57 protein-coding genes (1 of these 57 running past the window's edge) are annotated in these 55,751 nt (G+C 63.0%); 33 read left to right on the top strand and 24 right to left on the bottom strand.

Features of this window, described 5'->3' with window-relative positions; translation table 11 throughout:
- From hisS to IC232_RS09895, 5 genes are all read left to right on the top strand, one after another.
- A protein-coding gene (gene hisS, locus IC232_RS09915) for a histidine--tRNA ligase (protein WP_190844764.1) crosses the window boundary here: on the top strand, positions 1-1,251 show its 3' portion. The gene continues 234 nt to the left of window position 1, outside the view; 1,251 of the gene's 1,485 nt are visible here — the last part of the coding sequence; its start codon lies beyond the left edge, outside the window; it ends in the stop codon at positions 1,249-1,251.
- 70 nt (positions 1,252-1,321) lie between these two features.
- A complete protein-coding gene (locus IC232_RS09910) occupies positions 1,322-1,762 on the top strand; it encodes a hypothetical protein (RefSeq protein ID WP_190844763.1) in 441 nt (146 codons plus the stop codon).
- Between the two features lie 343 nt (positions 1,763-2,105).
- On the top strand, positions 2,106-3,200 hold the full coding sequence (locus IC232_RS09905) for an ATP phosphoribosyltransferase regulatory subunit (RefSeq protein WP_190844762.1): 1,095 nt from the start codon (positions 2,106-2,108) through the stop codon (positions 3,198-3,200).
- Positions 3,200-4,174: an ATP phosphoribosyltransferase gene (gene hisG / locus IC232_RS09900; protein WP_190844761.1), complete on the top strand. Its 975-nt coding sequence runs from the start codon at positions 3,200-3,202 to the stop codon at positions 4,172-4,174. The genes IC232_RS09905 and hisG overlap by 1 nt, the downstream gene beginning before the upstream one ends.
- A gap of 112 nt (positions 4,175-4,286) precedes the next feature.
- Positions 4,287-4,769, top strand: coding sequence for an META domain-containing protein (locus IC232_RS09895; protein WP_190844760.1), 483 nt, complete (start codon positions 4,287-4,289; stop codon positions 4,767-4,769).
- Between the two features lie 296 nt (positions 4,770-5,065).
- Here IC232_RS09895 and IC232_RS09890 read toward each other — a convergent pair whose 3' ends face one another.
- Complete coding sequence (locus IC232_RS09890; RefSeq protein ID WP_190844759.1) at positions 5,066-7,162, bottom strand: ABC transporter ATP-binding protein/permease; 2,097 nt, start codon at positions 7,160-7,162, stop codon at positions 5,066-5,068.
- Positions 7,163-7,423: 261 nt separating this feature from the next.
- Between IC232_RS09890 and IC232_RS09885 the strand changes: the two genes are divergently transcribed.
- The 4 genes from IC232_RS09885 (at position 7,424) to IC232_RS09870 (ending at position 11,191) form a co-directional block, all read left to right on the top strand.
- On the top strand, positions 7,424-8,518 hold the full coding sequence (locus IC232_RS09885) for a methionine ABC transporter ATP-binding protein (RefSeq protein WP_190844758.1): 1,095 nt from the start codon (positions 7,424-7,426) through the stop codon (positions 8,516-8,518).
- Positions 8,508-9,173 (top strand): methionine ABC transporter permease, encoded by a 666-nt coding sequence (locus IC232_RS09880; protein WP_190844757.1) that lies wholly within the window; start codon positions 8,508-8,510, stop codon positions 9,171-9,173. Before IC232_RS09885 ends, IC232_RS09880 begins: the two co-directional genes overlap by 11 nt.
- A 34-nt stretch (positions 9,174-9,207) precedes the next feature.
- Positions 9,208-9,996 carry a MetQ/NlpA family ABC transporter substrate-binding protein gene (locus IC232_RS09875; protein ID WP_190844756.1) on the top strand — a complete coding sequence of 263 codons (789 nt, stop codon included), beginning with the start codon at positions 9,208-9,210 and terminating at the stop codon, positions 9,994-9,996.
- A 166-nt stretch (positions 9,997-10,162) separates the two neighbouring features.
- On the top strand, positions 10,163-11,191 hold the full coding sequence (locus IC232_RS09870; RefSeq protein ID WP_190844755.1) for an ABC transporter substrate-binding protein: 1,029 nt from the start codon (positions 10,163-10,165) through the stop codon (positions 11,189-11,191).
- 63 nt (positions 11,192-11,254) lie between these two features.
- Here IC232_RS09870 and IC232_RS09865 read toward each other — a convergent pair whose 3' ends face one another.
- Entirely contained in the window at positions 11,255-12,358 is a 1,104-nt protein-coding gene (locus tag IC232_RS09865) for a flavodoxin family protein (protein WP_190844754.1), read from the bottom strand.
- 124 nt (positions 12,359-12,482) lie between these two features.
- Between IC232_RS09865 and IC232_RS09860 the strand changes: the two genes are divergently transcribed.
- Positions 12,483-13,310 (top strand): aldo/keto reductase, encoded by an 828-nt coding sequence (locus IC232_RS09860; protein ID WP_190844753.1) that lies wholly within the window; start codon positions 12,483-12,485, stop codon positions 13,308-13,310.
- A gap of 16 nt (positions 13,311-13,326) precedes the next feature.
- Here the strand turns inward: IC232_RS09860 and IC232_RS09855 are convergent, their stop codons facing one another.
- The 5 genes from IC232_RS09855 to IC232_RS09835 all read right to left on the bottom strand — a co-directional run bounded on the left by IC232_RS09855 (position 13,327) and on the right by IC232_RS09835 (position 16,248).
- Complete coding sequence (locus IC232_RS09855) at positions 13,327-14,130, bottom strand: anti-sigma factor family protein (RefSeq protein WP_190844752.1); 804 nt, start codon at positions 14,128-14,130, stop codon at positions 13,327-13,329.
- Positions 14,127-14,636, bottom strand: a complete 510-nt coding sequence (locus tag IC232_RS09850) for an RNA polymerase sigma factor (RefSeq protein WP_190844751.1) — start codon at positions 14,634-14,636, stop codon at positions 14,127-14,129. The genes IC232_RS09855 and IC232_RS09850 overlap by 4 nt, the downstream gene beginning before the upstream one ends.
- A gap of 56 nt (positions 14,637-14,692) precedes the next feature.
- Positions 14,693-15,079: a hypothetical protein gene (locus IC232_RS09845; protein WP_210335311.1), complete on the bottom strand. Its 387-nt coding sequence runs from the start codon at positions 15,077-15,079 to the stop codon at positions 14,693-14,695.
- 89 nt (positions 15,080-15,168) lie between these two features.
- Positions 15,169-15,702 carry a VOC family protein gene (locus IC232_RS09840; protein ID WP_190844750.1) on the bottom strand — a complete coding sequence of 178 codons (534 nt, stop codon included), beginning with the start codon at positions 15,700-15,702 and terminating at the stop codon, positions 15,169-15,171.
- Positions 15,703-15,798: 96 nt separating this feature from the next.
- Positions 15,799-16,248 carry a MarR family winged helix-turn-helix transcriptional regulator gene (locus IC232_RS09835; RefSeq protein ID WP_190844749.1) on the bottom strand — a complete coding sequence of 150 codons (450 nt, stop codon included), beginning with the start codon at positions 16,246-16,248 and terminating at the stop codon, positions 15,799-15,801.
- A 96-nt stretch (positions 16,249-16,344) separates the two neighbouring features.
- Between IC232_RS09835 and IC232_RS09830 the strand changes: the two genes are divergently transcribed.
- Positions 16,345-16,794: a DoxX family protein gene (locus IC232_RS09830; RefSeq protein ID WP_190844748.1), complete on the top strand. Its 450-nt coding sequence runs from the start codon at positions 16,345-16,347 to the stop codon at positions 16,792-16,794.
- Between the two features lie 26 nt (positions 16,795-16,820).
- Positions 16,821-17,438 (top strand): glutathione transferase GstA, encoded by a 618-nt coding sequence (gene gstA, locus IC232_RS09825; protein ID WP_190844747.1) that lies wholly within the window; start codon positions 16,821-16,823, stop codon positions 17,436-17,438.
- Positions 17,439-17,526: 88 nt separating this feature from the next.
- On the opposite strand, the gene groL is transcribed toward gstA, so the two are convergent.
- Together groL and groES are read right to left on the bottom strand one after the other, a co-directional pair.
- On the bottom strand, positions 17,527-19,176 hold the full coding sequence (gene groL, locus IC232_RS09820) for a chaperonin GroEL (RefSeq protein WP_190844746.1): 1,650 nt from the start codon (positions 19,174-19,176) through the stop codon (positions 17,527-17,529).
- 52 nt (positions 19,177-19,228) lie between these two features.
- The gene (gene groES / locus IC232_RS09815) at positions 19,229-19,516 is read right to left on the bottom strand and encodes a co-chaperone GroES (protein WP_190844745.1); all 288 of its coding nucleotides are present in this window, start codon (positions 19,514-19,516) and stop codon (positions 19,229-19,231) included.
- A 194-nt stretch (positions 19,517-19,710) separates the two neighbouring features.
- Here groES and IC232_RS09810 point away from each other — a divergent pair, with 194 nt between their 5' ends.
- Both IC232_RS09810 and IC232_RS09805 read left to right on the top strand, forming a co-directional pair.
- The gene (locus IC232_RS09810; protein ID WP_190844744.1) at positions 19,711-20,145 is read left to right on the top strand and encodes a MarR family winged helix-turn-helix transcriptional regulator; all 435 of its coding nucleotides are present in this window, start codon (positions 19,711-19,713) and stop codon (positions 20,143-20,145) included.
- A 60-nt stretch (positions 20,146-20,205) separates the two neighbouring features.
- Positions 20,206-20,694, top strand: coding sequence for a PaaI family thioesterase (locus tag IC232_RS09805; protein ID WP_190844743.1), 489 nt, complete (start codon positions 20,206-20,208; stop codon positions 20,692-20,694).
- A gap of 59 nt (positions 20,695-20,753) precedes the next feature.
- Here IC232_RS09805 and IC232_RS09800 read toward each other — a convergent pair whose 3' ends face one another.
- Positions 20,754-21,599: a DMT family transporter gene (locus tag IC232_RS09800; protein WP_190844742.1), complete on the bottom strand. Its 846-nt coding sequence runs from the start codon at positions 21,597-21,599 to the stop codon at positions 20,754-20,756.
- A gap of 235 nt (positions 21,600-21,834) precedes the next feature.
- Between IC232_RS09800 and IC232_RS09795 the strand changes: the two genes are divergently transcribed.
- The gene (locus IC232_RS09795) at positions 21,835-22,572 is read left to right on the top strand and encodes a L,D-transpeptidase (protein WP_246812139.1); all 738 of its coding nucleotides are present in this window, start codon (positions 21,835-21,837) and stop codon (positions 22,570-22,572) included.
- Between the two features lie 193 nt (positions 22,573-22,765).
- Here IC232_RS09795 and IC232_RS09790 read toward each other — a convergent pair whose 3' ends face one another.
- The 8 genes from IC232_RS09790 to IC232_RS09755 form a co-directional block, all read right to left on the bottom strand.
- Positions 22,766-23,473, bottom strand: a complete 708-nt coding sequence (locus IC232_RS09790) for a DUF2076 domain-containing protein (protein WP_190844741.1) — start codon at positions 23,471-23,473, stop codon at positions 22,766-22,768.
- Positions 23,474-23,529: 56 nt separating this feature from the next.
- Positions 23,530-24,126 carry an NUDIX hydrolase gene (locus IC232_RS32340; RefSeq protein ID WP_210335310.1) on the bottom strand — a complete coding sequence of 199 codons (597 nt, stop codon included), beginning with the start codon at positions 24,124-24,126 and terminating at the stop codon, positions 23,530-23,532.
- Between the two features lie 6 nt (positions 24,127-24,132).
- Complete coding sequence (locus tag IC232_RS09780; protein ID WP_190844740.1) at positions 24,133-24,984, bottom strand: SDR family NAD(P)-dependent oxidoreductase; 852 nt, start codon at positions 24,982-24,984, stop codon at positions 24,133-24,135.
- A 175-nt stretch (positions 24,985-25,159) separates the two neighbouring features.
- Entirely contained in the window at positions 25,160-26,602 is a 1,443-nt protein-coding gene (locus IC232_RS09775; RefSeq protein ID WP_190844739.1) for a chromosome partitioning protein ParA, read from the bottom strand.
- A 172-nt stretch (positions 26,603-26,774) separates the two neighbouring features.
- A complete protein-coding gene (gene glcF, locus IC232_RS09770; protein ID WP_190844738.1) occupies positions 26,775-28,130 on the bottom strand; it encodes a glycolate oxidase subunit GlcF in 1,356 nt (451 codons plus the stop codon).
- An 8-nt stretch (positions 28,131-28,138) separates the two neighbouring features.
- The gene (locus tag IC232_RS09765; RefSeq protein ID WP_190844737.1) at positions 28,139-28,756 is read right to left on the bottom strand and encodes a DUF2585 family protein; all 618 of its coding nucleotides are present in this window, start codon (positions 28,754-28,756) and stop codon (positions 28,139-28,141) included.
- Position 28,757: 1 nt separating this feature from the next.
- Positions 28,758-29,942: a glycolate oxidase subunit GlcE gene (gene glcE, locus IC232_RS09760; RefSeq protein WP_190844736.1), complete on the bottom strand. Its 1,185-nt coding sequence runs from the start codon at positions 29,940-29,942 to the stop codon at positions 28,758-28,760.
- Positions 29,939-31,372, bottom strand: coding sequence for an FAD-linked oxidase C-terminal domain-containing protein (locus IC232_RS09755; RefSeq protein ID WP_190844735.1), 1,434 nt, complete (start codon positions 31,370-31,372; stop codon positions 29,939-29,941). The genes glcE and IC232_RS09755 overlap by 4 nt, the downstream gene beginning before the upstream one ends.
- Before the next feature lie 135 nt (positions 31,373-31,507).
- Between IC232_RS09755 and IC232_RS09750 the strand changes: the two genes are divergently transcribed.
- From IC232_RS09750 to bfr, 7 genes are all read left to right on the top strand, one after another.
- A complete protein-coding gene (locus tag IC232_RS09750) occupies positions 31,508-31,897 on the top strand; it encodes a c-type cytochrome (RefSeq protein ID WP_190844734.1) in 390 nt (129 codons plus the stop codon).
- 2 nt (positions 31,898-31,899) lie between these two features.
- Positions 31,900-32,697, top strand: a complete 798-nt coding sequence (locus IC232_RS09745) for a (Fe-S)-binding protein (protein WP_409564912.1) — start codon at positions 31,900-31,902, stop codon at positions 32,695-32,697.
- 9 nt (positions 32,698-32,706) lie between these two features.
- Positions 32,707-34,140 carry a LutB/LldF family L-lactate oxidation iron-sulfur protein gene (locus IC232_RS09740; protein WP_190844732.1) on the top strand — a complete coding sequence of 478 codons (1,434 nt, stop codon included), beginning with the start codon at positions 32,707-32,709 and terminating at the stop codon, positions 34,138-34,140.
- Entirely contained in the window at positions 34,137-34,808 is a 672-nt protein-coding gene (locus IC232_RS09735; RefSeq protein ID WP_190844731.1) for a lactate utilization protein C, read from the top strand. Before IC232_RS09740 ends, IC232_RS09735 begins: the two co-directional genes overlap by 4 nt.
- Before the next feature lie 715 nt (positions 34,809-35,523).
- Complete coding sequence (locus tag IC232_RS09730) at positions 35,524-36,093, top strand: putative glycolipid-binding domain-containing protein (protein ID WP_190844730.1); 570 nt, start codon at positions 35,524-35,526, stop codon at positions 36,091-36,093.
- 118 nt (positions 36,094-36,211) lie between these two features.
- Positions 36,212-36,469: a bacterioferritin-associated ferredoxin gene (locus IC232_RS09725; RefSeq protein ID WP_190844729.1), complete on the top strand. Its 258-nt coding sequence runs from the start codon at positions 36,212-36,214 to the stop codon at positions 36,467-36,469.
- Positions 36,470-36,684: 215 nt separating this feature from the next.
- Complete coding sequence (bfr, locus tag IC232_RS09720; protein WP_190844728.1) at positions 36,685-37,170, top strand: bacterioferritin; 486 nt, start codon at positions 36,685-36,687, stop codon at positions 37,168-37,170.
- A 164-nt stretch (positions 37,171-37,334) separates the two neighbouring features.
- Here the strand turns inward: bfr and IC232_RS09715 are convergent, their stop codons facing one another.
- From IC232_RS09715 to IC232_RS09705, 3 genes are all read right to left on the bottom strand, one after another.
- Positions 37,335-40,058, bottom strand: coding sequence for a bifunctional acetate--CoA ligase family protein/GNAT family N-acetyltransferase (locus IC232_RS09715; protein ID WP_190844727.1), 2,724 nt, complete (start codon positions 40,056-40,058; stop codon positions 37,335-37,337).
- A gap of 150 nt (positions 40,059-40,208) precedes the next feature.
- Positions 40,209-40,667, bottom strand: coding sequence for a GNAT family N-acetyltransferase (locus tag IC232_RS09710; protein ID WP_210335309.1), 459 nt, complete (start codon positions 40,665-40,667; stop codon positions 40,209-40,211).
- Positions 40,667-43,351 carry a PAS domain-containing sensor histidine kinase gene (locus tag IC232_RS09705; RefSeq protein ID WP_190844726.1) on the bottom strand — a complete coding sequence of 895 codons (2,685 nt, stop codon included), beginning with the start codon at positions 43,349-43,351 and terminating at the stop codon, positions 40,667-40,669. The genes IC232_RS09710 and IC232_RS09705 overlap by 1 nt, the downstream gene beginning before the upstream one ends.
- 199 nt (positions 43,352-43,550) lie before the next feature.
- Here IC232_RS09705 and IC232_RS09700 point away from each other — a divergent pair, with 199 nt between their 5' ends.
- From IC232_RS09700 to IC232_RS09685, 4 genes are all read left to right on the top strand, one after another.
- On the top strand, positions 43,551-43,931 hold the full coding sequence (locus tag IC232_RS09700) for a phasin (RefSeq protein WP_203270206.1): 381 nt from the start codon (positions 43,551-43,553) through the stop codon (positions 43,929-43,931).
- Between the two features lie 34 nt (positions 43,932-43,965).
- A complete protein-coding gene (locus IC232_RS09695; protein ID WP_190844725.1) occupies positions 43,966-44,469 on the top strand; it encodes a phasin family protein in 504 nt (167 codons plus the stop codon).
- A gap of 62 nt (positions 44,470-44,531) precedes the next feature.
- Entirely contained in the window at positions 44,532-44,966 is a 435-nt protein-coding gene (locus IC232_RS09690) for an NUDIX hydrolase (protein WP_190844724.1), read from the top strand.
- Positions 44,967-45,280: 314 nt separating this feature from the next.
- Complete coding sequence (locus tag IC232_RS09685) at positions 45,281-45,988, top strand: outer membrane protein (protein WP_190844723.1); 708 nt, start codon at positions 45,281-45,283, stop codon at positions 45,986-45,988.
- 79 nt (positions 45,989-46,067) lie between these two features.
- On the opposite strand, the gene IC232_RS09680 is transcribed toward IC232_RS09685, so the two are convergent.
- Positions 46,068-46,289 carry a hypothetical protein gene (locus tag IC232_RS09680; protein WP_190844722.1) on the bottom strand — a complete coding sequence of 74 codons (222 nt, stop codon included), beginning with the start codon at positions 46,287-46,289 and terminating at the stop codon, positions 46,068-46,070.
- 339 nt (positions 46,290-46,628) lie between these two features.
- On the opposite strand from IC232_RS09680, the gene IC232_RS09675 reads away from it, so the two are divergent.
- The 5 genes from IC232_RS09675 (at position 46,629) to IC232_RS09655 (ending at position 51,327) form a co-directional block, all read left to right on the top strand.
- Entirely contained in the window at positions 46,629-46,802 is a 174-nt protein-coding gene (locus tag IC232_RS09675) for a hypothetical protein (protein ID WP_190844721.1), read from the top strand.
- Positions 46,803-47,016: 214 nt separating this feature from the next.
- On the top strand, positions 47,017-47,325 hold the full coding sequence (locus tag IC232_RS09670) for a hypothetical protein (RefSeq protein ID WP_190844720.1): 309 nt from the start codon (positions 47,017-47,019) through the stop codon (positions 47,323-47,325).
- Between the two features lie 398 nt (positions 47,326-47,723).
- Positions 47,724-48,560: a phasin family protein gene (locus IC232_RS09665; protein ID WP_190844719.1), complete on the top strand. Its 837-nt coding sequence runs from the start codon at positions 47,724-47,726 to the stop codon at positions 48,558-48,560.
- 174 nt (positions 48,561-48,734) lie between these two features.
- Positions 48,735-48,986: a hypothetical protein gene (locus IC232_RS09660; protein ID WP_190844718.1), complete on the top strand. Its 252-nt coding sequence runs from the start codon at positions 48,735-48,737 to the stop codon at positions 48,984-48,986.
- Between the two features lie 754 nt (positions 48,987-49,740).
- Complete coding sequence (locus IC232_RS09655; protein WP_190844717.1) at positions 49,741-51,327, top strand: polysaccharide lyase family 7 protein; 1,587 nt, start codon at positions 49,741-49,743, stop codon at positions 51,325-51,327.
- Between the two features lie 129 nt (positions 51,328-51,456).
- Here the strand turns inward: IC232_RS09655 and rarD are convergent, their stop codons facing one another.
- Positions 51,457-52,365, bottom strand: a complete 909-nt coding sequence (gene rarD / locus IC232_RS09650; RefSeq protein ID WP_190844716.1) for an EamA family transporter RarD — start codon at positions 52,363-52,365, stop codon at positions 51,457-51,459.
- Between the two features lie 366 nt (positions 52,366-52,731).
- Here rarD and IC232_RS09645 point away from each other — a divergent pair, with 366 nt between their 5' ends.
- Both IC232_RS09645 and IC232_RS09640 read left to right on the top strand, forming a co-directional pair.
- Positions 52,732-53,955: a tyrosine-type recombinase/integrase gene (locus tag IC232_RS09645; RefSeq protein WP_210335308.1), complete on the top strand. Its 1,224-nt coding sequence runs from the start codon at positions 52,732-52,734 to the stop codon at positions 53,953-53,955.
- Positions 53,952-54,878 (top strand): hypothetical protein, encoded by a 927-nt coding sequence (locus tag IC232_RS09640; protein ID WP_190844715.1) that lies wholly within the window; start codon positions 53,952-53,954, stop codon positions 54,876-54,878. The genes IC232_RS09645 and IC232_RS09640 overlap by 4 nt, the downstream gene beginning before the upstream one ends.
- A gap of 583 nt (positions 54,879-55,461) precedes the next feature.
- On the opposite strand, the gene IC232_RS09635 is transcribed toward IC232_RS09640, so the two are convergent.
- Positions 55,462-55,751, bottom strand: a 290-nt coding sequence (locus IC232_RS09635; RefSeq protein ID WP_190844714.1) for an integrase core domain-containing protein, incomplete at its 5' end; no start/stop codon positions are given.

Raw genomic sequence — 55,751 nt, 5'->3', positions numbered from 1 at the left:
CAGTGGCTGTCGCTGCGCTACGACCTGACCGCGCCGCTCGCCCGCTATGTGGCTGAGAACTTCGATGCATTGCCCAAGCCGTATCGGAGCTACCGGGCCGGCTGGGTGTTCCGCAACGAGAAGCCGGGCCCCGGCCGCTTCCGCCAGTTCATGCAGTTCGACGCCGACACGGTGGGCGCGGCCTCCGTCGCGGCGGACGCGGAAATCTGCATGATGGCCGCCGATACGATGGAGCGGCTTGGGCTCAAGCGCGGCGACTTCATCATCAAGATAAACAACCGCAAGGTTCTGGACGGTGTGCTCGAGGCCATCGGCCTCGGCGGCGAGGATAAGGCTGGCCAGCGCCTCACGGTGCTGCGTGCCATCGACAAGCTCGATCGCCTTGGGCCTGAGGGCGTGAGCCAGCTTCTCGGCTCAGGCCGCAAGGACGAGAGCGGCGACTTCACCAAAGGCGCAGGCCTCGAGGCTGATGCCATCGAACGCGTGCTCGCCTTCACGGCCGCCAAAGGCGCGGGCAATGCGGCAACGGTCGAGAATCTGCGCAAGGTTGTCGGCTCTTCCGCCCGCGGCCTGGAAGGCGCAGACGAACTTGCGGAGATCGCCTCGCTGGTCGCCTCTTCCGGCTACGAGGATCGTGTCACCATCGACCCCTCCGTCGTGCGCGGCCTCGAATACTACACCGGCCCCGTCTACGAGGCCGAGCTGGCCTTCCAGGTGCAGGACGAGGACGGGCGTCCCGTCCGCTTCGGCTCCGTGGGCGGCGGCGGGCGCTATGACGGCCTCGTGGGCCGCTTCCGCTCCGAGCCTGTTCCGGCGACAGGCTTCTCCATCGGCGTCTCGCGCCTGCTCTCGGCCCTGCAGATGGTGAAGAGCCCCATCGTGTCGGGCGCGCAGACACCCGGCCCCGTGGTGGTGCTCGTCATGGACAAGGACCAGATCGCCGCCTACCAGCGCATGGTCTCCGCCCTGCGCCAGGCCGGCATCCGGGCCGAGCTCTATCTCGGCTCCTCGGGCATGAAGGCCCAGATGAAATATGCCGACAAGCGGCAGAGCCCCTGCGTGATCATTCAGGGCTCCAACGAGCGCGAGCGCGGCGAGGTCGAGATCAAGGATCTGATCGAGGGCGCCAAGGCGGCCCGGGCCATCGCGTCCAACGAGGAATGGAAGGCCGCCCGCCCGGCGCAGTTCTCGGTGTCCGAGGGCAAGCTGGTCGAGGCCGTGCGCGAGGTTCTCGCCCGCCATTTCGGGTAAGCTTGGCCTTTCGGGAACCCCTGTGCGTAGGTCCGGGTTGTCTCGGAAGCTTGACCATCAGGAGACGAACATGGCGAAGGCCAAGGACAAGAAGACCCCATCCAAGGCGAAGAAATCGTCCGGCAAGAGCACCGGCACGAAGCTGGCGAAATCCGCCAAGAAGTCGGGCATCATGGATCTGATCAACACGGATCTCGGGCGCGAAATCTTGGCCGAGGCGCTCATCGCAGCCGCAGCCGCCTTGACCAAGACCCGCACCGCCAAGAAGGCTGGCGCGGCCGTTGCCGATGCTGGCTCCCAGACCGCCGACCTGACCCAGACCGCCGCTGGCGCCGTCGCAGGCGTCGTAACCGAAGCCGCCCGCCACTTCCTGCCCCCGAGCCTGATGGGCGACGAGGGTGGCTCGGACAAGAAGGCGGAGCCCAAGAAGGTCAAATACGTGAACCGCTCCAGCGACCACAGCAAGCGCAAGACGACGAAGGCCAAGAGCGACACGGCCGCGAAGCGCTGAGGCTTCGGGCATTCCGTCATCCCGGGACTGCGCAGCAGAACCCGGGATTGCTAGACGAGTGAGGCGCCCTTCACCTCTCCCTGAGGGAGAGGTCGCGCTGTCGGCGCGAGTAAGGGGTTAGCGTCCTCTCCGGATAAGACTGTAACCCCTCACCCCAACCCTCTCCCACCGGGAGAGGGAAAGCAGAGCCATATATTGAAAACGATCCCGGATCGGCGTTGCCGTCCGGGATGACGTCCTTGGGTCTCACCCCCTCCTCCGTTCACCCTTCCTGCCAAAAACAATCGCCTTCGCGCCCGGGCATTGCTAGAGAGCATGCCAGCATAAGGATTGGGCCAGGCCAGTGACGGAGACGGATGCCATTGTTGCGCTGATCGCGCTGTTCGAGCGCGAGGGCTATGCGCGTGTCGAGCCGCCGGTCCTCCAGCCGGCGGACGTGTTCATCGACCTGTCGGGCGAGGATATCCGGCGGCGCATGTTCGTGACGCAGGATGCGGCCGGCACGGAGCTGTGCCTCAGGCCGGAATACACCATCCCCGTCTGCCTCCAGCATCTCGCCCAGCGCGGCGCCGAGCCCCTGGGCTATTCCTATGGCGGCCCGGTCTTCCGCATGCGCCATGCTGAGAGCGGCGAGTTCCTGCAGGCGGGATTGGAATCCATCGGCCGGACGGATGTGTCGGCCGTGGACGCCGAGATCCTGGCGCTGGCCCTGGAAGGGCTGGCCCGGATCAGCGGCCCCGCCCCTATCGTGAAGCTCGGCGACATGGGTCTCCTGCACGCCCTGATCGACGCCCTGGGGGTTGCGCCCGCTGCCAAGAGGCGCGTGATCCGCGCCATCGTGTCGGGCCAGGGCCTGTCGAGCCTTGCCGAACCCGAGGGCCCGGGCTCCCAAGAACACGCAGGCCTTCTCGCCGCCATCGAGGGGCAGGCGCCCCAGGCGGCAAAAGCCTTTGTCGAGGACATTCTGTCGATCGCGGGCATCGCCCGGGTCGGCGGGCGCAGCGCGGGCGAAATCGCCGAGCGCTTCCTGGCCCGCGCGGCAAACCGCACCGGCCTCACCGATGAGGCCCGGCAGGTGCTGGAGCGCTATCTCGCCATTAGCGGCGATCCGGATCAGGCAGCCCACGCGGTCAGGGCGCTTGCGAGGAATTCAGGCCTCGACATCGGCCCGGCCCTGACCCTTTTCGAGGAGCGCACCGGCTTCATGGCCGCCCGCGGCCTCGACGTCGGCCGCTTCTCGTTCGCCGCCACCTTCGCGCGGAACCTCGACTACTACACGGGCTTCATCTTCGAGGTGCAGGACCCGCGCCGCCACGATGGCAAGCCGGTCGTCGGCGGCGGGCGCTATGACCGCCTCCTGGAGCACCTGGGCGCCGAGGCGCCGATCCCGGCGGTCGGCTGCTCCTTCTGGCTCGACCGCATCGTGGGGAGGCCCTGATGACCGACACTCCCCTCATCCTGGCCGTCCCCTCCAAGGGCCGCCTCCAGGAGAACGCGGCCGCGTTCTTCGCCCGCGCCGGTTTGGTGTTCACCCAGTCCCGTGGGGCGCGCGATTATCGCGGCACCCTGGCGGGCGTGCCCGACGTGGAGGTCGCGTTTCTGTCGGCTTCCGAGATCGTCAGCCAGCTGAGCTCGGGCACGGCCCATCTCGGCATCACCGGCGAGGATCTGGTCCGCGAGCAGATCCCCGATGCGGACACGGCCGTCGAATTGCTGACGCCGCTGGGCTTCGGCCATGCCAACGTGGTCGTGGCCGTGCCGCAGGCCTGGATCGACGTGCGTACCATGGCCGACCTCGACGAGGTGGCGGCCGACATGCGAGCCCGCCACGGCACCAAGATGCGGGTGGCGACGAAGTACGTGAACCTCACCCGCCGCTTCTTTGCCGAGAAGGGCGTGTCCGACTACCGGATCGTCGAGAGCCTGGGGGCCACGGAAGGCGCGCCGGGCGCAGGCTCCGCGGAGCTGATCGTCGATATCACCACCACCGGCGCGACGCTTGCGGCCAACGCCCTGAAAATCCTCGACGACGGCGTGATGCTGCGCTCCGAGGCCAATCTCGTGGCTTCCGCCCGAACGCCCTGGACGGACCGGGCCAAGGCTGCCGCGACGGCCGTGCTGACGCGCATCGCCGCCGAGGAAGAAGCACGCACCAGCCGCGAGGTTCGGGCATGCCTCGATCCGGCGAAAGCATCGGCGCTGGCGCCGCTCGCCAGGGAGCATGGCGCAACTCTCCCTTACGGCAACGCCCTGGGGCGCGAGGTCGTGCTCCATTGCCGGACCGCAAAGGTGTTCGACATCGTGACGGCCCTGCAGAGTCTCGGGGCTCAGGACATCTCCGTCCGGGCCCTCGATTATCTGTTCCGCCCCACGAACGCTCTTACCGAGCGGCTGCTGCGGCGAATTGGTTAGGTGCGATTCCTCACGCGAGGGTAGGACAACATCGCCGCTGAGGCACCTTGGGCGTTGCCTCAACGCTCAAGGACCCTTATGGTCCGGGCGTTTTTACGTTGTAGAGGTTCCGATGAACGCGCTTCGACTTGCGACATTTCTGGTGGCATTGACCACCGTCTCGGGAGCTCATGCCCAGTCAGCCGCAGCAACCCTCGGCCGCCCGGTTGGCCCGACCCGCCAAGTGGACACCAAGGTTCCGCAGCCTGGCGAGACGGGCAAGGTCTTCCCGCTGAATTCGTCCTGGGTGGCTGTCAGCCTGAACGGCAAGTCTTTCACGGGCGAGCGTCCGAGCTTCAGGCTCGACGACCAGATGCGTGCCACCGGCTTTGCCGGCTGCAACACCTATGCGACCGCGGCCTACCCGCTGCGTGAGCAGGTCCTGGCCGTCGGCCCCTTCGCCCTGACGAAGAAGAGCTGCGACAAGTCCTCCATGGCCATCGAGCAGTCCTTCCTCGTGGCGCTCCGCTCGTCCGGCAAGTGGGACATTCAGGGCCGCAACCTGATCATCAAGACTCAGAACGGCGGTCAGTTGGTCCTGGAGCGCGCGCTCTAAGGCCTTCATTGAGTGTGAATGAGAAAGGCCGGCTTGAAGCCGGCCTTTTTGTTTGCGCTTGGTATATGGCGTCATCCCAGGCTGCGGAGCAGAACCGGGGATCGCGTGAGGAGTATGGCTCCCTTCACCTCTCCTTGTGGGAGAGGTCGCGCCGGAGGCGCGGGTGAGGGGTTGCGCCCTCTCCGGATGGGTCTGTAACCCCTCACCCCAACCCTCTCCCTCAGGGAGAGGGAGACCCGCGCCCTATCCTGCAAACGATCCCGGATCGGCTGCGCCGTCCGGGATCACGCTTTGAATTACTCCGCAGGCTCGGCCTGACGCAGGTCGACGGGAGTGGACAGGCCGCTCTCCGTCTTCTTCATGTCGATGCGCCGGTCGTGATAGGCCGCGAGCGTCGAGCGGTGGCCGATGGAGACCACCGTCGTCTGCGGCAGCTTTTCCTGGATGATCTTATAGACCTCCGCCTCGGTGGGCTCGTCGAGGGCAGCCGTCGCCTCGTCCAGGAACAGCCAGTCCGGCTTGGCCAGGAGCGCACGGGCAACCGCAAGGCGCTGCTGCTCGCCGAGTGACAAGGTCTGTGCCCAGGCCCGCTCCTCGTCGAGGCGCTCTGCGATCTGCGGCAGCTTGGCTGACCGCAGCGCCTCCGCGATCTGGGCATCGGTGTAGGTGTCGGCCTTGCCCGGATAAGTGACGGCGTCGCGCAGCGTGCCGATGGGAATGTAGGGACGCTGCGGCAGAAGCATCATGGTCTGCCCCTCCGGCACCAGAACCTCGCCCTCGCCGAAGGGCCAGATGCCGGCGATCGCGCGGAACAGGGTGGACTTGCCCGAGCCCGATGGGCCCGTCATGAGCGTGCGCTCGCCCGGACGGAAGGCGAGACCCTGGGCATGCAGGAGGGCGCTGCCGTCAGGCAGGCGCACGTCAAGGTTCTGCAGGCGCAGCTCGCGTCCGGGAACCTCCGAGATGGCGAGCTTGCTCTCGCCGCCGACCCGCTGGGCTGACGCAATGGCGCCCTCGAAGGTTGTGAGGCGGTCGAGTACGGCCTTGTAGTCTGCGAGCGTCGTATAGATTGTGATGAAGTAGGTGAGCGCGGATTCCACACGCGAGAAGGCGCCGACCACCTGCTGCATCTGGCCGAGCGAAATCTTGCCGATGAAGTAGTAGGGCGCCGTGAGAATGTAGGGCACCACCACGTTGGCTTGGAAATAGGCCGAGGTGAAGGTGTTCAGCTTGATGAGGCGGACGACGATCCGCATGTAGTTGTCGACAATCTGGCCGAAGCGCCGGGCGATGCCCTCCCGCTCGGCCGGCTCCCCGGACAGCAGCGCCACCTGCTCGGTATATTCGCGCAGGCGCGCCAGGGAGAAGCGGTAGTTCGCCTCGACCCGCTCCTGCTCGAAGTTGAGGGCGATGAGCGGGCGGCCGATCAGGTGTGTCACCCAGGTGCCGAGAATGGCATAGCCGGCGCAGACCCACACCAGAAGGCCCGGCACCTCCACGCTGGTTCCCGGGAACGTGAAGCCGGCCGAGATCGTCCAGAGGATCGCCACGAAGGAGACCAGGGTCGCGGCCTGGTTCATGAGGCCGACCGACAGCGAATAGGTGCTCTCGACGAACTTGCGCAGGTCTTCCGAGATGCGCTGGTCCGGGTTGTCGGCACCGCGGCCGATCAGCTGCATCCGGTAGTGAGCGCCGTCGCCGAGCCACTCGCCGACGTAATAGGTGTTGAGATAGGCGCGCCAGCGGATCGTCAGCACGTTCTGCAGCAGCACCTCAGTGAGCGCGATGGCCACGAAGACGGCGGCGAGCGGCGTGAAGATGACGAAGAGCTGATACCAGAAGGCCGCAGCATCCTTGGCCTCCAGCGCATTGAACATGTCGCGCGAGAAGAAGCTGAGGCGAACATTAAGGGCGACCTGGGCGAGGTTGATCGCAATCAGGAATCCGATCATCCAGGTGCCGATGGTGCCCTCCCGTGCCCGCACCAGGCCGATGAAGGGAATCCTGATGATGCTGTCGGCCTGGGATTCAAGGTAGCGGTCCGCGATACGGCAGATGGTGCGGACGACCGGGACGTAGGCGAGCCCGAAGATGAGGGCTCCGAACGCCGTTGCGCCGAGGGCAGCAGACGGCGGCGGTACATAGCCGGTGTAGTCGCCGGTGATGATGCCGGCCCGAGCACCCAGGATCAGTGCGAGGAGCACCAGATGCGTGGCCGAGAGCATCACGAGGAAGATGCGCAGGAACTTTGGAATGGTCCGCCCGATGTACATCACCCCGGCCAAAGCCAGGGTGGAGAGGGGCAGGTAGAACGGAACGGCCACAGTTCCGGACACTGAAGCCGCAAGAACCACCAACCCTAAGAGTGCCAGCACGAGGCTCGCCTTGATCATACGCATCTCCTGCCAGGGTTCCTGCCCCGGCTCTTAGAAACTCAAGGCAGCCGGATCAATGGCGCTTGTGGCGAAAGAAAGGAGGAACTTCCTCTTGACGCTAGCGATAGCAGCCTTGTGACAACAGCGACAGGCGCTTAAGTCACGATCAACGTTCTTCAAAACAGATTGTCCTATTTAAAGAACGAAACCGTTGACATAGAGAACATAATGGCTCATGTGTCACACCTACCCAAGACGAAAGTTTCTGAAGGCGAATTGATGAACGCCCCCCTTGGCTATATCGGCGACACGCCGACGCAGCGTTTAATCCCGGCCCAGCCCATCGTGCGCCTGGAAAAGGTTTCAAAGACCTTCCCTGGCCGCGACGGCCAGCCTGTGACAGCTTTGCGCGAGACAGACCTCGCGGTGTCACAAGGCTCCATCCTCGGCGTGATCGGCCGCTCCGGCGCCGGCAAATCCACCCTGATCCGCCTCGTCAACGGCCTGGAGAAGCCCTCGTCCGGCAAGGTAATTGTCGACGGCGCCGACATCGCGGCCCTGCCCGAAGCGGCGCTTCGCCATGCGCGCCGCTCCATCGGCATGATCTTCCAGCACTTCAACCTGCTCTCCTCGCGCACGGCCGCCCAGAACATCGCCCTGCCGCTCGAGGTTGCGGGCTTCGGCAAGGCGGAGATCAGGACGCGGGTCGAAGAGCTTCTCGCCCTCGTGGGCCTCTCCGACAAGCGCAACCGTTATCCGTCCGAACTCTCCGGTGGCCAGAAGCAGCGCGTCGGCATCGCCCGCGCGCTTGCCACCAAGCCCAAGGTTCTGCTCTCCGACGAAGCAACTTCTGCCCTCGACCCGGAGACCACCCGGTCCATTCTCGACCTGCTCGCGCGCATCAACGACGAGCTTGGCCTGACAATCCTGCTCATCACCCACGAGATGGCGGTGATCCGCAACATCGCCCGCGAGGTCGCGGTGATCGAAGGCGGGCGCATCGTCGAGCAGGGCGACGTGTTCGAGGTCTTCACCCGGCCGCAGCACGAGGTCACCCGCTCCTTCCTGGCCGACGAGTCCGGTCGCGCGTTGCCGCCCTATGTGCAGAGCAGACTCACATCCGAGGCGACGCCCGGCAGCCAGGCGGTCATCCGCATCGGCTTTCGCGGCCCTCATGCCACCGATCCGGTTCTCGCGCGGCTTGCCCGCGACCTCGATATCGAAGCCAACATCCTGTCCGGCTCGGTCGACGAGATTGCTGGACGTCCCTTCGGCACCCTGGTCGTGGGCGTGCCGGAAACGGCGGTTTCCACCACTCTCGACTTTCTGAAGAAGCACGGTCTCGACACGGAGGTCCTCGGCTATGTCGCCTGAGATGATCAACCTCATCGCCGCCTCCACGGGCGAAACTCTCTACATGGTTGCGGTCTCGGCCCTGATCGCAACGCTCTTCGGGCTGCCGCTCGGCGTGTTTCTCGCCACGTCCGGAAAGGGCGAACTGTTCGCGGCCCCCTGGGTCAACCGGGTGCTCGGCGTCATCGTCAACGCCACGCGCTCCACGCCCTTCATCATTCTCGTGGTGGCGATCATCCCGTTCACGCGCCTGATCGCCGGCACGTCCATCGGCACCAACGCCGCCATCGTTCCGCTGACGATCGCCGCAACGCCGTTCATTGCGCGCCTCATCGAGGGCGCGATCCGTGAGGTGGATCAGGGCCTCACCGAAGCAGCGCGCGCCTTCGGCGCGAGCCCGCTGCAGATCGTGCTGAAGGTTCTGCTCCCCGAGGCCCTGCCCGGCATCGTGCTCGGCCTGACGCTCGCCATCGTGTCCCTGCTCGGCTTCTCGGCCATGGTGGGCGCGGTCGGCGGCGGAGGTCTCGGCGATCTCGGCATCCGCTACGGCTATCAGCGCTTCATGCCCGAGATGATGCTCGCCGTTGTGGTCGTGCTCATCGTCCTCGTCCAGGCGGTGCAGAGCATCGGCGACCGCCTGGCCCGCCACCTCAACAAGCGCATCCGCCACGCCTGATTATCTAGAAAAGTTCGCACAAGGAGTACCAAAGATGTCTCTGAAGAAACTCGGCCTCGCCGCTGTCCTGTCTCTCGCCGCCCTGCCGGCTCTCGCGCAGCAGACGCAAACCGTTCGCATCGGTGCCACGCCCGGTCCGCATGCGCAGATTCTGGAGGCCGTTAAGCCGATCGCCGCCAAGAAGGGCATTGACATCAAGATCGTCGAGTTCTCCGACTACGTGGTGCCGAACACGGCGCTCGCCGGCGGCGACATCGAGGCGAACTCGTTCCAGAACCAGCCCTATCTCGACAACCAGGTCGCCGACCGCGGCTACAAGATCGAGAGCGTGGCGCTCACCGTGAACTTCCCGATCGGCATCTACTCCAAGAAGCACAAGAGCCTCGAGGCGTTGCCGAACGGCGCGACGGTCTCGATCCCGAACGACCCGACCAACGGCGGCCGCGCCCTCATCCTCCTGCAGGACAAGGGCCTCATCAAGCTCAAGGAAGGCACGGGCTACAAGCCGACGCCTCTGGACGTGACCGACAACCCGAAGAAGATCAAGTTCGTCGAGATCGAAGCCGCCCAGGGACCGCGCGTGCTCGCAGACGTGGACGCCGCCGTCATCAACACCAACTACGCAACGTCAGGCGGGTTGGATCCGGTGAAGGACCCTATCGCCCGTGAGAACCCCAAGGGTCCTTACGTCAACATCATCGCCGTGCGCAGCGAGGACAAGACCAAGCCGTGGGTGAAGGCTCTCGTCGAGTCGTATCACACCCCTGAGGTGAAGGCGTTTATCGAAGAGAAGTTCAAGGGTTCGGTTCTGACCTCCTGGTAAGCATCGTCCGTCTCATACCTTCCCACAAGGCCGGGCCATGTGCCCGGCCTTTCTCATTCTTCCACTGGTCTGTCGCACCAATCTTGACAAAGAAGTCGGCTAAGCTTCCCAATCGCATGGTGTTCAAAAATCGGCTCAGGAAGGCCGATACACCGGGAGGAATCGCATGCGACTTTCATTGATAGGCCTGGCCTTCACATCGGCGCTGTGCGCGGCACCACTTGCCGCGCAGGCTCAGGCACCGATTACCATCTACTGCTCCATTCTCGAGGAGCAGTGCCGCGTGGGCGTTTCAGCCTTCGAGAAGGCAACCGGTGCCAAGGCCACGATGGTGCGCAAGAGCACCGGCGAGACGCTGGCGCAGATCAGGGCCGAGGCCTCCAACCCGCGCGCCGACGTGTGGTGGGGCGGGCCTGGCGATTCCCATATTCAGGCAGCGGAAGAAGGGCTGACGGTCGAGTACAAGTCGCCGAAGATTTCCGAACTGCACGACTGGGCCCAGCGCTTCGCCGAGCAGGCCAAGTATCGTGCGACAGGCACCTATCTCGGGGCTCTCGGCATCGGCTACAACACGAAGGTTCTCGAGAGCCGCGGCTTGCCGGAGCCGAAATGCTGGGCGGACCTCCTCGATCCGAAATACCGCGACGAGGTGCAGGTGTCCGATCCGAACTCCTCGGGCACGGCCTACGTGTTCCTGGCATCCCTCGTGCAGCTCATGGGTGAGGACAAGGCCTTTGACTACATGAAGGGCCTGCACAAGAACGTCAATCAATACACCAAATCGGGCGCCGCTCCCGTGAAGGCCGTGGCGCTGGGAGAGACCGGCATCGCCATCGCGTTCATGCACGACATGGTGACGATGATTGCCGACGGCGCACCCGTGAAAACCCTCGCGCCTTGTGAAGGCACAGGGTACGAGACCGGCTCCATCTCGCTTGTGAAGGGCGGCCGCAACACGGAGACGGCGCAGAAGTTCGTGGACTGGGCGCTCTCTGCGGAGGCACAGAAGCTCGTCGGCGCCGACATGAAGATCTACTCCACCGCGTCGAACAAGAGCGCGCCTGTATCGGCGGATGCGCCGAAGCTCTCGGAGATGAAGCTGATCAACTACGACACGGCCAAATACGGCTCGGTGGCCGAGCGCACACGCCTGCTCAGGAAGTGGGACGCTGAGGTCAAGTCGGCACCGAGATAATCTCGAAGCGAGGTGTCTCAAAACAAGGCCGGGTGCAGAGCTCGGCCTTTATCTTTTTCTGCATCACTTCTGCCGCGGCTCCTTCAGGTTCTCTCCAGCCGTCACGAGGCTCCCTGCCCTTTTGGCCTTCACGGCTTCAAGCAGCGTCCAGGCGGCGTTGCGCACCTCGTCCTGCACCGCCTCGTCCTGATCAAGCTCCTCATGGCTCGTGGCATAGGGTTTCCAGTAGCCGATATAGCGGTCGAGTTCCGCGGCGCCGCCTGCCGGGATGAGATCCATGGCGCGCAGCCAGTCGGAGAGGCTGCGGCGAACATCGCCCGCGCCCTCGGCATCGCCATGGACGATGACAGAGAAGAGTCGGCCCTCAAGATGCTTGGGATAATCCCAGCCTTTGAGTTCCATGGCCTTTGCGATGTCGGTCTTCTTGCCCTGGGTCGAGGTCGGGTCCGGGTTGCCGCCATCGGCGCAGACGAGCCGGTCCATCATGAGCTTCAGGGGCGACGAGACCTGATACCAGTTGACCGGTGTGACGATCATCACCCCATGCGCAGCCACCCATTGCGGATAGATGTCGTACATCCAGTCATGCGTCTGCCCGAGCGAGTAATTGGGATAGCAGGAGCACGGCCAGTGGCACAAAGGCGCCGCCGTGGAGAAGCAGGCCTTGCACGGGTGGATATGCCGACCGTATTCCGAGGTGAGCCGGCTGAGTTCCAGCACCTCGACCTCCGCATCCTCCGCGCTTGCGAGAACCTGATGGGCGATCTCCACGAGACGATAGCTCTTGGACATTTCGCCCGGACACGTGTGCTCGCTACGGGACGAGGCTGAAACCAGGAGAAAGCGGGCAGGACCGTTCGGGTCCTCATGCCGTTTCTGCGCGACGTCGATGGCGTCCTTCGCGGCAATCCAGTCGACGGCGAGATCGTAGTCCGGATCGGCGAAGCCCGGCCCTGCTTTGCGGGTCTTGGGGCTCTTGCGATGATGGCTGTAGGCATCCCAGGCCGCGTCAGTGATCCGCTGCAGCTCGCTCCCGAGCGGCTCAAAGGCAGGATCCTGGAACTGCTGGAGGAAACGCTTCCGGAACTCGCCTTCATCGAGGGTCGGATCGGGCGTGCCCTTCCGTGCTTCTGGAGTGGACAAGGCACAGCTCCTGCGTTGCGGCATGGTTGCCAAGCTTGGAACGCAGGGTATTCATGCCGGTTCCGGCATGGCTCTCGACCGGGGCCATCACACTTTGCTTACCGGTTTTAAGCCCTACCTCCCTGCCGCACGACCAACGGAGCAGCTGATGCCAACCACACCCACGATGCGCCTGAACGATGGAAACGCGATGCCGCAAGTAGGCTTCGGCGTCTGGCGGGTTTCCAACGACGAGGCCAAGGGCGCCGTCGCAAGGGCCATCGACGCAGGCTACCGCTCCATCGACACCGCTTCCATCTACGGCAATGAAGAGGGTGTGGGAGAAGCCATCCGCGCGACAGACATTTCGCGCGAAGAGCTCTTCATCACCACGAAAGTCTGGAACGATCGTCAGGGCTACGACAGCACCCTTCGGGCCTTCGATGAAAGCCTGGCACGCCTCAAGGTCGATTATGTGGACCTCTACCTGATCCACTGGCCGGTGGCCGGCAGCGAGGCCTATCGCGACACCTGGCGGGCATTGATCAAGCTGCAGCAGGATGGACGCGCGAAATCCATCGGCGTTTCGAACTTCATGGTGCCGCACCTGAAGCGCGTCATCGACGAGACCGGCGTGACGCCTGCGGTCAATCAGATCGAGCTGCATCCGCGGTTCCAGCAGAAGGAGCTGAGTGCCTTCCACAAAGCGAACGGCATCGTCACGGAATGCTGGGGGCCACTCGGTCAGGGCACGATCCTGTCCGACGAGACCTTCGCTGCCATCGGCCGCAAATATGGCAAGACGCCCGCACAGGTCATCCTGCGCTGGCACCTCGACAACGGCTTCGTGGTCATTCCGAAATCCGTGACGCCGTCGCGCATCCGCGAGAATATCGATGTGTTCGACTTCACGCTCGATGCAGACGACATGCAGGCTATCGAGCGCCTCGACAGCGCCTCGGGCCGCGTCGGGCCCGATCCGGCGGTGTTTGGCTGATCATCGGGAAAAGGCGCTACAGGCGGCCTTTCACCGGGTCGCCTGTCGCATCAAACTGCCTGTAGATCGTCTCTGCGATGGGGAGCAGCTGCGCGCGCTCCGCTTTTGCCGTGACCACGTAGGACAGGCCGTTGTCGATCCAGGAGAAGGCGGACACATCGTCGCGAGACTCGAAGCGGAACGACGTCTGCGCTTCTGATCCGCCGGACCGCGCATAAAGCGTGAGACGGTTGCCGCCCGGATTCTCGTACATGAAGAGAGCGGCCGCCTCGCCGCTGTCGGGGAGAAGCCGCCCGCCGATGAGCCGGTAGCCCTGGGCCGTCAGGTTCGGAGCGGTCAACGGCTTGCCGACGCGACGGGACAGCCATTGCACGAGATGCGCCTCCTGCTCGGCAGGCACCTCCACCGGATGCAAGCGCTCGCCGACATAGATCCGATGCGCCGCAATGGCATTGCCCGCAACGCTCGCCGCCGTCACACGACCTGAGCCGGACCACCAGATCCCGCCTGCCGCTCCCAAGGCAGAGCCGATGAGAAGTCCCACTACCGCAGCCGCAACGGCCGTACCGCGCCTGCGCGCCGGACGGCGTTGCGCGGCCATGAGGTTGGCCACCCTCAGGCGTGAGGGAACAGGCTCCGCGGCCTTGAAGGTCAGCCGGGCACGCAAGGCTTCGCGCAGTTCGATTTCCTGCTTCACCTGATCGGCCAGAGCGGGATGGTTGTCCAGATAGGCCCTGACCGCCTCGTGCCGCGACGAGGCGAGCCTGCCGTCCACGAAAGCCTGCAGATCGTCTTCGCCGATGGGTCGCTCGCCCGTCACTTCACTCTCCTCAAGACGGTGCTACGCCCGTTCTCCATGAACTCCCGCAGCCGCGCCCGCGCGCGGCTCAGGCGCGACATGACTGTGCCGAGGGGAATTCCCAAAACCTGTGCGGCCTGTTCGTAGGACAGGTCCTCGACGCCCACCAGCAGCAGAAGCGAGCGCTGCTCCTCCGACAAGGCATCCAGCCCAGTGAGAACGTCGCGCAGGCCGGCATGGCTCTCAGGGCTTGTCCCAAAAGCCTGAACATCGTTCAGAGCCTCCTCCCCCACCTGGGTCCCGCGTGCCTTACGCTGCCTCAGGCCGTTGAGGAACAGGTTGCGCTGAATGGTGAAGAGCCAGGCTCTCAGGTCGCCCTCGTGGCGGCGCTGCCCCCACCGGCTGATCGCCCGCTCGAGGGTGTCCTGAACGAGATCGTCCGCTGCCTCATGATCGCGCAGCAACGCCCAGGCGTAGCGCCTCAGGGCGGGGATCTGCGGTTCGAGCAGGGAGGCGATCTCGTCCAAGGTCAGCTCTCACATGGCGGCATCATTCAAGTATGAACCGCCGGTCCCGGCAAGCCTCACGGCATCGCCACATGCCAGACGTTGTTGACCCCGTCGCCCGTGACCTCGCCGGGCTTCGTATCCTTCACCCAAAGGTAGAGCGGCTTGCCCTTGTAGGCCCATTGCTTGGAGCCGTCGTCGCGGGTCACCACGCTCCAGTCGCCGGACGCGGAGGCATTCGCGGCAGCCATCAGCGGCGGCCAGTTCTGGGCGCATTGACCGTTGCAGGCCGACTTGCCGGCCGCATCGCGATCGAAGGTGTAGAGCGTCATGCCCTTGGCGTCGACGAGGGCCTTGCCCTTGCTCGTGTCCGCAACCTTCGCGGGGGCTGCTGTTTGAGCAAGAGCGGCGGATGCAGCGATGAGGGCTCCGGCCAGGATGGCAGGGCGCAGGATCTGTTTCATGGTGTCCTCCGAGGTCAGATATGACCACACACTCTAAGACACCGGCCGAAACCTCTTATTCCCGCAAGCTTGACACTATTCTGTGCGTCTCACCGCCCCATGGGATGAAACCGCGACGGGTCATCGAGAGGCTCGCGGAGCTCGATCCGGTGCCGACCGTTGTCGCGGATCTGCGCCGTGCGATAAGTTCCGTCCAGATCGTCCTGCGGCGGCTGGAGGATGTCGACATCTGCTTCGTCGAGGCGCCTCACCTCACGGTCGACATCAGGCACGAGCAGACTGACCACGGGAACTGGAGTGACCTGGACGGAGGCAGTCGCCTCAGGCTCCTGGGGCAGGATGTGATCCGCCTCGGAAACCTCCAGCAGGAAACCGCTTCGCTCCATCACGGCCTTGCGTCCCTGCACGAGACTATCGCTGCCGAGCAGCCGGAAGCCCAGCTTGTCCCGATACCACCGGACACTTTCGTCGAAGTCCGGCGTGCGGATCGAGGCAGAACTCGGACGAGGCTCGGTGTCGGCTGCCGCAGGTGATATGAACGAGGTGCCGAGGCAGGCGATGACGAGCTGCGCCCCAAGGAGAGCCTGCCGGCCTTTCAAAAGAATCGATTGTCCTGCGCTCACGTCCCTATCCTCGTTTAGCCAGCTATCGCTTAGCCATATAAACATGAACGCGCAGGGCGGCAGATCGTTTGGTGGTGGGCTAGCTATGCAGTCAGGTCATTCCTGGATGAGCTTGAGCAGCAGAGCCGACAATTGCCCGGCTTCCTTATCGGTGAGCTTCGCGCCGATGAAGCGGTTGATCGCCGCGCCATAGACGCTCCACATCCGCCATTGAAGGGCCTTGCCCTCCTCGGTGATCTCGATCAGCTGGCGCCGCTTATCGCCCGGAAAAGGAATGCGGCGCACCAGCCCCTCGTTTTCCATGCGGTCAAGAAGCCTGGATAGATTGTACTGCTCGAAGAGGCCGGCTTCCTCGATCTCACGCGGCGTGAGCCGGCCTTCCGGCCCCCGCTTCAGTTCGAGCAGCACATCGTACCAGTGCAGGGATTGGAAACCCGCGCTCTTCAGTTCCGCCTCGATGCGTCCCATGACGGTACGCTCGGCCCGGATCAGACGGCCCCAGGCCCTGATGACGGAGGGAGATGGCTCCTGAGGCGATTCTTGCATGGCGGCAAAGCTCCTCTGTTTTTGATGCAATTGCATTGAGATTGACAGATCCATGCACATGCATCAAATGTATATGCACTTGCATGGAGATTTGCAATGTCACACGCACAGCCGACCAATCCCGACTACGCCGCCCTGCTTCTCAGGGTATCGCTGGGCATCATGTATATCGCCCACAGCCTCATCCTGAAGTGGATGACCTTCACGCTTGCCGGCACGGCGCAGTACTTCGAATCCCTGGGCCTGCCGGGCGCCCTCGCCTATGCCACCTTCTGGGCCGAGCTCATCGGCGGCATCCTGCTCGTCCTCGGCGTTCAGAGCCGCTGGGTCGCGCTCGGCCTGCTGCCGGTTCTGTTCGGTGCCGCCTGGGTTCACATCGGCAACGGCTGGGTGTTCTCGGCTCAGGGCGGCGGCTGGGAATATCCGCTTTACCTGATCGTGCTCTCCGTTGCACAAGCCCTTCTCGGTGACGGGGCCTATGCCCTGAAGCCCTCCCGCCCGCTGGCCCTCGCCACTGCTCCAACATCCCTCAAGGCCGCAGCCTGAACCCTCTTCAACCCTGGAGAATACTCATGAAGCTCTACTACTATCCTGGCGCCTGCTCGCTTGCCCCGCACATCGTTGCCCGTGAGGCCGGCATTGCCTTCACTCTTGAGAAGGTGGATCTCGCCAACCGCACCACCGAGACCGGCGCGAATTTCGCCGCCATCAATCCGAAAGGCTACGTTCCGGCTCTCGGCTTGCAGGACAATTCCGTGCTGACGGAGGCCAGTGCCATCATTCAGTACCTGGCGGATAGCCAGCCTGCCGCCGACCTCGTGCCTGCTCATGGCAGCATGGAGCGCTATCGCCTTCTGGAGTGGCTTGGGTTCATCAGCACGGAGATCCACAAGGGCTTCGGTCCTCTCTGGAATCCCGCAACGCCGGACGCCGTGAAGGCCGCAACGAAGGAGCGTCTCGCCACCCGCTTCTCTCTGCTCGACGAGGCGCTCGGCAAGCAGCCCTTCCTCATGGGCGACAAGTTCACCATCGCTGACGCCTATCTCTTCACGGTGGTGAACTGGACGAACTTTCACGCCATCGACATCTCGTCGTTCCCGAACCTGCAGGCCTTCCAGGCCCGTGTCGCATCGCGACCGGCCGTTCAGCAGGCACTTGAGGCCGAGGGCTTGACGAAGAAGGCAGCCTAAACTCCGGCAAAACTTCTCCTGAGCAACAAAAAAGCCCCGGAGGAAACTCCGGGGCTTCTTCGTTATCAGGCTGTGGTGCCTGGACGTCTTAGAAGTCCATGCCGCCCATGCCGCCCATGCCGCCACCGCCCGGCATTGCCGGACCGTTGTCGCGCTTGGGAGCCTCGGCAACCATGGCCTCGGTCGTCACGAGCAGGCCGGCCACCGAAGCGGCGTCCTGCAGAGCCGTGCGGACCACCTTCGCCGGATCGACGATACCAGCCTGGAGCATGTCCACGAACTCTTCCGTCTGGGCGTTGAAGCCGAAGGTGTCCGACGAGGTGTTGTCGTTGATCTTGCCGACCACGATCGAGCCCTCGACGCCAGCGTTCTCGGCGATCTGACGGATCGGAGCCTCAAGAGCGCGCAGCACGATCTTGATACCGGCCTGGACGTCCGGGTTGTCGGTTTTGAGCTTCGCAACCGCACCCTTGGCGCGCAACAGAGCCGTGCCGCCGCCGGGGACGATGCCCTCTTCCACCGCAGCGCGGGTGGCGTTCAGAGCGTCGTCAACGCGGTCCTTCTTCTCCTTGACCTCGACCTCGGTCGCACCGCCGACGCGGATCACCGCGACGCCGCCTGCGAGCTTGGCGAGACGCTCCTGGAGCTTCTCACGGTCGTAGTCCGAGGTGGTCTCCTCGATCTGCGCCTTAATTTGCGAAACGCGAGCCTCGATGTCAGCCTTCTGGCCGGCACCGTCGATGATCGTGGTGTTCTCCTTCTCGATGCGAACGCGCTTGGCGCGGCCGAGCATCGGGAGCTGCACGGTCTCGAGCTTGATGCCGAGGTCTTCCGAGATCGTCTGGCCGGCGGTGAGGACGGCGATGTCCTCGAGCATGGCCTTGCGGCGATCGCCGAAGCCCGGAGCCTTCACGGCGGCGATCTTCAGGCCGCCACGGAGCTTGTTGACCACCAGAGTGGCGAGAGCCTCGCCTTCCACGTCCTCAGCGATGATGAGGAGCGGCTTGCCGGTCTGAACAACAGCCTCGAGGATCGGCAGCATGGGCTGGAGCGAGGAGAGCTTCTTCTCGTGGATGAGGATGTAGGGATCCTCGAGCTCGGCCACCATCTTCTCGGCATTGGTGATGAAGTAAGGCGAGAGATAGCCGCGGTCGAACTGCATGCCTTCGACGACGTCGAGCTCGGTCTCGGCGGTCTTGGCTTCCTCGACGGTGATGACACCCTCGTTGCCGACCTTCTGCATGGCATGGGCGATCATCTCGCCGATGTCCTTGTCGCCGTTGGCGGAAATCGTGCCGACCTGGGCAACCTCGTCGGAGGACTTCACCTTCTTGGCGCGGGCCTGGATGTCCTTCACGGCCTCAGAGGTCGCGAGGTCGATGCCGCGCTTGAGGTCCATGGGGTTCATGCCGGCGGCAACTGCCTTGGCGCCCTCGCGGACGATGGCCTGAGCCAGAACGGTCGCCGTGGTGGTGCCGTCACCAGCGATGTCGTTGGTCTTCGAGGCCACTTCGCGCACCATCTGGGCGCCCATGTTCTCGAACTTGTCGGCGAGCTCGATCTCCTTGGCGACGGTGACGCCGTCCTTGGTGATGCGCGGAGCGCCGAAGCTCTTCTCGATCACCACGTTGCGGCCTTTGGGGCCGAGGGTGACCTTCACCGCGTCGGCCAGAATGTCGACGCCGCGCAGCATCTTGTCGCGAGCATCGGAAGAAAACTTAACGTCTTTGGCAGCCATGGGCTTAGCCTCCAGTTAAATTGGAAAATCTTTAATGGGTCCGCGGGCTTGGTTAGCCGACGATGCCCATGATGTCGGATTCCTTCATGATCAGGAGATCCTGACCGTCGATACGCACTTCGGTGCCGGACCACTTGCCGAACAGGACGCGGTCGCCGGCCTTCACGTCGAGGGCAACAACCTTGCCGCTCTCGTCACGGGCGCCGGGGCCGACGGCGACGATCTCGCCCTCTTGCGGCTTCTCCTTGGCGGTGTCCGGGATGATGATGCCGCCGGCCGTCTTCTCTTCGGCTTCGATGCGGCGGACGACAACGCGGTCGTGCAGCGGACGGAACTTCATGGAACTTCCCCTTTGACTGTTGGTGCAGCCCCTCTGGCCGCACCCTGGTCTGTCGGCTGTTAGCACTGTTCATTGACGAGTGCTAACGCTGGCCGCGAGATAGGCATATGCTGACGGGGAGTCAAGACATCTAACTCAAGGTCAGCCTCAGAAAGAGGCCTTGACGCCCTATAGAGCCGGGTCATGATCGTTTCATGACCGATCTGGATGCCATCGGCAAAAGCTGCTTTGCCCTTCACGCCCGCATGACGGCGCGGCTTCTGAGCCGCACCTACGAGGCGGCCCTGCGCCCTCTAGGCCTCAAGCTGCCCCAGTTCGGCATCCTGGGTGCCATCGGGCATGGAACGACCGCATCCGATACCGTCCTGGCCGAGAGGCTGGGATTGGAGCGCACCACCCTTGTGCGCAACCTGAAGCTTCTGAACCAGAACGGCTGGATCGAGCCCCTCCCCGGCGAGGGGCGCGGCTTGCGGCACCGGCTCACCCCCGAGGGCCAAGCCATTCTGGAGGCTGCCATCCCCCTCTGGCAGCAGGCCCAAGCTCAGGTGGAGGCTCGGCTCCAGGATGTCGAAGGCGATGAGGCCCGCAAGGCGATGCGCGCCCTGAGGAAGGCCTCTCATTCCTCTTGAAAGCCATTGCAGGATCTCGCTCCTTCCCCTACCGTGTATCTACACAGATGGGAGAGAGCGATGCTTGAGCGGGTTCATGGAATCGTATCGCGGGATGTGCTGACGGCCGAGCCGGGCCTCGCGTTCCTGCGCGGCATGCTGGAGGGCCGCCATCCGGCTCCTCCCTTCTCACGCTCGACCAACGTCTACATGATCCAGGCCGAGGAAGGCCGGGTGATCTTCGAGGGTGAGCCGACTGAAAGCTTCTTCAACCCGCTCGGCACCATCCATGGCGGCTGGACTTCCGCCATCCTCGACAGCGCCATGGCGTGCGCCGTCCACAGCACCCTGACCGCTGGCCAGGGCTATACGACGGTCGAGATGAAGCTCAACTTCGTCCGGCCGATCCTGCCGAACACCGGCAAGGTCACATGCGAGGGCGTTCTGATCCATCGCGGCGGAACGCTTGCCACCTCCGAGGGCAAGCTCTTCGATGCCAAGGGGCGGCTTCTCGCCCACGGCACCGAAACCTGCATGATCTTCAGCGCGGCGGCCAGCAAGGCGGCTTAGGGCATCGGACCCAAAGGTGGAATGCACTTTTGGGATCCATCCGATGCTCAGTCTCTAAGCTAGCGCTTCGATGTCATCGCAGCCGCGGCGACGATCAGCAGACCGCCGCCCAGCGTCGCCCAGGTCGGGATCTCGCTGAACACCCCGTAGCCGATCAGCACCGCCCAGATGAGAGCGGTATACTCAAGTGGAGCCAGCCGCGCCGCCTCCGCCTTGGCGTAGGCGGTGACCATGAGCATGTGGCCCATGAAGCCCAGCCCCCCCATGAGCATGAACCAGCCCAGGTGCATGAGGTCGAGCGGCTGCCAGACGAAGAGCGCGAAGGGCGCCACGAGAACGGCCGGACCGATATTCTGGAAGACCACGATGTGCAGGAACTTGTCGCGCTGGGCGCGCTGGCGCAGCAGCACGAGGCTGAGCGCATAGGTGACGGCCGATGTGAGCGCTGCGGCGACACCGGTCCAGGACCGCGTCGCGTCTGCCTCTCCAGTCTGCCCCAGAACGACGACAAGCGTTCCGGCAAACCCGATGGCAATGGCCCCGATGATCCGGATATCCACCCGCTCCTTCAGCATCAGGAGCCCGAAGAGGGCGATGAACATGGGCGAGAGGAAGGACAGGACGAGGGTCTCGGCCAAGGGCAGCTGCCCCAGCGCATAGAAGAAGCTGACCGCCGTGACGACGGCGATGACCGACCGAACCGAATTCGCCGCCACTGTTTCTCGGCTCGGCCAGCCGGGCCGCATGACGGACACGACGGCGGCCACGATGAGAGAGCCGCAGGCAAAGCGCAGGAAAGCCACCTGGAAGATCGGGTAAAAGGCGGCCATTCCCTTGATGACCGCATCCATGATGGACAGAACCGCGATGCCCGAGGCCGCCCGCAGGGCGGGACCGAATTTCATGATGTCACGACGATGTGAAAAGCAGCGTCCGGGATGAGCGCCGTCGAAGCGAAGGCTCTTACAGCACTTTCATTGCAGCTTCACGCTTCTTTTCACGGGATCGACAGGAAAGCGATCCTGGGCTGCGCGCTTAAATTCATCCGAGCTTGGCGGAAACAAAAGCCGCGCTTGTCGTTATTTAAGCAAAACACAGCGATAGGACACTTCAATGCGTGCTTGGATCCCTTGCTCTGCAATGCTTTTGGCCGCCCTCCTGCCGGCCGCGGCCTCGGCCCAGCCGATGGGCCGCGCCGGACAGTTCTACGGCAACACCTATATCGCCTCGGAATACGACAACTATCCTTACGCACGGTCTCAGGACGGCTATGCGGAGGATTATCCGCTCGTCACGCGCCCTTCCTCCAGGACCCAGGCTTATCGCACCAGCAGTTACCCGTATGACGTGCGCTCCACCGGCAGCGTCGTCGCCTCCCTGCCCCAGGATTACGGAAACGGCACGGGCTACGACAACAGCATCGATTATGCGATCGCCCCGCAGTTCCAGCGCCAGATCGTGTCGTACCAGGGAAGAGAACGTCCCGGCACGATCGTGGTCGATACCAGCAGCAAGTTCCTCTACCTCGTGCAGGACGGTGGCCGCGCCATCCGCTATGGCATCGGCGTCGGCCGCGAAGGCTTCGAGTGGAGCGGACGCCAGACCGTTTCCATGAAGCGCGAATGGCCGTCATGGCGCCCGCCGGCCGACATGCTGCGCCGCCGGCCCGACCTTCCCCGGTTCATGGAAGGCGGCCCCGACAATCCGCTCGGCGCCCGCGCACTCTACCTCGGCTCATCGCTCTACCGCATCCACGGCACCAACGAGCCGCACACCATCGGGCAGGCTGTTTCCTCGGGCTGCATCCGCATGCTCAACGACGACGTGGTCGATCTCTACAACCGCGTGAAGGTCGGTGCGAGCGTGATCGTGCTCTGATCGCACGAAAGCGGAATCACAACTCCTTCGGTGGCCGGGCTGAAGCCCGGCCATTCTCTTTTTGAAATGCTCTCGCCGGCGTAGCGCCGAGTCCCGCAGGTGTGCGGGTGATCGATCCGTTCTCAGAATCCCATGCCGGCAAAGCAAAGCGCCCGCCATGTGGCGGGCGCTGTCATCGACCGGAAGAACTCTTTTAAGCCCAGTCGCCCGCGTCTCCGCCATCGCCGCCGAAGTCGGAAAAATCCTGACCGGAATCCTGTTTGCTCGCATCCTGGTAGAGTGAATCCGTAATGCCCGCATTGCCGGCGTCGGCAGCCTGATCGGCGCCTCCGAGGCCGGCCGCAGAGGCCACATCGCTCGCCGGATTGTTGTCGCCGCTGAAGGCGCTCGTCAGGGCATTGGCGATCATCATGCCGCCGGCAACGCCGGCCGCTGTGGAAAGCGCCGTACCCAGGAAGCCGCCTCCGCCGCCGCGCTGCATCATGCCACCGCCCCACGGGCCGGGCGCGCCGCCCATCATGCCGCCCTGAGGCGCGCCATGATGCTGTTGCGAATGGTGCTGCGGCTGTCCCCAGGGCGAAGCCTGACGGGCCGGAGGGGTGTTGTAGGCCGGTCCCGGCGGGCGGGAGCCGCCGCCGAAGATGCTGGACAGGAAGCCGCCCTGCTGCGGCCGCCGGCTGGCCTGATCGAGTTCTGCGCGCAGATGCTCGTTCTCAGCCTGAAGATTGGCAAGCGCCTGCTCCTGCACGTAGACCGCCTGCGCCATCGCGTAGGGCGCATAGGGCTGCTCGCGCAGCTTCTCGGCAATGAAGCGTTCGGCCTCGGGATCGCGCGGCTGGTTCGCCACCTGTTCGAGCCGTCGGAAGATGTCGCTGATGACCTGGCGTTCCTGATCGTTCATGGCAAGCCTCCTTCACGAGATGTTGGAGACAGATGTAAGCATGGCCATCGGGTTTGTTAGGGGTGCGCGAGGTCGAGCCTGCGCATATTCCGCAGAGCCTGCGGTGCAATGGCCTCCAATTCCTGAAGCTCACGCCACGCGGCCCCATGCACCTCCCGCAGGTTGGGCAGGAGAGCCGCGCTCTCCTGGGCTCTCACCAGATACCGGATATCGTGATGCCAATGCTCGGGCTCCCCGCGCTCGGGACGGGCGGGGATGCGGTGGCTGTCGATGTCGATGGGAAGACCGGATGTGCCATGCCAGGGATCAATCGCAAGCCCCTCCATGCCGGTCTCCTCCACGGCTTCGCGCAGGGCTGAGACCGCCAGATCCTCCGGTGCCTCGTAATGCCCGCCGGGTTGCAGCCAGCGGTCGAGAGATCGGTGATGGATCAGGAGGATTCTTTTGCCCTTTGCGTCGAGGATGAACGCCGATGTGGTCACATGGCCGGGAAAGGTGCGGCGGGAATGAATGTCATCCCCATTCCCGATCTGCCGCCGCAGGAGCGCATGACGCTCCTCAGGCACGTCGAACGCACGCGCATGCCGGTCCAGAATCGTTTTTACATGCTCTCGGAAGGCCGCAGCGTCGAAGCTCGGAGATGAGACATCCACCGCCGCTCAGCCTTTCATCACCTGGGCGAAAGCGTCCTTATAATCCGGATGCCAGCGCGACAGGGGCGGACGGTTTTCGATGATGTCCTCGGCGGCCCAGCGGATGCGCTTCTCGTCCGTGTCCCGGGTGGTCTCGTTGTCCGGGCACAGCACATAGAAGTCGCCCCGCTCCAAGGCCGGCAACAGGAAATCGATGACCTGTTCCGGAGCCCAGGCGCCGGCGGGCTTCTCCGTCACGCCTCTCGCCTTGGTGAAGCCGGTGTAGACGAAGCCCGGGATGAGCAGATGCGCCGACACCCGGCAATCGGGCGCGTTGCGCAGCTCATGCGCCAGCGCCTCGGTCAAGACCTTCACGCCGGCCTTCGATACGTTGTAGGCCGTATCGCCCGGCGGCGTGGTGATGCCCTGCTTGGAGCCGGTGTTGATGATGGCGCACGGGCTCCCCTGCTCGATCATGGCTGGAGCGAAAGCCTGAACGCCGTTGATCACGCCCCAGAGGTTCGTTTCCAGAATGGCCCGCCAGCGCTGCGGATCGCCGAAAATCTGCCCGCCGCCCTCGGTGCCGGCATTGTTCATCAGCACGGCGACTTCACCGAAGGCTGCATAGACCTCGTCCTTCAGGCGATCGACATCCTCGCGCCGGCTCACGTCGGCGGCTATGGCCAGAACGTTGTCCGGATTGGCAGCAACGCCTGCCACCTCTTCGGCGCTGCGATGGAGAGCCTCGCCCTCGAGATCCGCAAGGCACACTTTCATTCCTAAACGCGCGAAACGCTTTGCCGCCGCAAGCCCGATGCCGCTGGCGGCTCCGGTGATGACGGCAACGCGGTTGGCGGCGATTGCTGGATGCTGGGCCATCATTGCGATCCTTGAGTTCGGCCTCGGAGCCGATGAGATTCCTTGATGGCCCAAACTGGTGCACCTTGGATCATTCGCCAAGGCGCGTCGCGCATGGACGGCATGCGGTTGCGGTAAGACGCCCGCTGGAAAAAAGAAGGCCCCGCATCGCTGCGGGGCCTTGGAGGTAACTTGATTATTCCGCGTCCGGCGACTTGAGCGGCCGGACATTGGTCTCGACCTCCTCCTCGTCGAAGAGGGACGGGTCGTCCTCCTGCGTGTCGAGGCGGGTCTTCTTGCGCAGGGCCACGTATTTCTTCTGGATCTTGGTGCGGCTTTCGCGGGCGATCTCGAGGGCGCCCTGCACGAGGGAGCGCTCGGCCTTCTCGTTCTGCAGCTCCTCCGTGAGGCGCCGGTTGGCGGCCTCGAGGGCGCTGCGATCCTGCTCGAAGCGCTTGGTGAGCTGGTCGATGCGCTCGGAGAGGCTTGCCACCTTGTTGTCGGAGCTTTCGATCTGAAAGTCCTTGGCCGCGATGGCCTTGCCCAGCATCTCCACGCGCTCCTGCAGCTCGATGCGCGAGCGCTGGAGTTCGTTGACCATGGCCACCTGACGCTCGACCTCCTGCTGGGTCGCCTCCAGGCGGCGATCGAGAGTGTTCTTCTCGATGGTGGTCTCTTTCAAGGTGCGCTCGACGCCGCGCAGCGCCTCGTTCTTGTCGCGCAGCTGGTCGCGGGTATGGGCCAGGATCTTGTCGGTGGCCGAGAGACGCGAGGTCAGTCCCTCGATCTTCATGTCGAGCGAGGAGAGATCGGTCTGGTGGGCCGAACGCTCGGAGTCGATCTGCGTTTCGAGGCGCTGGCGCAGCACCTGCTCGGCCATAAGCTTGGTCTCAAGCTCGGAGGCGCGCTGGCGGGTGGATTCGAGCTGCGTCTCCAGCTCCCCATAGCGGTTGCCGAGGCTGGAGAGGCGGTAGTTCTGCTCCTCGGCCACCTTCTGCAGCCGCTTCACCTCATGATCGAGCAGGCCATTGCGCTCGCGGGTCTCGATGAGCTCCCGCTCGGCCCGGGCCACGGTCTGGTCGGCTTCCTGGGCCTCGAGGCGCAGGGCCTGGTTCTCTTCCGTGATGTTGCGGGCCCGCTCGGTCTCGATGGCGAGCTGGTTCTCCAAGTCGGCGACGATCGCCTCCTTGTCCTTCACGTTCAGGCGCAGGTCCTCGATGAAGCTGTCCTGCTCGCGGAGCTTGGATTCCGCCTTGCGCAGCTGGGATACGGCGGCGTTCATGTCGTCCACGGTTCGGGCGTGGACGCTGCCGAGGTCCCCAAGCTCCCGGCGCAGGCTCTGCGCGGTTTCGGTTTCCTGCTTGAGCACCGCCTCGGTCTCGAGCAGCCGCGACTGGAGATGCGGATAGCTGCGAATGAGTTCGGTCACCGGCTCGTTCAGGAGGGCGAAATCCTCCTTGAGGCTCCGCAGCTCCTCCAGCCGGTCGATCATGTTGGCGAATCGAACGCGGATCAGCTCGTTCTTCTGGCCGACCGAATCGAGCATGCCGTTGGGCCGGACGATGACCGGCTCGGCCTTTTCCGGCGCAGCGGGAGCCTGAAGCGCCGGGGCAGCCGCCGCCCCGCCGCCCTGCGGCATCAGAGAGGCAGATTCGGCCTCATCCTGCTTTTTGCCAAAACGATTCCTGAAAGACGTCCATCCCGAAGACATGATGCCGGCCCTTACGTCCTGAAATTCATACTTTCCTAACTTTTAACCCAAGCGAGGGGTGTTTGGAAATAAAATTTCGTTGCGTAAGAGTGTAGCAGCCTTACTCTGCCGCGATGGTTAACGGCTGGCCGGAGCGCTTGCCGAAACCCGCCTCCTCCAGGGTTTCCGGCATCGGGCCGCCTGTCGCCCAGTCGAGAAGCTCGACCGTATGGACGATGGGGATCCCGGTCCCCTGGCCGATCTGGGTCATGCAGCCGATGTTGCCGGTGGCAATGAGGTCGGGCTTGGTGCGCTCGATATTGGCCACCTTGCGGGCCCGGAGCTGGGCGGCGATCTCCGGCTGGAGCAGGTTGTAGGTGCCGGCCGAGCCGCAGCAGATGTGCCCTTCCGGCACGTCCTTCACGGTAAAGCCCGCCTTCTTCAGCAGGGTCTTGGGCTCGGTGCGGATGGCCTGGCCATGCTGCATGGAGCAGGCGGAGTGATAGGCCACCACGAGGTCCGTCTCCCGCACGGGCTCCATCAGCGTCAGGGATGTGACGTATTCGGTGACGTCCTTGGCGATGGCGGACACGCGGGCCGCCTTCTCGGCATAGCTCGGGTCCTCCCGGAACATGAAGCCGTAATCCTTGATCGTGGTGCCGCAGCCGGACGCCGTGATGACGATGGCATCCAGCCCCTCCCCGTCCATCTCGGCGATCCAGGCGTCGATGTTGCGCTTGGCGAAGGCATGGCTGTGCTCGTCCCGGCCCATGTGGTGGACGAGGGCGCCGCAGCACCCCTCCCCCTTCGGCTGCACCACGTCGACGCCGTGGCGGTTGAGGAGCCGGACGGCGGCCTCGTTGAAGCCGGGCTTGAGCACCGGCTGGGCGCAGCCGGACAGGATGGCGACGCGGCCCCGCCGCTCCCCATGGGCCTTGTAGGTGCCGGGCTGATCGAAGGGGGTGCGGGGCGGTATGCGCACCGGCGCCAGCTCGATCATGGCCTGCAGGCGGCGGCCCAGGAGCGGCAGCGCGCCGATGACACCTTTAAGGGGCTTGGCCAGCATCGCGGCGCCGAGCGCGAAGCGGAAGCGGTTCGGATAGGGCAGCACGGTGGCGAGAACCCAGCGTAGGAGCCGGTCGTGCCACGGCCGCGTGTAGGTGGCCTCGATATAGGCGCGGGCATGATCGACGAGGTGCATGTAATGCACGCCCGAGGGACAGGTGGTCATGCAGGACAGGCACGAGAGACAGCGGTCGATGTGCTTGACCACCTCGGGAGACGCGGGCTTCCCGCTCTCCAGCATATCCTTCATCAGGTAAATGCGCCCGCGCGGAGAATCGAGCTCGTCCCCGAGGAGCAGATAGGTTGGGCAGGTCGCCGTGCAGAAGCCGCAATGAACGCAGGTGCGGAGAATTGTCTCCGACGCCGCCATGGCGGGATCCTTCAATTGATCGGGCGTGAAATTGGTTTGCATGGTTTATCTCAGATCGCCCCTTGCCACCGGTTGATGGCATCAATGGGATAGATCAGCATGATGATGTTGAGAATGAGATTATCGCGGATCCAGAACCCGACAAAGGCTTCCATGATCAGAGCCACAAGGATGGTCAGCCAGACGGGCCAGAGCCGCGCCAACGTGAACCCTGCGATCATGGCGAGAATGTCCGAGACGGAGTTGATGACGCTGTCGCCATAATAGTCGAGGGCGATGGTGGTTGCCCGATAGCGGTTGATAATCGTGTCGGTGTTCTCGGCGATCTCCCAGGCCGCCTCCAGCCCGATGGCGAGCAGAAGCGCGATACCAAAGGGAAGCGCCTTTCCGCGCAGAACACCGATCATCCAGGCGCCGCAATAGAACAGGAACCCATGGATGACATGGGAGGGCGTGTACCAATCGGTCAGATGCTGCGAGTTGCCGGAATCCTTCACGGTCCCATGCCACAGCTCGACGCTGCCGCAGGTGCAGATCGGGGTACGGCCTATTGCCAGAAGAATGGCGGCGGTGAGCGCGATGAGCCCGAGCGCGAGCCCGACGATCAGCGCAGGGTGCGTGCCGTTGGAGGCCGTTGCCTCCGAGGTGAGCAAAGTTGTCCCGGCCATCTCAGATCCCCGCATACATCCGCCCCGGATTGAGAATCCCGGCCGGATCGAAGGAGGTCTTGATGCCACGGGTCAGCGTCATCAGTGCGTCGGATTGCGGCTCGAACACGTCGAGGGTCGAGCGCACTTCCGCAGGCGCCCGCACAAGGGTGGCATGGCCGCCATAGGTTTTGGTCGCTTCGCGCAGGACCGAAGCACCGGCATCGCCGTCGGCCGGCGTCGAAATCCACACGAGACCGCCGCCCCAGTCGTAGAACCATTGCGCGTCAAGAGACTGCGCCACATGCGCTGCGAGATCAGGCCCCTTCGTCGGCGTGGTGGAGACGCGCCAGATCGCTCGTTGAGCGTGATCGGTCAGAACGCTGGCATCACGCACCGATTGCCAGAGCGCCTCGGCGCCCACACCTTCGAGAATGTCCATGAACCGGAAGCGCTTGAACAGGCGCTTGAGCTCGTTCATGCGGTAATCCACGGAGACGCGAAAACCTTCGAGCCGGATCAGCGTGCTGCCGCCGCGCCGGTCACGGTCGGGCAGATGCGCGGCGCCTGTCACGTCGAAAGGCGAGCCGAGGGCTATGGACAAGGCCTCGATGGCCTGGCTGTCGTCGAGGCCGCGGATGACCAGCGTCGCCATGCGCTCCGGCTTCGGGAGCACCTTGAAAGTGACCTCGGTAAGAAAGCCCAGCGTGCCCCAGGAGCCGGCCATGAGCTTCACGAGATCGAGCCCCGTGACGTTCTTCATCACGCGGCCGCCCGACTTCACTACCTCGCCGCGCCCGTTGACGAAGCGCACGCCGATGAGGCTGTCCCGCGCGGCCCCCGCCATGATCCGGCGCGGGCCGGAGATGTTCATGGCAGCAATCGCCCCGATGGTGGGATCGCCCTTTGTGCCGAGCAGAGAGCGATAATCCATGGGCTCGAAAGGCAGCTCCTGCCCTTTTGCAGCGAGAACCCGCATGACCTCCAGCACCGGCGTGCCGCTACGCGCGGAGATCACGAGTTCCGCCGGCTCGTAGAGCGTGATGCCGGACATGGCGGCCGACGAAATCGAGGCATCGGTCTGGTTCGGACGCCCCATCGGCGCCTTGGTGCCGTTGCCGGACACATTCAGCAGCGTGCCCGTCGCGGCCGCGTCGCGGATGATGATGGAGGCTTCCTGCTCGTCGCGTGGGGTGTGAGTGGTCACGCGGCGAACCTTCCTTCGAGCGGAAACACTTTTGCCGGATTGAGCAGCCAGCCGGGATCGAACACGCCGCGCACGCGCATCTGCTGCTCCAGATCGACGGGATTGAACTGGTAGGTCATCAGGTCGCGTTTCTCGATGCCGACGCCATGCTCGCCGGTGAGGCAGCCGCCGACCTCGACGCAGAGTTTCAGGATGTCCTCGCCGGCCTTCTCGGCCTTCTCCATCTCGCCCGGCACGTGGGTGTTGAACATCACGAGCGGATGCAGGTTGCCGTCGCCTGCGTGGAACACGTTGGCGACGCCGAGCCCGTAGGACTTCACGATCTCGTCGATGCGCCGGAGCACATAAGGCAGCTGGCCCGTCGGGATCGTGCCGTCCATGCAGATGTAGTCCGCCACGCGGCCCGTAGCGCCGAAGGCCGATTTGCGGCCCTTCCAGATCGCCGCGCTCTCGGCTTCCGATTGCGAGACCTTCATCGTCTTGGGCCGGAACGGTTCGGCGATGGTGACGATGCGGCGGAGCATGTCGTCGATCTCCTGGTCCGAGCCCTCGACCTCCACGATCAGCATCGCCTCCACGTCGAGCGGGTAGCCGGCATGGGCGAAGGCCTCGCAGATCTGGATCGCGGGCTTGTCCATGTATTCGAGCGCCACCGGAATAATCCCCGCGCCGATGATCGCCGCCACGCAGGCGCCCGCATCCTCCGCCTTCTCGAAGCCGAAGAGCGCAGGGCGCGCACCTTCCGCCGCACGCAGGATCCGCACCACGGCTTCCGTGACCACGCCTAGCTGGCCTTCCGAGCCGCAGACGAGGCCGAGAATGTCGTAACCCGCAGCGTCCAGATGCTCGCCGCCGATCTCCACCACTGTGCCGTCGAGCATCACCAGGGTGACGCCCAAGAGGTTGTTGGTGGTCACGCCGTATTTCAGGCAATGGGCGCCGCCGGAATTCATCGCGATGTTACCGGCGATCGTGCAGGCGAGCTGGCTCGACGGATCAGGCGCGTAGAAAAAGCCCTCGTGGGCCACGGCCTGGCTGATGCCCAGATTGGTGATGCCGGCCTGGACCCGCGCGGTGCGTCCCTCGAAGCTCACATCCAGCACCCGGTTCATCTTGGCGACGCCGAGCACGATGGCATCCTCCTGCGGGATCGCCCCGCCGCAGAGCGAGGTTCCCGCCCCGCGCGGCACAACCTTGACTCCATGGTCGTGGCAGAAGCGCATGACGGCCGAGACCTCCTGCGTGGTGGAGGGCAGCACCACCGCGAGCGGCATCTGCCGGTACGCGGTCAGGCCATCGGTCTCGAAGGCGCGGCGTTCATCCTCGGAGACGATCAGGGCCTCCGACGCGACAAGGCGCCCCAGCCCCTCGATGATCTCCCTCCGGCGCGCCAGAACAGCTTGGTCCGGTTTGGGAAATGCAATGGTCATGGAAGCCTCCTTGAGGATCATCGCCTGCGCCTGGGGAATGGCTACCTTAACAATAAGGCGGCTTTCCCCGTGAGCTTTTTCCAATAATGTAGAATCTCTCTAAGATGGCATAGGTGTCCAGCAAAGGAGTTTTTGATGCGTTCCTTCGTTCTATCCGCCGCCTTCGTTCTCGTCGGGCTCGGTCAGGCCCAGGCTCAGGATGCCGCCGCCGGCGAGAAGACCTTCGCCCAATGCCGTGCCTGCCACCAGGTGGGTGAGAATGCGAAGAACGCCGTCGGCCCGGTGCTGAACGGGCTTTTCGGACGCCCGGCCGGATCTGTGGAAGGTTACACCTACTCCCCAGCCAACAAGAACTCGGGCATCACCTGGGACGAGGCGGTTTTCCGCGAATACATCCAAAACCCGCGCGCCAAGATACCCGGCACCAAAATGGTCTATGCCGGCCTGAAGGACGAGCAGCGCATCACCGACCTCATTGCTTATCTCAAGCAGTTCAACGCGCAGGGCCAGAAGGCCACCCAATGAGCATGAGTGCCGCGCCGTCCCCGGCTCGCCCGGAGAAGCCCCGCGTGGGGCTGTTCGTCACCTGCCTTGTCGACCTGATGCGTCCCTCCGTGGGCTTTGCCGCCGTCAAGCTCCTGGAGAATGCCGGCTGCGTCGTCCACGCGCCGGTCCAGACCTGCTGCGGCCAGCCGGCCTACAACTCGGGCGACCGGGGCACCACGCGGGATCTGGCGATGCAGATGATCGAGGCCTTTCAGGGCTACGACTACGTGGTTGCTCCCTCGGGCTCCTGCGCGGGCATGATCAAGGCGCATTACCCGGAACTCTTCGAGGAGGATCCGAACTGGCGCGCCAGGGCCGATGTTCTGGCGGCGAAGACCTACGAGCTCACGAGCTTCCTGGTCGATGTGCTCGGCATCACGAAGGTCAATGCCACGTTCGACGGTGCCGTGACCTATCACGATTCCTGTTCGGGCCTGCGGGAACTCAAGGTCAAGACCCAGCCGCGCAGGCTGCTCGCCAGCGTGGAAGGCCTCACCCTCGTCGAGATGCAGGACAGTGATGTGTGCTGCGGTTTCGGCGGCACCTTCGCGGTGAAGTACAGCGACATCTCCGGCGCCATCGTGGAGGCCAAGGCCAAGAACATCGAGGATTCGCATGCTCCGACCATTCTCGCCGGCGATCTCGGCTGTCTCATGAACATGGCCGGCAAGCTCAGCCGTGACGGCAGGCCGATTCAGGTGCGTCACGTTGCCGAGGTGCTGGCCGGCATGACCGACGAGCCGCCGATCGGTGCTGCAAAAGCCAACGCGATCAAGTAGACATCATTCATGACCGTTCACTCCACCTCCCCTCAGTTCAAGCAGAATGCCGCGCGGGCACTGAACGACAGCCAGCTGCAGAAGGCGCTCGGCAACGTGAAGCAGGGCTTCATCGACAAGCGCCAGATGGCCGCCGACAAGCTGCCGGAATTCGAGGCGCTGCGGGATTCGGCGCGCGACATCAAGAACCACACCCTGGAGCATCTCGACCTCTACCTCGAGGCTTACGAGGAGAAGGTGAAGGCGTCCGGCGGGCATGTGCATTTCGCCCGCGATGCGGCGGAGGCCCGCGACATCATCTTGAAGATCTGCCGCGAGACCGGCGCCAAGACGGTGACGAAAGGCAAGTCCATGATCTCGGAGGAGATCGGGATCAACCATCATCTTGAGGCGAACGGCATCACGCCCGTCGAGACCGATCTCGGCGAATACATCATCCAGCTGCGCAATGAGCTGCCGAGCCACATCATCGCGCCCGCCGTGCATCTGAACGCCACGCAGGTGGAGGAGGATTTCCGGCGCGTCCACACGCATCTCGACGCCAAGCGCGATCTCTCCGAGCCCGTGCAGCTGTTGACCGAGGCCCGCGCGGTACTGCGCGAGCGTTTCCTCGCGGCGGATGTGGGCATCACCGGCGCCAACTTCCTCGTGGCCGAGACGGGCACCTCGATCATCGTCACCAACGAGGGCAATGGCGATCTGACCCAAATCCTGCCGAAGACCCACATCGTGCTCGCGTCCATCGAGAAGCTCGTGCCGACGCTGGAGGATGTGAGCCAGCTCCTGCGCGTGCTCGCCCGCTCGGCGACGGGCCAGGAGCTCTCGGTCTACACCACCTTCTCCACCGGCCCCCGCCGCAGCACGGATGCGGACGGACCGGAGAACTACCATGTGGTCATCCTCGACAACGGCCGCTCGTCCATGCTCGGCACGGCCTTCGAGGAGATGCTGCGCTGCATCCGCTGCGGCGCCTGCATGAACCATTGCCCGGTCTATCACGCGGTTGGCGGGCACGCCTATGGCTGGGTCTATCCCGGCCCCATGGGCGCGGTGCTCACGCCGTCGCTCATCGGTGTCGACAAGGCGGGTCACCTGCCCAATGCTTCCACATTCTGCGGTCGCTGCGAGAGCGTGTGCCCGGTGCGCATTCCGCTGCCCAAACTCATGCGCCACTGGCGCGAGCGGGAATTCGAGCGGCACCTGACGCCCGCCACCGTCCGTTCGGGCCTCCAGCTCTGGGGCTTCTTCGCCAAGCGCCCTGACCTCTATCGCTTCGCGACCCGCGCGGCAATGGGCGTCTTGGGCTTCGCCGGCCGCCAGCGCGGCCGCTTCTCCTGGCTGCCGATGGCGAAGGGCTGGACCCAATATCGCGATTTCCCCGCCCCGCAGGGCGAGACGTTCCAGCAGCGCTGGAAGCGCGAGCGCAACGGGAGAGCTGCATGAGCGCCCGCGACGACGTCTTTGGCAACATCCGCCGCTCGCTCGGGGTCAACGGCACCGAGACGATCCGGCGCCAGATGGTGCAGGATCGCCTGGAGCGCTCGCCCAAGGGCGTGATCCCCCAGCGCGGACAGGTCTCGGGCGAGGAGCGGATCGCCCTGTTCAGGACCATGGTCGAGACCTCGCTGGCGACGGTCACCGAAGTGGCTTCCTCGGCGGAAGTGCCGCAATCCATCGCCCTCTTCCTGCGCAATCACAACCTGCCTGCCACCTTGCGCATGGGCGACGATCCCCGCCTCAACGCCATGCCCTGGCAGGACACCACGCTCGAGGTCGCCCACGGGCCGAGCGAAGGCCGAGATCTCAACGCGGTAAGCCACGCCTTCGGAGGCATCGCCGAATCCGGAACGCTGGCGATGGTGTCGAGCGCCGACAATCCTTCCACCCTCAACTTCCTGCCCGACAACCACATCATCGTGGTCTCGGCCAAGGATATCGCCAGCGATTACGAATCCGTCTGGAACCGGGTGCGCTTCGCCTATGGCAAAGGCTCGATGCCGCGCACGGTGAACTGGATCACCGGCCCGTCCCGCTCCGGCGACATCGAGCAGACCCTGCTGCTCGGCGCCCACGGCCCAAGGCGGCTGCATGTGGTGGTGGTGCGGGAGTAGCGTCAAAGCTCAAGCCGCATTGCTGCATGGCGCACGGCCGCATCATGACCCTCTCTCGTCATCACCGGGCTTGTGCCGGCGATCCACGTCTTTGCCACCCACCCTCTCCATCCTCATCCTCAGAGTCTGGGTCATAAAGCGCCGACAAGCCCTCCTCCCCCTTGTGGGGAGGAGTTGGAGGTGGGGGTGCCGGCGCTTCGCTGGTCCAGTCTAGCGCTCACACCCCCACCCCGGCTGCTTTCGCAGCCACCCCTCCCCACAAGGGGGAGGGAAAGCCTATGCCCAATGCCAGAAGGGATTCCTGAGCCAGCCTCTGAGGAGCAGATGCAGTCTGCGTCTCGAAGGAGCCTCCAGAGAGCACTGGATCCTCCTTCGAGACGGCGCTTTGCGCCTCCTCAGGATGAGGGTTGACAAAGGAAAGACGTGGATGGCCGGGACTGATCCCCGGATCAAGTCCGGGGACGGTCATGACGGAGAGGGTGTCATCCCCGGCGTATGAAGTGCGGGAAGCGGATCCACTCATACGCACTGCGCCATGAATTCCCTTTCCCTCCGCTGCGCGTCCTTCCGGGAATGACACTGCCCCCTTTCCGCACGAATGGAGCAGCTGCGCAGAACGTTCATGAACCAGCCTCTGAGGAGCGCCAGATTCGACAAGCCTTCCGGCTGAGCCATAATTGCCTGGCAAGATAGCTGCAAAGCTTGGAGCTTCGGCATGTCCATCCCGACACTGATCTTTCGTACCCTTCGCTGGTCGGCCTGGGACGGCTGCGAGGCGGGGCTGGAGCATGTGGATGTGCGCCCGGCCGATGGCGGGCTCGACATCTCCGGCGTGGTGATCGCCCAGGAGGACGGGACCCAGTTCGGCCTTTCCTACCGTCTCAAGCTGGATGCCCTGTGGCACACGAGGGACGTTCTAGTGAGAACCACCTCAGGCCATGTGCTCCACCTGGAGAGCGACGGCCACGGGCATTGGCTGGAGAACGGCAAGGATCAGCCGGCGCTTCAGGGCTGCATCGACATCGACATCCAGGCGACGCCGATCACCAACACCCTGCCCATCCGGCGCCTCGATCTCGACACCGGAGAGAGCATGGAGATCCGCCTGTGCTACATCACCGTGCCCGATCTGACTGTCTTTGCCTCGACCCAGCGCTATACCGCGCTTGAAGCAGGCTCGCTTTATCGCTTCGAGAGCCTGGAGGACGGCTTTACCGCGGACCTGCCCGTGGACCAGGACGGTTTTGTCCTCGACTATCCCGGATTGTTCAAGCGCCTCGGCTGATCCAGGTTTTCCCGCCGTGACATCTGGGCACAGGAGGTAGGGCTGGCGCCGACCTACCTTTTCAGCTAAGTCTTTGAAATCGCATGTAGTTTTTAGTCATTCTAAACTAGAACAACAAATGATCGTCTGCTCCTGCAACATCCTCTCCGACGGTGATGTCAAAGCCTGCCTCAAGCCGGGACCGGATTGTCCCCGCACCCCGGCGCAGGTCTACCGCTGTCTCGGCTGCAGCCCCAATTGCGGGCGCTGCGCCCGGACGATCCGCGCCATCATGGATCAGGCCCTCGCGGCTGCGGGCGCGGAGCCCATCGCGACCTGTAACCGCGGCTGCTGCCCGACCACCCTCGAAAAAGCGGCGGCCGAACCCACCCTTTGAACAAAGGGGCTTTTACCCTAGTTCATAATCCTCCAGAGCATCGGACCCAAAAGTAGATTTGCACTTTTGGGATCGATCTGATGCTCATGTTTTAAACTTGCGCATCGTTTGGGCGGACCCAGTGGGCCGCGCCAGCGAAAACCGGCTCCACTTTTCCGCACGATGCGCTAAGGAATGGTCCGGCGCATCGGCGCCGCATGGACGAGAGGGTTAGGATGAAGGGTGATCCCAAGGTAATCGAGTATCTCAATCGCGGCCTGCGCAGCGAGCTGACGGCGGTCAACCAGTATTGGCTGCACTACCGGCTCCTGGACGACTGGGGCTACAAGGAACTTGCGAAGACCTGGCGCAAGGAATCCATCGAGGAGATGCACCACGCGGATCGCTTCATCGAGCGCATCATCTTCCTCGAAGGCTTTGCCAATCTGCAGGTGCTCGACCCCCTGCGCATCGGCCAGAACATCCAGGAGATCCTCGAATCCGATTTGGCTGCGGAATACGAGGCCCGCAATCTCTATGGTGAGGCGGCTGGCTATTGCGACAGCATCGGCGACCGGGTGTCGAAGAATATGTTCGAGGAGCTGATGAAGGACGAGGAAGGCCATATCGACTTCCTCGAGACCCAACTCAACCTCATCGAGCAGATCGGAGTCGAGCTCTACGCCCAGAAGCATATCGGCGGCCTCGACGACGAACACTGAGGCTCTTCATATATCAATCAACCTCATCCTGAGGAGGCGCGGAGCGCCGTCTCGAAAGAGATTCCAGAGAGCACTGGAGGCTCTTTCGAGACGCAGCTGCGCTGCTCCTCAGGATGAGGCTCCTGGAGAGATTCGAGGCCCGCCCCAGGCGGGCCTTTTGCTTGTCAGGTCGATTTCGCAAGCTTGCCGGGCTCCTCGATCGAGGCGATCGGCAGGGTCACGAGGCGCAGCTCCGGATCGTCCGGATCGATGCGGATCGAGAAGCCGAGGCTGCGGCACATGTCAAGCATGGTGGAGTTCTCGCGCAGCACCTGGCCCTCGACCTCGCGCAGGCCCTCCACCTTCGCCCACTCGATCATGAGCCGCATCAGCTCCCAGCCGAGACCCAGGCCTTTCAGGTCCGAGCGGAGCAGGATGCCGTATTCTCCGGTCTCGTGGTTCGCGTCCGCATGGAGGCGGACCGCGCCCATCATCTCGCCCGTCTCCCCGTCGAAGGCCACGAAGGCGATGGCACGGGCGTAGTCGAGCTGGGTCAGTCGCGCCAGGAAGGTGTGGCTGAAATCGCGAACGGGCGCGAAGAAGCGCAGGCGCAGATCCTCCGGGGTGATCTTCTCGAAAAAGCGCCGGAACTCATCCTCATCCTCCGGCCGCACGGGCCGCACGAAGGCGTTCCTGCCGTTACGAAGACCAATGGTGCGCTCCCATTCCTTCGGATAGGGCCGCACCGCAAAGCGCGGATGTCCGCTGCTCTTGCGGGTTTCGGGCGCAACCGCCACGCGGGCATCGACGGCGATCACGCCGGTCTCATCCGCGAGCAGCGGGTTGATGTCGAGCTCACGGATTTCGGGCAAGTCGGCCGCCATCTGGGCGAGCTTGACGAGGGTCAGGGCAATCGCCCCCTCGTCGGCCGCCGGAACGTCGCGATAGGCCTTGAGCCGGCGCGACACGCGGGTCCTCGCGATGAGATCGTGGGCGAGTTTCAGGTCGAGGGGCGGCAGGGCCAGGGCCTTGTCGTTGATCACCTCCACGGCCGTGCCGCCGCGCCCGAAGAGCACCACGGGACCGAAGGATGGGTCATCAGCGATGCCCATAATCAGTTCGCGGGCCTTGGTCCGGCGCACCATCGGCTGCACCGTGACGCCGGCCACATGCGCCCCAGGCTTCAAGCGTGCCGCGCGCTCGAAGATGTCGGCCGCGGCCCTGCGCACCGCCTCCTCGGTGGTGAGATCGAGCTTCACGCCGCCGATATCGGATTTGTGCACGATGTCCGGCGAGAGAATTTTGACGGCAACCGTTCCCCCCTCGGAGAGAATCGGTTGTGCGGCTTCCGCCGCCTCGTCCGGTGTCGTCGCGAGCACCACCGGCGCAGTGGGAATGTCATAGGCCCTGAGCAGGGCATTGACCTCGAGCGGATCGAGCCAGCGGCGGTTCTGCGAGACCGCATGATCGGTGATGGCGCGGGCGGTATTCGTATCCGACTCGAAGTCGTGCGGAAGGTCGTCCGGTGTCTCCATCAGCTGGTTCTGAGCCTCGCGGTAGCGCACGAGCTGCATGAACCCGCGCACCGCATCGGCCTCCGTGGCGAAATGCGGGATGCGCGCCTCCTCGAACACGCGGGCCGAGTCCGGGTCCTCGCCGATCCAGGCGGCGAAGACCGGCTTCTGGCGATAGCCCCTCGCCCGGTCCTTCTTCACGACGTTCACGACGGAGGAGGCCACCTCCGAGGCCCCAGCCACGGCTGTGGGCACGTTGAGGATCAGAACGGCATCGTTCTCCGGATCGGCAAGGAGCGCCTCCAGAGCACCTGCATAACGCTCAGGGTTGGCATCGCCGATGATGTCGATGGGGTTTGCCTTCGACCAGGTCGGCGGCAGGATGGCATCGAGCGAATTGCGGGTTGCCTCCGAGATGGTGGCGAGCGTTCCGCCGAGATCCACCAGACGGTCGACGGCGAGAACCCCGATGCCACCTCCATTGGTAAGAACTGCCAATCGATTGCCAGGAAAAGGCTTCTGCCGCCCCAGGGTTTCCGCCGCGGCGAAGAGCTGGTCGAGATCGAGCACGCGCAGCAGTCCGGCCCGGCGGAACGCTGCGTCATAGACCGCGTCAGACCCCGCCAACGCGCCCGTATGCGTGGCGGCGGCCTTGACTCCTTGCGCATGACGCCCGGCCTTGATCACCACCACGGGTTTCACGCGCGCTGCGGCACGGGCGGCCGACATGAACTTCTTCGCGTTGTCGATGGACTCGATGTAAAGCAGGATCGCGCGCGTGCCGCTGTCGGCGGAGAAAAAGTCGAGGCAATCGCTGAAATCGACATCGACCTTGTCGCCGAGGGACACGATGGCCGAGAAGCCCACATTCCTTTGCGCGGCCCATTCGACGAGGCCCGCCGCGATGGCGCCCGACTGGGAGACGAGCGCCAGATCGCCGGGCTTGGCGCTGTGGGCCGCGAAGCTCGCATTCATCTTGGCCCGGGGAGCGAGCACGCCGATGCAGTTGGGCCCGACAACGCGCAGCCCGTGCGCGCGGGCCGCCAGCCGGACCTGCTCATTCAAGGACCCTTCGCCATAGCCCAATCCTGCGGTTGCCACGATGGCGACGCTCACGCCGATCTGCCCGGCGTCCTTGATCACGCCGAGCACCCTCTCCGGGGGCACCGCGACGACGATGAGATCGGGAACCTCCGGAAGCTCGGCCAGGGATGGAAAACACGCCCTCCCTTCGATCTCCACATGGTGCGGGTTAACGCACACGATATCGCCCTCGAACCCACCGGCAATGAGGTTGCGCAGGAAGGTCAAGCCAAGAGAGCCGGAGCGCGGGCTTGCGCCGACGACGGCAATGGAGCGTGGGGCGAGCAGCTTGTCGAGGCGATAGGTGGACATTGGAATCCTTCGTCTCGTGAATGTCTCAGGGCGGAGCAGCCCACCAGAACCTATTGCGACCCGCTGTAAGCGCAAGTCACCCCGGCGGCTTTGATCCATCGCACAGGATCACGAGCAGGTGTCAGCCGCATGAACGTGATAGTCACCGCCCTACCCGGCTTGCTGGCGTGTCCATCGATAATGGGCATCCGGGGTGCGTTCCTCGTTCCCGGAGCCGTCGGTCAGGTCGACAAGCCTGAAACCATGTTTTTCGTAGAACCGGCGCGCCTGCCCATTCGCCTGGAAGGTCCAAAGATTCAGCTCCTCCGCATCCTCCCGAACAGCCGTCAGAAGAGCCAATCCCACTCCCCGGCCATGCCATATCGGGTCGACATAGAGGTGATCGAGCCAGTCCTGCTTCGAGACGGCAAATCCGATCAGCCGCCCCTCATCCTCGGCAAGCCAGATCGTGGAGGATGGGAAGACGTGATCCTCGAAGAACGCCAGATCCTGCTGCGGCGTGTGAAGCTCAGGCAGGTACGGGAGGCAGGTTTTGCGCACGTGGCGGTGCAACCGGGCAACCGCCTCCATGTCGGCGCGGGCAGCGTGGCGAAGACCGAAGCTGCGCACTATTCCGCCCAAACTCTTGTGGGCGGGAAAATCACCTCGACCAGCGTTCCCTCGCTCGGTTGGCTGGAGATCTGCAGCGCGCCTTTGTTCGCCTCGACCAGTGCCTTGGTGAGAGGCAGGCCCAGCCCCGTGCCGCCGCGCTTGCGCGAGGTCGCAAGCTGGCGGAAGGGTTCGAGCGCGGCCTCGACCTCCTCGGGTGTCATGCCGATGCCGGTGTCGCGCACCCGGAAGGCCACTTCGCCCCGGTCCGTCATGGCCGTGGAGACGATCACCTGTCCGCCCGCATCGGTAAACTTGATGGCGTTCGACACGAGATTGAGCACGATCTGACGCATGGAGCGCTCATCGGCCACCACCGGCGGCAGCTTGGGCGCGAAGCTCATGCGCATGACGATGCGGTCGCGCGCGGCCTGCGGCTGAAGCAGGGCGACGCAGCTGGAGACCAGATCGTTCAGGCCTACACCCGTAAAGGAGAGTTCCAGGCGGCCTGCTTCGATCTTCGCAAGATCCAGGAGATCGTTCACGAGGCTGATCACATGGGAGCCGGAGGCGTGGACGTCCTTGAGGTATTCCTTGTAGCGGTCGTTGCCGATCGGGCCGAAGCGCTCTTCGAGCATGACTTCGGCAAACCCGAGGATGGCATTCAAAGGCGTGCGGATCTCATGGCTGATCTTGGCCAGAAGATCGGATTTCTGGGCGCTTGCCTCCTCGGCGGCATGCTTGGCGCCGATCAGCTCGCCTTCGGTCTTCTTGAAGGCCGTGATGTCGCGCAACACAGCGCAGAACCGGCGCTCCGGACCGTCGCCAAGGCGGCCCATGGTCATGAAGAGCGGGATGGACCCGCCCTGGCGTTCCCGACCGAGCACCTCGCGCCCGTCGTTGAGCAAACTGCCGACACCCGGCGAGCGCAGGCGCTCAAGGTAATCCAGGGCAACGATGTGGCTCTCGGGCGCCAGCAGCACCGTGATGGCATCGCCCGCGACAGCCCGCTCGTCATAGCCGAAGAGCGCCTCGGCCGAGCGATTGAGGGACAGGATGCGCCCCGTCTCGTCGAGCACGATCACGCCGTCGGTTGCCGTGTCGAGGATCGCTTCCAGCTCGTGGACGCGGCTGTCCGCCGCCGGGGGCTGAGCATTCGCATTGGAGGCCCTGCGGATCACCAGAAGATCCGCCTCCCTGCCCTCCCACTCAGCCGACGAGGCGCGTACCTTAACGGCGATGTTCTCATCACTGCGGGCGGTCAGGGCAAGGGCCGTATCCTCCTCGTCCGAATTTCCGAGAGCAGGCGATCCGCGGAACAGGTGCACGAGACCGCCATCGGCTCGGATCTGCTCGATCGTCTCATAGCCGGTGAGATCGAGCAGGAAGCGGTTGGCGAAGAGGATGCGCTCCCCACGATGGATCAGGATGCCGATCGGCAACCGGTCGAGGATGGGATCCCCGCTGGCTGGAGCGTCAGCCGGCCCGGAGGGAGCATCTCTCTCGGTGGCCGGTGCGGTCTCGTCAGGCTGATCCGCGACCTTCTCCTGAGATGAAGCGTCCTCCAACCGGGCGCCCAGCGCCCGCGCAATTTCGCGAAAGGCATTTCGCTCGGCGTCGGAAAGGGTCGATCCCGGAGGTGGCCTGTCGACGAGCTTGCGCTGGGGCGCTGGTTCCGGAGCCGCGGTGCTGGAGAGAGCTTCCGCGACCTGCTCCCGAAGATTGGTGAACCAGTTTTCCTCGTCGGACGCATCGTTTTCCGGCTCCTGCGAGGGCATCTCCTCCGGGGGACGGAACGGGAAGGTGTCGTCCGGGACGAGGCTTTGGGCGATCAGATCGGCCCGATTGCTTCCCTCATCCTCCACCGGCTTCTCGATGGCTTCCCGCTCGCGCGCGGCATCCATGCGCAACAGACCGAAGCCCCGGAACCCGATCAGCGCCCGATCCGAACTGAACACGGGCATGCCAGCCCAATCCACAGGCACCTGCAAAGGAGCGTTATCGATATTCCAGAAGACGGTTCGTCCGCTCCAAGTATCGCGACGGGCAAACAGGTCTGCAACGGCACCGTCCGAATCCTCAACGACCGAACGGCACACCTCATCCCAGGTCCGCCCGATGATATCAGCCGCAACAGGTCCAACAGTTTGGGCGAGCTCCGGCGAGACTTCGGTGAAGCGGGTCTGCGCATCCGCCTGCCAGACGAAGCGGATCGTGCCGCGGGTCTGGCCTGCTCCAGGAGCCGGATCACCCAGGATTTCAGAGATCTGCTGCTGAGGTCGTGAATTCCCGTCGGCAGCTTGAAGAGCACGGGAGCGCGCGACCCTGCTTGTCGATCCTGTGAATGCCGTCACCAGCACGGCTTCGCCGTTCTCCAAGGCTGCCAAGCGGCAGGCACAGGCAACCGGAAGCCAAGGGCGAGCCGGGTCGAGCCTCAGACGCTCCACCCGGACGTTCTCACTGGGAGCAAGGCCGCCGGCGAGAGCCTTGATGCGCTCCCGGGTGCGCAGATCGCGTGTTACCCGCTCGAAGCCCTCGGTGAAGGCACCCCTCAATCTCTCAGTGTCTGGGAATGTCCAGAGCAGCCTCTCCCCTGCTCGGTCCCAGATGAACACGATCGCGCCCGGCTCGGCGAGCAGGCCAAGAGCCGGCTCTGCGGCAAGCCGCGCCATCAGATGTTCAAAGGGGTCGGGACCACCCGTCATCAACGGTCCTTGCAAAGGTTGTCAGAGGAATTCTTCTGGCTGAGCTTTAGACTAATATCTGCAGTCAAGCATGCAAGGCGGAACCCTTGAATCCGTTTACTTTGAGGTAACCTTAATAACGCGAGGCACAAAGCAGTTGATTTTGCAGCGCACAATGTGATATTGCACTGCACAAATGCCTTACAACAAGGAGCATGTCATGGCAGCGAACCAGCCCCAAGGTTACGAGATTCCCCCGGAGATGCGCGATTTCGCCGAGAAGAGCGTCGAGCAGGCCCGCAAGGCGATCGACGGCTTCATGAGCGCGGCTCAGAAGACGGCCGATACCTTCGAAGGCTCGGCCGCTACGGTCCAAACCAGCGCCCGCGATGCCGCTCGCAAGACCTTCACGTACACCGAGCAGAACCTGAACGCAGCCTTCGACCTCGCCCAGAGGATGGTTCGCGCCAAGGACATGCAGGAGGCCATGCAGATCCAGGCCGAGTTCGTGCGCAGCCAGTTCGAGGCGATGCAGACTCAGATGAAGGAATTCGGCTCCATGGCTCAGTCGGCCATGAAGCAGCCGGGCTCCAAGAAGTAAGACAACCCTCCAACAGCCCCGCGAGGACCTCACGATGGCGGAAGCGAAGAAGCCCCGAGCCAAGAGAGCGACGAAGGCCGCCAGCCCTGAGCTGAAAGCCGATCTCATCGAGCTGGCGGCCGCTCCCGCCGTCACGGCCCTGGAGGCGGTCACAGTTGCAAAGCCTGCGACGCAGCCGAAGGCGCCCGAGGTAAAGCCCGTTGCACCTGAGGCTCTCTTCTCCTCGGCGAAGAAGCAGGGCGATGCGTTCCGCCAAGCCGTCGGCGAGGCGGTCACCGCATCCGCCAAAGGTGCCCTGGAGGTCAACGGCAAGATCATCGACGCCCTGACCAGCCAGAGCAGCGCGGCTCTCGACCTCTGGCGTTCGGCGATCAACCCCGCTCCCCTCCCCGAGGCCCTCAAGGCGCAGAGCCAGGCGACACGCCAGGTCTACGAGGCGGCCTCCGCCCAGTGGAAGGATATCGCAGAGTCAACGGCGCTCTGGTTCACCAAGAGCCTGGAGCCCCTGCACTCGGCCTTCCAGCGGCCGGGGCGTTAAGCCCGCTATCCGTCCGCATCATGATACGCTAAGGCTCGGCCACATCGGCCGAGCCTTTTTTCATGTCTTCATCACCGATTCCAGCCGTTATCGCCGTCGTCATCCATGAGGATCGGACCCTGCTGGTCCGCCGGGCCAATCCGCCCGATGCCGGCTTATGGGGCTTCCCAGGTGGGAAGATCGAATTCGGCGAGACGGTCCGGGCGGCAGCCATCCGGGAGTTGCTGGAGGAGACTGGCGTCCATGCGGAAGCGCAGGACGTCATCACCACGCTCGACATCCTCGTGCCGGATCCGTCCGGCGCGACTCAGCAGCATTACATCCTGATCGCCGTCCGCTGCCGCTGGATCTCCGGAGATCCTGTCGCGGGTGACGATGCGCTCGAGGCCGGCTGGTTTCCGATGACAGACCTAAAGCACGGCAAGCTTGCCATGAGCGTCGATGTGGACACGATTGCCCGGCGTGCTCAGGCCCTCGCGTCGAACCACCTTGAGTGATTTGCGCCAGTCGAACCAACAACCCTTCGCGGTAAGAAAAAGGCCTCACCTTGTGAGGATGAGGCCAAGTTGTTGTCTCTTAACTTGAGGCTGGAAGGCCTAACGTCACCGGCAGATTTGCACATAATCGCCGGATGATCTCAACCCGCCCAGCCGCATCATGGTTGATGAAGAGTAAACATTCATAAATCATCAATCATGCTGCAAACAGTTACACCCAAACATATTGCAACATTCTCTCATATTCTTCTATGACCTCACGGACAGGCAATTCATGCCTAGCGATTTCTAGCTCACAAGTACGGAATACAATCATGCGTAAATCTGCTCTTGGACTGCTCGCTGCCACAGCGGCTCTCGGCCTTGCGGTTTCGAACGCTCAGGCGGCGGATCTTCCGTCCCGCTACTCTCCCGCCGCTTCCTACAATGCGATCCCGGTCTTCACCTGGACCGGCTTCTATGCGGGCCTGAATGCAGGCTATGGCTGGAACATGGGCGACAGCCGCTTCTACGACCCGACCTTCGGCAGCATTCCCGGCCGCCGGCACGGCGGCTTCGTAGGTGGCGCACAAGGCGGCTACAATTATCAGTTCGGCATGTTCGTAGGCGGCGTGGAGACGGATCTCCAATATGCCGCTGTCGGCAACAAGGGCGCGTCCTACGGCACGACCTACTATCCGGGTGACTCGGATGGCTTCTTCGGCACCATCCGGGCCCGCGCCGGCGTGGCCCTTGACCGCGCCCTCGTCTACGGCACAGCAGGCTTCGCCTATGGCGATGTGGGCGGCAACAGGGGCGTCGATCCGGTCCTCGGACATCATTCCGGCGACGAGATCAATTGGGGCTGGACCATCGGCGGCGGCGTCGAATACGCGATCACCAACAACTTCACCGCCAAGGTCGAAGGCCTCTACGTGGATATCGACACGAAGGACAATTTCGATCGCGGCGGCCGCGTCAATGTCGAGCGCGATGCGGAGTTCGGCGTGCTGCGTGCAGGCGTGAACTACAAGTTCAACTGATCGCCTAAACCTTCCCCCAAATACGAAGGCCCGGTGCTGTCACCGGGCCTTTTCGTTTTGCCGCTGGTCGGCACCTGCATCAGGGGTCGTTGACGGCCTGAGGCGCTTGGAGAGGCTCGGTCTCGCTTCGCTTGAGGGCAAGCAGCCGCCTGGCGGCGGTCCCACCCGGATCCGATGAGTAGAGCCTGTCATTGAGCACTTCGATCTGCCAGCGCTGCAGCTCAAGCAATGCTTTCAGAGACCTCACCCGAATCTGGAGATCAAGAGCATCCTTCAAGGGATCCGGGGCGTCGCCTGTCATGGAACCATGACTGCCAATATTGCGATGAATCATGTCTGAACGCGCAAGAGAATGAACGTCAATCGGTGAGGTCTGCCACGAACAGGCCCGGCAGGTGAGCCATACGCAAAACAATACTGGTCACGATCCCTAAAAGGGCTCGTGCATCGACAATCCTGAGAACTCTGCTTGATGGATGTAAGTTTCTTACAATTCCTGGGGGCTGGCAAGTCTCAACGAGTGCATTCCATGCGGCCTAAGCACCAAGCTGGGCGCTTTTGAGGCCGCAGCGCTTGTCTGACCGGAACCTGAGGTGAAGTTCGGCAGCTCCACCGGCAGAGCTTGTAAAGAGAATGACCCATGCCAGACACTCGCCATGAAACAGAAGCGGACAAAATTCTCTCGGCCTTGAGCCTCACCGCCCCTGACGAGCAAACCCTGCTGCAGGGTCGGCGTCTTCTGGCCGAGGCCCTGGAGCAGGCAGAGCGGCGCGGACGCCAGATCCTTGGAAACCAGAAGGAATCGAGCGGCTAAAGCTTCGCCAAGAACATGACAATCAGCCTTTAAGCGCCAGGATTCAGCCTCTGCTAACGGCGGCCCGGTAGGATCCATCAGAACCGGCGGACACCCCCTGCGACATCAGCGGCGAGGAACGGCCTCATGCTGCGGCACGTTGCTTCCCTGTGCGATAGAGCACAGCGGGCAAAGCTCGGATGTGATGATCTTCCGGGCGTTGGAGAATAGGTTGATGCGCTCCTTTCTGATGGTAATCTTGGCCGGCGCCTTTAGCACGGCAGCAATCGGTGGCGCTCAGGCCCAATCCGCCGACACCCGCATTGCATCCATGCCCTTCGGCGAATGCCTCTCCATCATCAGCGAAGCGGCGCAGGAGATGGACGAGGAGCCTGTCAAGCTCGTCAATACGAGCGATGTTGTGACAGCCCGCATCCAGGCCTCGGACGGCTTCGTCACCGTCTCGTGCGACCGCAGCGCCAGCAAAATTACACTCACCAAGAGTCCTGTTCCGGAAGCCGCCGGCATGACGGCAGCGCGCTGATCACAGCTGCCACGACTCGCTCACAAGATGGCGCACTAGAGCATGCTCTTCTGCGCCATTTCGAACGGACCCCAGTTCTCAAGAGCACAAACCCCCTTTGGTCCCCAAGCATCGTGCGGGACCTGATACCTTCCTTGAATACAGCGAACATGCGGTGCAGCCAAAGTTGGTGGCCAGCACAACGAACCTCTGCATCGCGCAGTCTTCCTCTGTCTATCATGAGACCTGTCGTATTCAGGTCATGGTTTGCTGTTGAGGTAAGACCGTGGCGAAAGAGTTGCGGGGTCTTCCATAGAGAGCCGGGAACTTGGCGTGATGCTCGATGATTCAAGCATTAACGCGTAAGCCAAGAGCGTTTGAGTTTATCCATTTCCCTCCCACGATTATGAGGCACGACAATGCCAGCGAAACATTTCAGCCAGACGCCGCCTGATAAGGCCAACGACCTTTTTGAAAAGATCTTGGCGACCTCGGACACCGCGACGAAAACACGTGAGCGCCTCTTCGCGGATTTGAAGGACGAACTGGAGCTTCTCGCCAGCCTGCAGGAGCAGCATCTCTTCCCTATCCTGCAGAGGCACGGGATGGAGGAACTGCTCAGCGCTTCCATCAGCGATAACGCGGAGACCGCCTCGCTGCTGGGTGAGCTCGAACGCATGCAAAAGAGCAGCGGCGAATTCCTCGGCAAGGTCGCCGAGCTCCGCAAGGCGTTCCAGCGGCACATCCGAGATGACAGGAAACAGCTTCTCCCGGCCGTTCTGGAAGTGCTCAGCGACGAGGAGGCTCAAGCGGTCGCAGAGCAGGTCGAGGACGAACTGGCGAACCTCAGCGACGCGAAGCAAGTCGAAGGACGCAATTCCGCCGGCATGAGCCCTGCAATCCGTGGCAGCCTCGATGGCGTGGACGATGTTGTTCGTATGGGAACAGACAGCGCCCATGCGGTCGCCACCAGCGTCCAGGATCTCTCGCAGGAGTGCCTGCGTATGAGCCAGAAGCGGCTCCACACGAACCTCGATGGATGGACCAAGCTCGCCCAGTGCCGGTCGCTTCAGGACCTCACCAGGACCCAGGTCTCGCTTATGCAGGACAATCTTGAGCTGACACTCCAGAACAGCTTCCGTCTGGCCGGTCTGGCCGCGCAGCTCGCAGAAAAAACAGCATGGTACGGCAATGCGGGAAGGGGGACCTCTTCGGTGGCGTCTCTCCCGAATCCCGCTGAACGAACCCTCGCCTAAGCCAAGATAGGGTACCGACCAAGCGAGAAACGGCACCGGACCATATGGTCCGGTGCCGTTCTGCCTGTTTCAATGCCAATCATTGAGCTGTTTCGTACGGCATTGGCAGCCTACCATCAATGGACAGCCAACTTGCGCGGCCTATATGTGAAGCATCACTGACGAGGCGCATTCATGCCTGAAACCGACCAGCAGAGTAACGAGGAAATGGACGAGCTTGACATCGCAAGCCGCGTCAATTTCCGGGACTATCCGAGTTCCGGTCTGGTCGTGATCGCCGCCATCAGCTCGGGACTGGGCTGGATGCTGTACAAGTGGCTCGGCCGGAAGCGCAAGGCGCACACCGATGCCCCGATCGTGCCGGCCCAAACAGACGTTCCGTCGACTTCAGCGGACTTGCCCGCCGATACGAAACCCGAGCGCTGACATTACAGCTCCTGGACGTGCTGCAGCGCACCGCCGCCTGATGAGCCTTGGCTTACCTTTGGGAATTAGCAGGAGGTTCTCATGGCTCACGGTGCTGTTTCATTCGTCCTTGGCATCATCGCTCCTCTGGCTCTGGTGAGTTGGCTGCTCGTACTGCACTGAAGCGGCAACGATCAGCCTTACCAAACGACAGCACAAACCTGAGCGAGATCCTTCGGCAGACATATCCAAGAATTCGGCGCCATATCTTCCGGTACGTAATCAACCATTTACCTTTCAGGCGCAGCCTTCATGAGTGCCTGATTGGCACGGTCCTCCCTCCCGGTCGCAACAGCGGCCCTCCTTGAGCGCCATGTGAGAAGGCGCTCTTTCTTTGCACGGCTATGGACAGGGTGAGTTGAATAGGGCTGCTCCGTCAGGAAAATACAGGACCATCCAGGCATCCTGGAATCTTATGCCTTCTGAAACGTCACCGGAGCACGCTCCCGATACTGTTACGCTTGGGAAGGCACAGAATAAAAACGCAACCCTTGCCACGATGTTGCCTTATTCGACCATCAAAACGGTTCCAACGGACGAACAGAGACGATTTCTGAAATCCGCAGTATTATGAGCACCACAAGAAGTGCTCACCTCGATCAATAGTTGCCTAGTGTTTTATCTCTGCGTAATCGCAGCAAGTTCTTCATAGAACTGCATAAACTATTATTCAGAAGCCTCGAAAAGAGGCTCGCTTAATTTTGGGGCAGATAATATGACTTTGAATCCTTCGGTCGCTCCCGGCGGCAACTTTGACTTGTCCAATTGGAAGATCACCCTTCCTGTGGATGCCAATGGCGGCATCAGCGGCACTGCCGTGGAAGTGCAGAACCTTTCCACCTACCAGAACTCCAAGTACTTCTACACGGGTGCCGACGGCGCCATGACCTTCGTGGCGGCAGTCGACGGCGCCACCACCAGCGGCTCCTCCTATGCCCGTTCCGAGCTGCGCGAGATGAACGGCACAGCGAAGGCCGCATGGAACCTCAACACCGGCGGCTTCATGAGCGCCACGCTCGAGGTTGATGCCGCTCCCATCCGCGAGGGCATGGGCGGCCGCATCATCGTCGGCCAGATCCACGGCCAGGACGACGAGCTGGTCCGGCTCTACTGGGAAAACGGCAAGCTCTACTTCGCTAACGATCACGCCGGCTCCAGCAACAGCGAGACGAAGTTCTACTTCGTGAATGCGTCCGGCCAGCAGCCGAGCGTGTCGCTGGACGAGCGCTTCTCCTACACGATCAATGCCAAGGGCAGCACGCTCGAGGTGACGATCTTTGCCGATGGACAGGTCTACAAGTCGGTCAGCACCATCAACAGCGCGTGGCAGTCGGATACCTTCTACTTCAAGGCTGGCGCCTATCTCGGTGCGAACGAGACCAATGGCACGGGCTACGGCCAGACCTCCTTCTACGCTCTGAACTTCAACCACAACGGCACGGTGACCACGCCGACGCAGCCGACGCCCACTCCGACGCCGACGCCGACGCCTACTCCCGACCTGAAGGATGATGCGGTCACGGCATCGGACGATCGCTACGCGGCAGTGGAAGATAAGGCTTTGACCGTCAGCGCATCCCAGGGCGTTCTGGTCAACGACACCGCCGCCGACGGCGGCAAGGTAGCCGTTGCCGGCACGTTCGCCACCGCTCAGGGCGGCAGCGTGACGATCGGCGCCGATGGCTCCTTCGTCTACACCCCGAAGGCCGACTTCTTCGGCTCGGACAGCTTCAGCTACACCGCCAAGGACGCGGATGGCGACACCGATACCGGCACCGTCACTCTCGCCGTTGCCGATGTAGCGGAGACGAGCACACCCACCACCCCGACGACGCCCGCCACCTCGCGGCCTGTCACGACGAAGACGATGCTCGGCACGAGCAGCGCGAACAGCCTGACGGGCACGTCCGGCAACGATCTGATCGACGGCAAAGGCGGCGACGACAAGATCTGGGCCAAGAACGGCAGCGATGTGCTGATCGGCGGCACGGGCAAGGACACGTTTACCTTCGATACCACGCCGAGCAGCAATAACGTGGACGTGATCGTCGATTTCAATGTGGCCGACGACACGATCCGCCTCAACGACTCGGCCTTCACCAAGCTCAAGTGGGGCAACCTGGCGGCCAGCAGCTTCGTGGTTGGCACCAAGGCATTGGATTCCGACGATCGCATCGTCTACGACACCAACACCGGTGCCCTGTCTTACGATGCGGACGGCTCGGGCTCGGTGGCATCCATCAAGTTTGCCCAGATCGAGAATCTCGCCAAGCTCACGGCGGCGGATTTCCTCGTCATCTAAAGGCAGCACTCCCTATCAGCTGTGACGCGGCCCCGGGCAACCGGGGCCGCTTCTTTTTGCGCATCGTACAACATCCTGCGTCGGGCCGATCGGACGACCCAGACTGAAAAGAGCAGCCGTCCGCGCCAGTTATCCACCGGGTGCCGACCTCAAGGCGCTCGTCGTATAGATCGCCAAGGCTATCCAGATCAGGCCAAAGGCGATGGCATCCACCCGGCCAAAGGCCTCCCCATAAACAAAGACGCCAAGAGCCAGCTGCCCGGAAGGCGCCAAGTACTGCAGGAGGCCGATGGTGGAAAGCTTCAATCGTTGCGCCCCAGCGGCGAACCAGATCAGCGGCGCTGCCGTGCTGAACCCCGTGAGCACGAGAAGCACATCGAGACCGACATGTCCTTGGAACGCCGCAGCGCTGCCATCGGAGAAAGTCACGGCCAGATAGCCCAGCGCCAGGGGCGTGAGAAGAAGAGACTCGATGCAGAACCCGACGAGCGGAGGCACCGGCACGATCTTTCTGACCAACCCGTAGAAGCCGAAGCTGCATGCGAGGGCCAGCGCGACCCACGGCATCTCGCCTGAGGACAGGCCGAGGACGAGAACGCCCACCCCGGCGAGCAGACAGGCTGCCACTTGCGCAGGATGAAGCCGCTCCCGGAGGAAGAGCACACCCAGCACGACGTTCAGAAGGGGGTTGATGAAGTAGCCGAGGCTTGTCTGCACCAAATGCCCGGAATTCACGGCCCAGATGTAGATCAGCCAGTTGATCGCAACCAAGCCTGCCGAAACCCCGAGCAGGAGCAGGTGCCGCCTGGAAGAAGCGGCCTCGACGAGCTTTCTCCACTGCCTGAAGGCAAAGATCAGCCCGAGCGCAAACAGGCTCGCCCACGCGATGCGGTGAGCAAGGATCTGAAGCGGCGGTATCGACGAAAGGAGCTTGAAGTGCAGCGGCACCACCAAGCCCCACATGAAGAACGCCGCGAGCGCATAGAGAACGCCAATCCTCGTCCGACCTATGTCGGAGGTCTCATGTTCCGGTGCCATTGCCATCAACCTGCTGGAGAGTATGAACGCAGCAACCCGCGACGGTCCCCGTTGAGGGTCGTAGTCCAAATCCCAAAAACGGTATAGCGGCCAGTGAGCCAGGTCCGCTCAAGAGCAGGCAACAATGAGCCGCTATGCCTTCGGAAGGCACATCAGACTGGATTTTTGGGGAGCAATGCCTCGAACCTGCGAGGGCCAAAATGTTAAATTTTGAAGTGGTACAGCCGCCCCGGCTCGAACGGGGGACCCCCAGATCCACAATCCTGTGCTCCTCGTGCTCACAAGGGATTGGGAAGCATCATTAGCACTTGCAAAACCTTGAATTCAGGCGATACCTTCAGTTCAATAGAGTCGGAAGCAATCACGATGGATTGGGAAGTTGCTTCCCATGTGCTTCCCAAAGGGTCAAGGGTGCGCCTTACCAAACCAAATATCGCAAAGCTGGAGCTACCGCCCGGTAAGAGCGAAGCCATATTCTTCGACGACGCCCTGCCCGGCTTTGGTCTCCGGATAAGGGCAGGTGGCAAGCGGGTCTGGATTGCCCAATATCGCGTGGGCAAACAGCAGCGCCGCGTCACCATCGGCTCGGTTGGAACCCTGAGCGCGGATAAGGCAAGGGAAGAAGCCCGCAACATCCTAGCCAAGGTACATCTTGGCGGCGACCCGCAAACCGAGAAAGTCGAGAACCGCGCCCGGGCATCCATCACCTTGGGAACTGTCGCCAAGCGGTATCTGGAGGAGTACGCCCAACCGAACCTCAAGACACGGAGCTATGAGGAGGTGGAACGGCACCTGACACGTCATTGGTCCCTTCTCAGGGATCTACCCATCCACAAAATCCATCGAGCGACAGTAGCCGGGCGTCTTGCCGAGATAGCCAGAGAGAACGGCCCCTTTGCTTCAAACCGAGCCCGCGCCTCTCTCTCTGCCCTATTTTCTTGGGCTATGGGCGAGGGATTGGCGGACCTCAACCCCGTGACTGGCACCAACAAGGCAACAGAGGAAATTTCACGGGATCACGTTATCAGTGCCCCAGAGTTGGCGGCTATATGGAATGCCTGCCGGGATGATGACTATGGGCGAATAGTCCGTCTCTTGATCCTTACAGGCCAACGTCGTGATGAAGTGGGCTCTATGGACTCAGCGGAGATTGATCTCACGGCAAAGTCATGGACGATCCCAAAGGCCCGAACCAAGAATGGCCTCTCCCATACTGTTCCCCTAAGTGATATCGCGCTTGAAATTCTAGAGAACGCATCTTGCCGCAACGGCCGCTCTCTTATCTTTGGGGAAGGTGAAGGCGGGTTCCAGGGCTGGAGCAAGGCCAAGGCCGCTTTAGATGCACGTATAAGGAACGCCGGAGAGAGCGTCCGCCCATGGCGTCTTCACGATATTCGGCGGACGGTCGCAACTAGTATGGCTGGGCTTGGCGTCCTACCCCACGTTATTGAAGCGGTACTCAACCATATATCAGGACACAAGTCGGGCGTTGCTGGCATCTATAATCGCGCAACCTATGCCCGGGAGAAGCGTGAAGCCTTGGAAGCGTGGGCGGCGCACATCGTCCGATTAGTCGGAGCGAAGCAGTGACGAATGAAGAAAATGATGAAGTTTTGCTTCGCACTGGCAATGAGGAATTCGATCATTACGAAATAGAAGCTCTCCTCAACACTCTAACACGCCTCCGCGAGAGCACTGACCCCCGCCTAGGCGATCAATCAGCAGCCGGTAAAGAGGCGAAAGCCCGAATAGCCCTTATAATCGTAGGCCGCTTAGTACGCGCAGTTGCTGGATGGGCGATAGACCATGAGGTAGGAAAAGCTCTTGAGGGCCGCACATTTGTGGGACCTGGAACGCCTAGAGCCAAGAAAATCCCAGGATATTTGGAGATGCTGTCAGCCGTAGAGGATCATAGGCACGAGAGAAGGGGTGCCAGCGTTAGAGTTGGGTATGACACTGCCTCTGTAAATCTCGATGCTGCGACGTTGCGGCTGATACTGCTAAACTTAACTCAACCCAATCCTGGGAGCATCCCAGAGTTCCTCCGGTCATCACTAGAGGAAGCCCTTGAGGCTTTACAGCATGGTGACTCTCACCCACTCTTCACGCCCCAGAAGACTGGCCGCAAAGTCAGTTTTAAGGAGCGGCAACTCCAGTTGCGAGCTATCGGCTTTGTTTATTACCGCACTGGACTGGGCTTAAAAAAATATGCCGCCATCAGGCAAGTAGCCGACGCTTACGGCGTCAGTGAAGAGACGATTAGATCATGGGAAAAGCGGCTGCGGGATGAACTTGGACCGGTTGAGGTTGAACTGGCAATTTCTGAGGCGAGACAGGCAGCCTCACGAGAAGAGATGGCAAAGGCACCAAAGGTAGCACTTAAGCCTGAACTCCCAGGCGCTAAGTCTGTCACCGTGATAAAATGGCGTGAACAGCGTTATGGGGCGCAAGCTCTCCGCGAGGCGTCGCAAGCATTCAAGGCCGCCCAACGTGAACGTGGTGCAGAAGGCTAGTGTCTGCGCACCTATAATTCGGTGCGTATGCACCAGAATATTCACCGCGACACTTAAAGCCTCTTATAGCCATTAATGCCTTCGTTGAAGTCCGCAACAGAGTGGTTTTGACGAAAGGAAGAGAATGACTAGCAAACTCGCGGCCCTGCCATCGGATATTTCCAGACATCGCGTCTTAAACACTGCTGAAGCCGCTGCCTTTTGCAGGTTCAGCATTTCCCATTGGCGGCGGCTCTATCGTGCCAACGAGGTCCCTCCCCCTCTCAAGCTGAGCACCCGCAAGCTTGGATGGCGAGTTGGGGACCTTGTGGATTGGATTGCCCAACGTCCTGAGCGTACAGCAGCCTAGGCATATTCCATAACCCAGAGGTGAGTCTGTCGCTGAAAGAAAACCCCGTCACGGGGTCCGCGCGGGGCTCAAGGATTTTCCAATGTTCAAGCCTAATAACATGCGCCGCCCCCGGCGCAAAGCTCCCTCGTGCTTGCCTGACCTATTCGACTGGCAGCGTAGGCAAGAGCTTCTGAGGTGGCTCGGTTTGTTTGAACAGCGTTTTCGGCTGGATAAGTGGTGCGTCTGCCGGGGTTAGGCCGCCGCGAGCTGCGGCAGCGGATTAAAATAAGCCTGATCGGGTGTCTTGCGGTCAAGGGATGAATGAGGCCTCTGGCCATTGTAAAAGGTCAGATAGCGGCCAATCGAGATGCGGGCCTCGGACACGCTGTCGTAGGCCCTCAGATACACCTCCTCGTATTTGATGCTGCGCCAGAGCCGCTCGACAAAGACGTTGTCGCGCCAGGCGCCCTTGCCATCCATGCTGATCGCGATCTCGTTCTTGCGCAGCACACTGGTGAAGTTGTGGCTGGTGAACTGGCTGC

This window comes from Microvirga sp. (assembly GCF_014699075.1).
GTDB lineage: Bacteria > Pseudomonadota > Alphaproteobacteria > Rhizobiales > Beijerinckiaceae > Microvirga.
Note: the sequence above shows the minus strand (reverse complement) of the source record. Positions and strands in the feature narration are given on the sequence as shown.

Excerpts from the sequence above, each read along its gene's own strand:
- groL (WP_190844746.1), bottom strand. The coding sequence starts at position 19,176 with ATGGCTGCCAAAGACGTTAAGTTTTCTTCCGATGCTCGCGACAAGATG.
- IC232_RS09780 (WP_190844740.1), bottom strand. The coding sequence starts at position 24,984 with ATGGCCCAGCATCCAGCAATCGCCGCCAACCGCGTTGCCGTCATCACC.
- IC232_RS09790 (WP_190844741.1), bottom strand. The coding sequence starts at position 23,473 with ATGAACGATCAGGAACGCCAGGTCATCAGCGACATCTTCCGACGGCTC.
- IC232_RS09880 (WP_190844757.1), top strand. The coding sequence starts at position 8,508 with ATGTCGCCTGAGATGATCAACCTCATCGCCGCCTCCACGGGCGAAACT.
- IC232_RS09795 (WP_246812139.1), top strand. The coding sequence starts at position 21,835 with ATGCTTTTGGCCGCCCTCCTGCCGGCCGCGGCCTCGGCCCAGCCGATG.
- IC232_RS09740 (WP_190844732.1), top strand. The coding sequence starts at position 32,707 with ATGACCGTTCACTCCACCTCCCCTCAGTTCAAGCAGAATGCCGCGCGG.
- IC232_RS09890 (WP_190844759.1), bottom strand. The coding sequence starts at position 7,162 with ATGATCAAGGCGAGCCTCGTGCTGGCACTCTTAGGGTTGGTGGTTCTT.
- bfr (WP_190844728.1), top strand. The coding sequence starts at position 36,685 with ATGAAGGGTGATCCCAAGGTAATCGAGTATCTCAATCGCGGCCTGCGC.
- IC232_RS09670 (WP_190844720.1), top strand. The coding sequence starts at position 47,017 with ATGCGCTCCTTTCTGATGGTAATCTTGGCCGGCGCCTTTAGCACGGCA.
- IC232_RS09835 (WP_190844749.1), bottom strand. The coding sequence starts at position 16,248 with ATGCAAGAATCGCCTCAGGAGCCATCTCCCTCCGTCATCAGGGCCTGG.
- IC232_RS09870 (WP_190844755.1), top strand. The coding sequence starts at position 10,163 with ATGCGACTTTCATTGATAGGCCTGGCCTTCACATCGGCGCTGTGCGCG.
- IC232_RS09800 (WP_190844742.1), bottom strand. The coding sequence starts at position 21,599 with ATGAAATTCGGTCCCGCCCTGCGGGCGGCCTCGGGCATCGCGGTTCTG.
- IC232_RS09735 (WP_190844731.1), top strand. The coding sequence starts at position 34,137 with ATGAGCGCCCGCGACGACGTCTTTGGCAACATCCGCCGCTCGCTCGGG.
- IC232_RS09685 (WP_190844723.1), top strand. The coding sequence starts at position 45,281 with ATGCGTAAATCTGCTCTTGGACTGCTCGCTGCCACAGCGGCTCTCGGC.
- IC232_RS09645 (WP_210335308.1), top strand. The coding sequence starts at position 52,732 with ATGGATTGGGAAGTTGCTTCCCATGTGCTTCCCAAAGGGTCAAGGGTG.
- IC232_RS09725 (WP_190844729.1), top strand. The coding sequence starts at position 36,212 with ATGATCGTCTGCTCCTGCAACATCCTCTCCGACGGTGATGTCAAAGCC.
- IC232_RS09910 (WP_190844763.1), top strand. The coding sequence starts at position 1,322 with ATGGCGAAGGCCAAGGACAAGAAGACCCCATCCAAGGCGAAGAAATCG.
- IC232_RS09690 (WP_190844724.1), top strand. The coding sequence starts at position 44,532 with ATGTCTTCATCACCGATTCCAGCCGTTATCGCCGTCGTCATCCATGAG.
- glcF (WP_190844738.1), bottom strand. The coding sequence starts at position 28,130 with ATGCAAACCAATTTCACGCCCGATCAATTGAAGGATCCCGCCATGGCG.
- IC232_RS09750 (WP_190844734.1), top strand. The coding sequence starts at position 31,508 with ATGCGTTCCTTCGTTCTATCCGCCGCCTTCGTTCTCGTCGGGCTCGGT.
- IC232_RS09755 (WP_190844735.1), bottom strand. The coding sequence starts at position 31,372 with ATGACCATTGCATTTCCCAAACCGGACCAAGCTGTTCTGGCGCGCCGG.
- IC232_RS09865 (WP_190844754.1), bottom strand. The coding sequence starts at position 12,358 with ATGCCGCAACGCAGGAGCTGTGCCTTGTCCACTCCAGAAGCACGGAAG.
- IC232_RS09680 (WP_190844722.1), bottom strand. The coding sequence starts at position 46,289 with ATGACAGGCGACGCCCCGGATCCCTTGAAGGATGCTCTTGATCTCCAG.
- IC232_RS09860 (WP_190844753.1), top strand. The coding sequence starts at position 12,483 with ATGCCAACCACACCCACGATGCGCCTGAACGATGGAAACGCGATGCCG.
- IC232_RS09730 (WP_190844730.1), top strand. The coding sequence starts at position 35,524 with ATGTCCATCCCGACACTGATCTTTCGTACCCTTCGCTGGTCGGCCTGG.
- IC232_RS09845 (WP_210335311.1), bottom strand. The coding sequence starts at position 15,079 with ATGAAACAGATCCTGCGCCCTGCCATCCTGGCCGGAGCCCTCATCGCT.
- IC232_RS09810 (WP_190844744.1), top strand. The coding sequence starts at position 19,711 with ATGACCGATCTGGATGCCATCGGCAAAAGCTGCTTTGCCCTTCACGCC.
- IC232_RS09665 (WP_190844719.1), top strand. The coding sequence starts at position 47,724 with ATGCCAGCGAAACATTTCAGCCAGACGCCGCCTGATAAGGCCAACGAC.
- IC232_RS09765 (WP_190844737.1), bottom strand. The coding sequence starts at position 28,756 with ATGGCCGGGACAACTTTGCTCACCTCGGAGGCAACGGCCTCCAACGGC.
- gstA (WP_190844747.1), top strand. The coding sequence starts at position 16,821 with ATGAAGCTCTACTACTATCCTGGCGCCTGCTCGCTTGCCCCGCACATC.
- hisG (WP_190844761.1), top strand. The coding sequence starts at position 3,200 with ATGACCGACACTCCCCTCATCCTGGCCGTCCCCTCCAAGGGCCGCCTC.
- IC232_RS09775 (WP_190844739.1), bottom strand. The coding sequence starts at position 26,602 with ATGCCGCAGGGCGGCGGGGCGGCGGCTGCCCCGGCGCTTCAGGCTCCC.
- IC232_RS09705 (WP_190844726.1), bottom strand. The coding sequence starts at position 43,351 with ATGACGGGTGGTCCCGACCCCTTTGAACATCTGATGGCGCGGCTTGCC.
- IC232_RS09895 (WP_190844760.1), top strand. The coding sequence starts at position 4,287 with ATGAACGCGCTTCGACTTGCGACATTTCTGGTGGCATTGACCACCGTC.
- IC232_RS09875 (WP_190844756.1), top strand. The coding sequence starts at position 9,208 with ATGTCTCTGAAGAAACTCGGCCTCGCCGCTGTCCTGTCTCTCGCCGCC.
- rarD (WP_190844716.1), bottom strand. The coding sequence starts at position 52,365 with ATGGCACCGGAACATGAGACCTCCGACATAGGTCGGACGAGGATTGGC.
- IC232_RS09695 (WP_190844725.1), top strand. The coding sequence starts at position 43,966 with ATGGCGGAAGCGAAGAAGCCCCGAGCCAAGAGAGCGACGAAGGCCGCC.
- IC232_RS09675 (WP_190844721.1), top strand. The coding sequence starts at position 46,629 with ATGCCAGACACTCGCCATGAAACAGAAGCGGACAAAATTCTCTCGGCC.
- IC232_RS09805 (WP_190844743.1), top strand. The coding sequence starts at position 20,206 with ATGCTTGAGCGGGTTCATGGAATCGTATCGCGGGATGTGCTGACGGCC.
- IC232_RS09745 (WP_409564912.1), top strand. The coding sequence starts at position 31,900 with ATGAGTGCCGCGCCGTCCCCGGCTCGCCCGGAGAAGCCCCGCGTGGGG.
- IC232_RS09700 (WP_203270206.1), top strand. The coding sequence starts at position 43,551 with ATGGCAGCGAACCAGCCCCAAGGTTACGAGATTCCCCCGGAGATGCGC.
- IC232_RS09655 (WP_190844717.1), top strand. The coding sequence starts at position 49,741 with ATGACTTTGAATCCTTCGGTCGCTCCCGGCGGCAACTTTGACTTGTCC.
- IC232_RS09830 (WP_190844748.1), top strand. The coding sequence starts at position 16,345 with ATGTCACACGCACAGCCGACCAATCCCGACTACGCCGCCCTGCTTCTC.
- IC232_RS09715 (WP_190844727.1), bottom strand. The coding sequence starts at position 40,058 with ATGTCCACCTATCGCCTCGACAAGCTGCTCGCCCCACGCTCCATTGCC.
- IC232_RS09660 (WP_190844718.1), top strand. The coding sequence starts at position 48,735 with ATGCCTGAAACCGACCAGCAGAGTAACGAGGAAATGGACGAGCTTGAC.
- IC232_RS09885 (WP_190844758.1), top strand. The coding sequence starts at position 7,424 with ATGAACGCCCCCCTTGGCTATATCGGCGACACGCCGACGCAGCGTTTA.
- groES (WP_190844745.1), bottom strand. The coding sequence starts at position 19,516 with ATGAAGTTCCGTCCGCTGCACGACCGCGTTGTCGTCCGCCGCATCGAA.